The sequence below is a fragment of the Vulcanithermus mediatlanticus genome (assembly GCF_055385885.1).
In genome coordinates this window covers 1,044,016-1,098,849 of the sequence record NZ_AP042385.1, presented here as the reverse complement: position 1 = coordinate 1,098,849, position 54,834 = coordinate 1,044,016, and the positions used below count along the sequence as shown (strand labels likewise).

Genomic DNA, 54,834 nt, shown 5'->3' with positions numbered 1-54,834 from the left:
TCCAGCGAAAAGATCCCCACCGGGACCCCGTCTTTGAGGGCCACGTGCTGGGCGATGGTGAGCGCGAAGGCGGTCTTGCCCATGCTCGGGCGGGCGGCGATGATGTTGAGCGAGCCCGGCTCGAACCCTCCCACCATCTGGTCGAGCTCTTTAAACCCGGTGCGCACCCCGCTCGGCATCCCCTGGTGCTCGTAGAGCTCGTTGATGTGCTCGAAGGTCTCGTGGACCAGATCGCGCATCTCGGAAAACTCGCGCCGGTGCCCGTCGGTCTGGACCTCGAGGATCTTCCGCCCCGCCTCGTCGAGGATTTCTTCCACGCTGCCCGCCTCGTCGTAGGCGAGCTTCATCACCTCGCCAGCAGCGGCGATGAGCCGGCGGAGCACGGCCTTTTCGGCCACGATGCGGGCGTAGTGCTCGGCGTAAGCGGCGGTCGGCGTCTGTTCGGAGAGGCCCACCAGGTAGGCGAGTCCGCCCACTTCGTCCAAGACCCCCTCCCGGCGCAGTGCCTCGGAGAGGGTCACCAGGTCCACCGGCTCGCCCGACGCCGCGAGCGCCTCCATGGCCCGCCAGATCTTCTGATGACCCGCCTTGTAAAACGATTCGGCGCTGATCAAGCCCTCGAGGCGCTCCAGCACCGAGCTATCGACGAGGACCGAACCGAGCACGCTCATCTCGGCCTCGAGGTTGTGGGGCGGAACCCTTCCTTCCATACCGAACCTCAACCGACCTCGGCCGGGGGTGCCATCATCTTATCCCCTGGCGTTCCCCGGCGCACCGGAAAAACCCCAGCCACGACGCCCACAGGAACATTCGGGCCCGGGCAATGCCTTCCCGGGCCCGCGGGCAGGCGCCCCGGCTCAAGCCTCGGGCGCTTGGCCCTGGTCCTCGCTCTCGCGCTTCGCCTCTGCCTCGGCTTCAGCCTCCGGCTCGGTCACAAAGACCCCTTCACCCTGCTCGTTGAGCACCCAGACCTTGAGGACGATCGGCACCTCGGGGTGGGGCTTGTAGGTGAGCTCGTAGGCGCCGAGTTCCTTGATGGGACGCCGCAAGTCGAGCCGTTTTGGGTCGATGGCGATCCCGTGCTGCGACTCGAGCTCGGCGGCGATATCGCGGGCGGTCACCGAGCCGTAGATCTTGGTCTCCCCAGCCTTCACCTTGATCTTCAGGGTGAGGGCCTCGAGGATCTCTTTAAGCCGCTCCGCCTCAGCCTTCCGCTCGGCCGAACGCTTGGCCTGGGCCCGAATCTTGGCCTCCAGGGCGCGCATGTTCGACTCGGTGGCCGGCACAGCGTAGCCCTGGGGGAAAAGGTAGTTGCGGGCGTAACCGGGCTTAACGTTGACCACCTGGCCCACGTCGCCCAGGTTTTCGAGAGGTTCGAGAAGAATGACCTTCATCGCGTCCCACCTACTTCCTTACCAGCTTCTCGGTGAAGGGCACGATGGCCATGATCCTGGCCCGCTTGATGGTCATCGCGAGCCGCCGCTGGTGCTTGGCGCAGACGCCGGTGCGGCGACGGGGCAAGATCTTGCCCGTCTCCGACATGAAGCGCTTCAACATGCGCCCATCCTTGTAATCGGTGACCTCGAGCTCGCCCGTGCAGAAAGGACAAACCTTGGGCCTGCGGTAACGCTTCGGCTTGACCTGCTTTTTCGTGCTCATCCTCGCTTCCCCAACGTACCGTCACAAACTAAAACGGCAGATCTTCTTCCGGCGGGAAGTCCTCAAGACCTTCCTCGACGTCCACCCCACCCGTCTGGACCGTTTGGGCCCCGGGCCCGCCAGCCCCGGGACCACGGGTGAGGCGCTCGATCCGCTTGGCCTCAACGCGGGTCACGAAACGTCGCTCTCCGGTGGAGGAAGTCCAGGAATCGTTGACCAAACGGCCGATGACCAAGACGGGCTCGCCCTTGGTGAGCTCCCCGGCCCACTCGGCGAGCTCGCGCCAGGCGGTGACGTCGATGAAGTGCGTCTTCTCCTGGTCCTGCCCCCGGCTCACGTAGCGCTCGTTGACCGCAAGCCCGAGCCGCGTCACCGCGGTGCCCTGGGGGGTGTAGCGGAGTTCAGCGTCCCGCGTCAGGTTTCCGATCAGGATCACCTGGTTGAGCGCGTCAGAGAGCCGCTCCTGCCCCCGGGCGTCGGTCACGGTGCGCCCTTCGCGCCCCTCCGGGTTCAGGGGTTCGATCCGGTCGACACGGACGTCGATCGCCGAACGGCGCTGACCGTCCTCGGTGTCCCAGGCCCGGTAATCGAGCCGCCCCTCGACGAAGGTGGGGGTACCCGCCTGGAGCTGCTCCGCCAGGAGTTCGGCATAGCGGCCGAAGAGCTTCACCCGGTGATACCAGGGCAACTCGCGGACACCGCCGGTTTCATCGGTGATCTTGTCCTGCCCGGCCAAGGTGACCTCGAGGACCGCCAGCCCGCCCGGCGTGTAGCGCAGCTCGGGCGTCTGGGTCACGGTACCCAGGAGATAGACGCGGTTTGTGCCTTTGGCCATAGCCTTTTTAGTCTACGCTTTCTTGGTCCTCCACTCGGGCCGATCGCGCACAATCATGACGCGCCGGACGTTGTCGCGAACCAAAAGTTCGCGCTCGAGCGGTTTCACCTCGGCACCCGGCATCTCGACCTTGTAAAAGACGTAGTACCCCTCGGTGTCCTTCTCGATGGGGTAAGCCAGGCGCCGGTTCCCCCACTCGTCAACCTCCTTGACCTCGGCCCCGTGCTTGTCCAAGGCCTTCAAGATGATGTCCTTTTCGAGCTGGAGCTTTTGGGGCTCGAGGTTGGGGTTGAGGATCATTCCGACCTCGTAGATGGGCATACACACCTCCTTCCCTTTGGCCTTTACGGCTCCGGGTCACTCGCCCGGAGCAGGGATGGGCCGAAGGGAGAGTATAGCACACCCCGTCCGGCCCGGGGGAGCGCTGATCAGCCCCGACCGCCGGCGAGGCGCCCGAATACGCTCACCGCTCCGTTCATGGCGAAGTAGAGCACGATGGCGAGTGCATCGAGCCCGCCGCCCCAGATCCTGAGCCCGGCGTTGGCGGCGAGGTCGCCCCAGAGGCGAAGGATCAACCCCAGGTGCAGCAATAAGAGCGGCAGGTAAAAGGCCGGCGAGTAACGCAGTTGCAGCCCAAGCACCGCCGGGAAGATCACCGGGGCATGGCCAAAGACCATCGAGAACACAAAGCCCAGATAAATCGCGTGCAAAGCGGCGTCGTAGAGCAACCCGCGCTCGGGGAGGCCGAAGATCAGCATCAAAAACGCGCCCAAAAGGAGCCAGAAGTAGCCCGCGATCAGCGAAGCGCCCATGAACTGGTGAACTCCCTCGCGCCGGAGGTTCACCCAAGCGACGTCATACTTGAGGAGCCAAAGCGCCATGCCCAAAAAGCCGAGCGCCAGCAGGCGCACCGAGAGCTCGGGGCTGATGACGCTCGTCAGGTAACCGACCACAATCAGCCCCTCAAGCCCCCAAAAGGCCCGGTTGGCCAAGGCCGGCTTGGGGACAAAGCGCGAGAGCTCAAGCCGCTCCCCTGCGATGATGAGCACCAGGTAACCCGCCCAGAGCAAGCTCACGAGCGACCAGGAAGCGCCAAACGCCCAGGCCAGGTCGCCGACGAAGAGGAGCAGAGCACCGAGGGCCATGGCGGCGGTGAAGTCGGCCGGCTGAAGGCGGTAAATGTAGAGGGCCACCGCGACGTAGGCGAGGGCGCCGGCGATCAGCGCGAGCGTGCCGAGGGACGTGGCCCCGAACGTCAGCGCCAGACCACCGGCGGCCATGAGGATGGGGGCCAGGTAGGTCCAGCCCTTGCGCAGGCCCACCGCGCGCTCAAGCGCGATCAACGTCCCGAAAAAGGCCGAGACCATGAGCGGGCCGTGCAAAAGGGCGAGCCGGGGCGAAAAGAGGACCCAGCCAATCCGGGCCAGGCCGGCATCCAGCGCAATCAGGAGTAAAACGACCGCAGAGACGAGGAGCGAGACACGGAGAACCATGCTCTTTTTATAGACCCCCACCGCCCCTGGTGTCCAAAAGCCGCGGGGGGTATATTCCGAAAAATGCCTGATGCCCCGGCCTTCGAGGCGCTCAAAAACGAGGTGGATCTCCTGGGCAGGGCCCTCGGCGAGGCGATCCGGCGCCTTTCTGGGCCCGGCATGTTCGAGATGGAAGAGGCGATCCGCCACCTGGCCAAGCGCCTGCGCCAGGACCCGGGGGACAAAGACGCGGCCAGGGCCTTCCAAGCCCGCCTCGCGGCCCTTTCGACTCTCGAGGGCGAAGTCCTGGTGCGCGCGTTCTTGAAGTTCTTCCTCCTCGCCAACCTGGCTGAAGACCGCCACCGCCAGCGGGTCAACCGGCTGCGCGAAAGCGCGGCCACCCCCGAGGCCCCGCGCGAGGAGTCGCTCCTGGCACTCATCGGCGAGCTGAAGGCGATGGGTCTCGGCCCTGACGAGGCGGAAGAAGCCCTGGCCCGCCTCACCATCCACCTCACCTTCACCGCCCATCCCACCGAGGTGCGCCGCCGCACGGTGCGCCACCACCTGGAGCGCCTCTGGCAGCACCTGGAAAACGGTCCCGACCTCGAGGCCATCCAGGCCCAGGTCGAGGTTCTCTGGGCCACCCTCGAGCTCAGGCCCGAGCGCCCCAGCGTCGAGGACGAGGCCAAGGGCGGGCTCGCCTACCTCCACACCACCCTCTGGGAAGCCATTGCCCGCTTCGCCCGGGCCCTGGATGAGGCCTTCCGGCGCCACTACGGCCGGGGCCTGAAAACCCCTCGCTTCCCCTTCCGCTTTCGTAGCTGGATCGGTGGCGACCGCGACGGCAACCCGAACGTCACCCCCGAGGTCACCGCCTGGGTGCAGAAGTACGCCCAAGAACGCCTGCTCGAACGTTACCAGGAGGCGCTCGGGGACCTGATCCGCGACCTTTCCTTTTCCAAAACCCGGGTAGAGGTGCCGCCCTCCCTGCAAGCCGCCGCCGACGAGTATGCCCGTCGCCACGGCCTTTCCAGCCGGTTTTCCGGCGAGCCCTTCCGCCGCTACCTCCTCGGTCTCTACCGCGAGCTCGACGACGATCCGGCGTTGCTCGCCCCTTCGCTCGCGCACCTCGAGGCGAGCCTCAACGATGCGGGCCTTGAACGGACCGCCCGGGTGCTGGTCCGGCCCGAGCGGGTGCGGGCGGAAACATTCGGGGCAACGCTCTGCCCCCTCGATCTCCGCGAAGAGTCCGCCGCCCACCGACGGGCGGTGGACGAGATGCTCGAGGTGGCCGGGGTCATGCGCTTTTACGCCGAGGCCGACGACGAAACCCGGGAGGCCGTCCTCACCCGGGAGCTTTTGACCCCCCGACCGCTCCTGCCGGTCGGTTACCGGCCGCAAAGCCGGGCCTTGCAGCTGTCCCTCCAAGCCCTCTCAGTCTGGCGACACCGGGGGGCCTACGTGGTGAGCATGACGAGGAGCCCCGCCGACCTGCTCGAGGTGCTGGCCCTCGCCCGCGAGGTGGGGCTTTTCGACCCCCGGCGCGGGGCCCCCTTCGACGTGGTCCCCCTCTTCGAAACCCTCGCCGACCTCGAGGCCGCACCGAGGGTGGTGCGAAAGCTCATCGAAAACCCGGTCTTCAAGCGGCACCTCCGGGCCCGGGGTGGCCTCGAGGTGATGATCGGCTACTCGGACTCCAACAAGGACGCGGGTTTTTTCGCCGCCAACTGGGCACTCTTTAAGGCCCAGCGCCAGGTGGCCGAGGTAGGACGCGAATCCGGGGTACCGATCTTCTTCTTCCACGGTCGAGGCACCTCCACCGCGCGCGGGGGCGGGCCGGCGGGACGCTTCCTCGCCGCGCTGCCACCGGGGAGCCTGGGCACGCGGATGCGACTCACCGAACAGGGCGAAGCGCTCTCGGAAAAATACGCGCACCCCGAGCTCGCTATGCGGAACCTGGAACAGATCTTCTACCACTTCGCCCTCGCCACGCTCGCCCCACCACCGCCGCCAGAGCCCGCGTGGGAAGCGGCCATGGAGGAGGCCGCCCGCGCCTCGGTACGCGCCTACCGTGACCTTGTCGACGACCCCGAGTTCCTCCGCTTTTTCGAATCCCTCACCCCCATCCACGAGATTGCTCGGCTCAAGATCGCCTCGAGGCCGGTGTGGCGCCACGGCCGGGTCGAGGACCGGAAAGACCTCCGGGCCATCCCCTGGGTCATGGCCTGGACCCAGGTCCGGCTTCTGGTGCCGGGGTGGTACGGTGTCGAGGCCGGGCTTTCGGCCATCCCCAAACCCCTGCGGCAGGAGATGCACGCGCGCTGGCCCTTTTTCCGGGCCCTTTTGGCCTCGGCGGCCCAGAGCCTGGCCATCGCCGACCCCGGAGTCGCCCGGGCCTATCTGCAGCTCGTCGAAAAACACCATCACCGATTCCTCAAAACCATCGAGACTGCCCACACCCGGGCAATCGAGCTGGTGGAGGAAACCCAAAGGGCCCCTCTGCTCGCCGACCAGCCCACGCTGGCGCGCGCCCTCAAGCTGCGAAACCCCTATGTGGACCCCCTGAACCACCTCCAGGTCGAACTGCTCCGCCGCTACCGGAACCGGCCCGAAGATCATCCGGAGCGGGAGGGCCTCGAACGCGCACTGCTGCTTTCGATCCTGGGCATCGCCGCCGGGCTCCGAAACGCCGGCTAAGCGAAACGTATTCGCCTCCCAACATGTCGGGAACGGAGCAGCCATTCACGTTATGGGGGCCCCGTCGCGCGCTTGCCCCGGCGGGGTACTCCGCGCGAAGAAGCCCAACTGAACCCGGACAGACACATGTGAGACCGAATCGATAAGAATGTGGGGACCACTCCAGGAGAGAGGAGGTCCCCACGTATGCAGCTTACAACGGTTGGCCGGGAGGTATGGAGGGGGGCGAGGAAAGCCCAGGTGCTCCAGGAGGCTGGAGCGGGCGACCCCACGGTCCAAGACCGTCTGCGAAAGCTCAAACAAGTCGAGGCGTTCCGGAAACACAAGGTGGACTGGTCCGAGATCCAGTCCCTGGTGGGAATCAGCCGAGCCACCTACTACCGCTGGAAAAAGCGACTCAGGGAAGAAGGCCTCAAAGGCCTTGGGCCCAGATCCAAACGCCCAAGGCGGTTGCGACGAAAGCTCCACTGGACGACCGAACTTCTCATTGCGATTGAAACTTTGAGGAAGCAAAACCCCACCTGGGGCCGCTGGCCGATCTGGCTGGCCTTGGGGAAGCAAGGCTTTGGGGTTAGCGAACGCACCGTGGGCCGTATCCTGGCCCACCTGGGAGCGCACCGTCGTGTTGAAAGCGTGGCCGCCTTCCTGGCCCGGGCGAGACGGGGGAAGGTGAAGCGAAGGCCCAGGCGCCCCTACGCCAGGAGAAAACCCAAAAGCTACGTCGCCTCCTCACCCGGCGACCTGGTTCAGGTGGACACCCTTACCGTGACCCTAGGACCCGGGGAGGCCGTCAAGCATTTTTCGGCGGTAGACCTTTACACCCGCTTTTCCCTGGCCGAGGTGCACACCCGGGCCACCGCCAACCTAGCAGCTGGCTTTCTGGCCCACCTCATCACCCAGGCCCCCTTTCCCGTCAGGGCCATTCAGGTGGACGGTGGAAGCGAGTTCATGGCCGAGTTTGAGGAAACTTGCCAACGTTTGGGTATCGAGCTCTTCGTGCTGCCCCCGAGAAGTCCCAAGCTCAATGGCCACGTGGAGCGGATGCAGCGGACCTTCAGGGAGGAGTTTTACACCCAGCCTCTGCCGACGAAAATCCCCGAGCTCCAAAGGGAGCTCGACGCCTACCTGGACTACTACAACCGCAGGAGGCCCCATCGTGCGCTCAACGGCCTTGCGCCTCTTGAGTTCCTGGCTAGAATGCAAGCGGAGTCGGTCCCCAAAAGAGTCTCAGATGTGTTGACCGATTACACCAACTTGCCGCCGCCTCGGGGTAAGGGTAAACTCTAGAGCAAGATGTTTATTCACGGCCTCGCCCGCTGGTGGCCCGGATAGCCCCGGGGCACACGGGCGCGTGCCCTCGGGGTTTTGCCACCGAGGGACTTTTTGTTTTTGGGAGGAGCCATGGAAACCGTCGTGGTGCAAAAGATCATCTTCGCCGACCTGGAAACACCGGTCACCGCCTATTTGAAGCTCTCGGAAAAGCAGCCCACGAGCTTCCTTTTGGAATCGGTCGAAGGCGGCAAACAGTGGAGCCGATACTCGATCATCGGCATCGGGGCCCGGCGAACTTTCCGGCTCAAAAACGGCGTCTTTACCGTGAACGATGAACCGATCGAAACCCAAGACCCGCTCAAAACCCTCTACCACGCCGTGCACCGTCAGGTCGAAAGCAAGAGCGATCTTCCACCATTTTTTGGCGGCGCGGTGGGGTATGTCGCCTATGACCTGATTCGCCTCTACGAACGCCTGCCGGCGACGAACCCCGACGATCTGGAGGCCCCCGATCTTCTCTTCGTCGAGCCCGAACTCTCGGTGGTCTTCGACCATTTTCGGCAGCGCATCCACCTCATGGCCCCGGCCGTTGGCGGTGGCCCCAGCGCCGTTAAAGATGCGCTGGAAAAACTCGACTGGGCCGAGCGCAAGATCCGCGGCCCGCTCCCCGGTATCCCCGGGGAACGCGGCGGGTGGAGGCATGAGTTTCAAGCGACCTTTGACCGCAAAAGCTTCATCGAGGCGGTCGAGCGGGCCAAGGAATACATCTACGCCGGCGACATCTTCCAGGTGGTGCCCTCGATTCGTTTCTCGGCCAAGCTCGGGGTCCACCCCTTCGCCATCTACCGGGCGCTGAGAACCGTAAATCCCAGCCCCTACATGGGCTACTTGGACCTTGGAGAAGTGACGCTGGTCTCGGCCAGCCCCGAATCCCTCCTTCGCTCCGATGGCAAGAAGATCACCACCCGACCCATCGCGGGCACCAGGCCCCGGGGCAAGACCCCGGAAGAGGACGCGAAGCTCGCCCAGGAACTCCTCTCCGACGAGAAGGAGCGGGCGGAGCACGTGATGCTGGTGGATCTCTCGCGCAACGACATCGGCCGCGTCGCCCGCGCCGGCTCGGTGAAGGTCCCCGAACTCATGGTGGTCGAGCACTACTCCCACGTGATGCACATCGTGAGTACCGTCGAGGGCGAGCTCGCCGATGGCAACACGCCGCTCGACGCCCTGGCGAGCGTCATCCCCATGGGCACCATCTCCGGCGCGCCCAAGATCCGCGCCATGGAGATCATCGAAGAACTCGAGCCGCTCAGGCGAGGCCCCTACGGAGGTTCATTCGGCTACTTCGCCTACGACGGCCACATGGACATGGCGCTCACCCTTCGCACGCTGGTGATGAAAGACGGCTGGGTCCACGTTCAGGCCGGAGCGGGAATCGTGGCCGATTCCTCCCCGGAGCGCGAATACGAGGAGATCCTGAGCAAAGCCAAGGCCATGCGAAAAGCGCTCGAACTCGCCGAGGCAGGCCTTTTGGCCCGGGAGGTATGGGGATGAAACGACCGATCCTCGTCATCGACAACTACGATTCGTTCACCTACAACCTCGTGGATTACCTCAAGCAGCTGGGCGCCGAGACGGTGGTTTGGCGTAACGACCGCTTCGAGCTCGACGACGTCGCCGATCTCAACCCCAAGGGCATCGTCATCAGCCCCGGCCCCGCGACCCCCTACGACGCCGGCCACTCGATCGCGGTGGTCCGGCGGTTTTCCGGCCGGGTGCCCATCCTCGGCGTCTGCCTGGGGCACCAGGCCATCGGCGCCGCGTTCGGAGCCCAGATCGTACGGGCCAAGCGGCCCTACCACGGCAAGACGAGCCCCATCGAGCACGACGGCACCGGACTCTTCTCCGGCCTGCCCAGCCCCTTCACCGCCACCCGCTACCACTCGCTGGTGGTGACCGACCCGCCGCCCGAGCTCCGCGTCAATGCCTGGAGCTTTGACGACGGGGACAAAACCATCCAGGGCCTGATCCACACCAGCCACCCCACATTCGGGGTCCAGTTCCACCCGGAGAGCATCCTGACCGGGCTGGGCATGGAAATCATCAGGCGCTTTCTGGAAAGAACCAGGGAAAGCCTGGCAAACGACTGAGGACGGAGGTTTGGTCATGGAGCTTTTGCAAAAGGTCTATCGCGGCGAAACTTTGGACCACGAGGAAGCCTACCGCCTCATGCAAGCGGTGATGGCCGGGGCGCTGAGCCCGGCGGAGACGGCGGGGCTTTTGATCGGTCTCAAGGTCCGGGGAGAGCAGGAGGAGGAAATCGCCGGATTCGCCCGCGCCATGCGGGAAGCGGCCCTCGAGGTCCAGGTCTCCCACAAAACCGTGGACATCGTGGGCACGGGGGGCGACGGCAAGGGCACGTTCAACATCTCCACCGCCAGCGCGTTCGTGGCCGCGGCGGCCGGGGCCAAGGTGGCCAAGCACGGCAACCGGGCCGCCTCCAGCCGATCGGGTTCGGCGGACGTCCTCGAGGCCCTCGGGGCCAAGATCGACCTCGCCCCCCAGCAGGTTGCCCGGCTCATCGACCAGGTAGGAATCGGCTTTATCTTTGCCCGAACCCACCACCCGGCGATGAAACACGTCGCCCCGGTCCGAGCCGAGCTCAAGACCCGAACCGTGTTCAACCTCCTCGGCCCCCTCACCAACCCAGCAAGGCCCAGTTACTTCGTGCTGGGCGTGTTTTCACCCCAGCGCCTCGTGGCCATGGCCCAGGCGCTCAAAAGCCTCGGCGTCGAACGGGCGCTGGTGGTCCACGGCGAGGGCACCGACGAACTCGTGCTGGGCGAGAACCAGGTGGTGGAACTCAGCGACGGCGAAATCCGGCGCTACACGCTGCGGGCCGAGGAAGTGGGGCTTTCTCCGGCGCCCCTCGACGCTCTCGCCGGCGGCAGTCCGGAGGAGAACGCGGCGCTGATCCGGAGGATCCTGGCTGGAGAGGAATCCGGCCCGGCACGCGACGTCGTCGCCCTCAACGCCGGCGCCGCCATCTACGCCGCCGGACTCGCCGAGAGCCTCGCGGCCGGTGTAGCCCGGGCCCGGGAACTCCTGACCCGCGGCGAGGCAAAAACGGTGCTTGAGCGCTTCGTCGCGGCCTCCAATAACGCGCCCTGAGCGCGCCAACACCACCGTGGGGGCCCTAGCAGTACTCGGCGGCGAGGGCCGCCCCGATTACGCCCACGCTCCGGCCCAGACGGGCGGTGCGAATGGGCGCTGCCTTCCAGCCCCGGAGGTGTTCCTCGTAGGCGCGGCGGATCGCGGCCACAAAGTCCTCCCCGCCGCCCAGCACCACCCCGCCCCCGAGCACGACCACTTCGGGATCGAGGACCTTCTGCAGGCTGGCGAGGGCAACCCCAAGGTGCCTTGCCGCGCCCTCGACCAGGCTCACCGCCTTGGCCTCGCCGTCGTGGAAGCGGGCGAAGAGCGCCTCGGCGCTTAAAGGCTCGCCGTAGGCGTAACTGGCGTCGCGTTCGAGCGCCCTGCCCGAGGCCACGGCCTCGAGGCACCCCTGGCGCCCGCATCCGCACAGCGGCCCCCCGGGGACCACGGTGAGGTGACCCACCTCGCCTCCCTGGCCGTAAGCCCCGCGGTGAACGCGGCCGTTGATGATCACCCCGCCCCCGATCCCGGTCGAAACCGTGACGTAGAGCGAGTGCTTGGCGCCCTGGGCGGCGCCGAAATGGTGCTCGGCCAAAGCGGCGGCGTTGGCGTCGTTTTCCAAGACCACCCGCATCCCGAGCCAGTCCTCGAGGCGTTCCCGGAGCGGATAGTCCACCAAACCGGGGATGTTGGGGGCGAAGCGAACCACACCCTCGGCGAAGTCGAGCGGGCCGGGGGTCCCCACCCCCGCCACCGCCACCGCCAGACCGCTTTGGCGGACCGCCTCACGACCCGCCTCGGCGATGGCGCGCGCCACCGCATCGCCGTCGCCGGTTTGCGGCGTCGGTCGTTCGAAATACCCCTTGAGGCCATCATCGGTGAGCACACCGGCGGCGATCTTGGTGCCGCCGAGATCAAGCCCCAGCGTCGCCCGCATCGTTACCGACCAGCTCGCTGGCCCGAGCGAACATGGTCTCGGGCACCCAGACGTAAACCTCGGGACCCATGGGTTGCGACCCGGTATACGGACGCGTTTCCTCCGCCGCGTCGGCCACGTAGGCGGGAATCCCGTTTTCCCTGAGCATCGCCTCGAAACTTCCGGCCACCGGCGCGGGGAAAACCCCCAGCAAACGGTAGGGGTGGCCACCGATCATTCTTCGCCCTTCAGCCATCGAAATGCCCCCTCAATGGGGCACTATACCCCAGCCCGATCCCGGGAAAGCGCCGCCTGGTAAAGGGCGATACCCAGGGCCACGGCCACGTTGAGCGAAGGGGTTTTTCCAAAGAGGGGGATGGAAAAAAGCGCGTCGCAGCGTTCACGCACCAGCCTCCGAAGCCCTTTGCCTTCCGAGCCGACGACCAGGGCGCTGGGGCCTCGGAATTCGGCCTCGGCGATGGGCGTTTTTGCCTCACCGGCAAGCCCGTAGACCCATACGCCCCGCGACTTTAAAGCCTCGATCTCGCGGGGCAGGTTCGTCACCCGGATGATGGGCAGGCGCAGCGCCGCCCCGGCGCTCGCCTTTACCACCACGGGAGAGATCGGGGCGCTGCGACGGGACTCGGCCATCACCCCGTGCGCGCCGAGCGCCTCGGCGCTCCGGATGATGGCGCCAAAGTTCCTGGGGTCGGTGACGCCGTCGACCAGCACCAGCAAGAGCGGCGCCCGACGCGACTCGGCGAGGGCGAAGGCGGCCTCGAGGTCCGCGGCCTCGAAGCGGTCCACCTCGGCCACGATGCCCTGGTGCCGGGTGGTGCCCACCATCTGGGCCAGCTCGATACGGCTGGTCCAGACGATGGGCACGCCCAGGCGCTCGACCTGCCGCACCAGCTTGGGCTCGACCCCCCGCGCCAGGTAGACCTTGCGAACCCGCCCTTCCCGGGCGGCCTCGAGCACCGGGTTGCGTCCGTAGATCCGCACGCCCTCAACCCGAAAGGCCCTGGCGGGTCATCTCGGCGAGCTCATCCTCGTAGAAGAACTTCTCCGACCCATAGGGCCTCAGATCATCGAGCCAGGTGGCCTTTTCGTCGAACTTGGCGAAGAAGGGCCGCCCCACCCAGTCGGGGTTTCGCCCTTGGAGGAACTCGAGCACGAAGACCGGCTCGCCGCCCAGCCTCGTCACCCCCACCACACGGACTTTCCCCGGAAACGCCGACATGCTCGGCCCGCGCACGGTACGGGCCAGACCCGGTACCTGCTTGTAAGCGTCGCGGAAGATCGACCAGGCCCGGGCCAGAGGCACTTCGAAAAAACGCTTGGGGCCGGTGTCTCGCTCGACGAACATGTAGTAGGGGATGAGGCCGAGCTTCACCTCTTCCTTCCATTTCCGGGCCCAGGCCTCGGCGTCATCGTTGATGTGGGCCACGACCGGCGATTGGGTACGGATCTCGGCTCCGGTGGCGCGGATCAGGCGGATCGCTTCCCGCACCTCGTCGGTTTCCAGCTCGCGGGGGTGGGTAAAGTGCGCCATCACCGCCAGGTGCCGCCCCGCAGCCACCACCGCTTCGAAGAGCTTCAGCAACCGATCATCGAAGAAACGTGACGGCCAGTACGCCAGCGCCTTGGTGCCGATGCGAATGTCCTGAACGTGGGCAAAGGCCTCGTCGAGCAAGGGGCGGATGAAGCGCTCGAGGACGCTGGTCTTCATCACCATCGGGTCACCGCCGGTAAAGAGCACGTCGGTGACCTCGGGGTGGGCGCGCAGGTAGTCGGTGAGATCCTGACTCTCGTTGGTGGCCATGCGCAGATCCGGCTCGCCCACGAACTGGGCCCAGCGGAAACAGTAGGTGCAATAGGCGTGGCAAACCTGGCCGGGGCTCGGAAACACCAGGACCGTCTCGCGGTATTTGTGCTGCAAGCCCTCGAGGCGACGCCCCTCGAAGACCGGGACGTTGTGGGTCAGCTGCCCGGCCGGGTGGGGGTTCAGGCGCAGGCGTATCTCGTGAACCACCTCATGGATGGCGGCCTTGGGCGCCCCCGCCCTGAGCATGTCCCGGATGCGGATGAAGTCTTCCTCGTCCAGCATATCCTTTTGGGGAAAGGTCAGCACGAACATCGGGTCCTCGGGGACCCGCGACCAGTCGATGAGCTGCTGGACGACGTAGGTGTTGGTTCGAAACGGCAGCACCTGCGCGACCACCCGAACCGCCTCCTGAATCTCGGGGTCCAACCGGCGCCACTCGGGCAGGTCTTCGAGATTCGCCAGGGTTACGGGCCGGTATTTTTCTGCACGCACACTCAGCATTCCATCCTCCTTTTTTCAAAACACATCGCAGCGTCCGCACACCAGGTGCGACGCCCGGGGCCCGCCGCGGCTTTCACCCACCTTACCACGCCCCCGAAGGCGCTCTGTGGGTCACGCTGCAAAGCGGGTGGGCTTATGGCAAACGCCGCCTGGCCTCGTGGTAGCCCTGGGCAATTCGGTGCACCAAACGCCCGGCCGGCTCGACCTTGCGAACGAAGGCCACGCCGTGTCCGGCCGAAAAGACCTCCTTCCAGGGCTTGCCACCGGCGCGAAAACGCTCAAGCGACGCCTTTAGGAAATTGGCCGGGACACCGGTCACCTCGGGCGTGTAGACGACGTCTTCGGGGCCGGCCTCGAGCAACATGCGCTTGTACGCTTCCGAAGCGCCCGACTCGTGGGTGGCGATAAAACGCGTGCCGAAGTAGCCCGCATCCCCCAGGGCCAGCGCCGCCAGCAGGTGGCGACCGTCGGCAAGACCGCCGGCCACCAGCACCGGCAAGCCGGTTTCCTCGCGAATCCAGGGCGCGAGCACGAAGGGGCTCACCGTGCCCGCGTGCCCCCCGGCCCCCGCGGCGACCGCCACCAGGGCGTCGGCGCCCGCTCGGGCCGCCTTTTGGGCGTGGCGAAGGTTCACCACGTCCGAAAACACCCGGCCACCGTAGGCGTGGACCTGCTCGATCACCTCCGTGGGGTCCCCGAGCGAGGTCACGATGAGGGGAACGCGACGCTCTCGAATGGCCTTGAGGTCATCTGCGAGCCTGGGATTGTCCTTCAAGATCAGGTTGACCCCAAAGGGCAGGTCGGGAAAATCCCGCAAGAAGGCCTCGAACGCTTCGTGGGTGCGGAAATTCAGGCTCGGGATCACCGCGATGCCCCCGGCCTCGGCCACCGCCTGGAGCAGGGCCGGCGTGCTCACCAGGAACATCGGCGCCACCACGATGGGGTAGCGGATCCCGAGCATCTCGGTGATGGGCGTGGGAATCGGTTCGGGCTCGATCATGACGCCACCTTTCGCAGGTAACGCTCGCGGGTGATGACTCCGTGGACCTCGTCGCCGTCGGCCACCATCACCGCCTCGTTTTGCCAAAACAAGGGGGCGAGCTCGGTGAGCGCCACCGCCCCCGCGACCACCGGGGCGTCGTCCCAGGGCACGATCTGCTCGGCGAGTCCCAAGACGCCGACCGGGCGCCCCTCCTCGACGATGACCGCCCAGCGCCCCTCAAACCCGGCCGGGGAATCGAGCCGGGGCACCGCTTCCGCCAGCGCCCTGGCGGTTGGAGGCGCGAAGAGACCGGCGGAGAGCAGCGTGCCGCAGGGCACGCGGATCGAACGCTTGGCGACGACCAGGCCGCCGGAAAAAGCAACCAAAAAGACCAACCCCTCGACGAGACCGGGGAGATCGAAGTCTTCCCAGCCCATTCGCCCGCCGAGGAGAAGGTGGACCACGAGGCTGAGCAAGAGCCCCACGGCCAAGGCAGCGATGTAGGCGATCAACCCGGCAATTCTCAATTCTTTAGCGGTTCGCATCACGGCCCTCCAAAGCTCGCTGCATCCATACCAGGTCTTCCGGCTCGTCGGCGTCGACCCCGATCTCGGGATAGGGGACCACCAGAGCCCGCATGGGGACGCCAAAGATCCGACCGACCCGGGCTTCCAAGTCAGCGACCGAAAGCCGGCCCAAAAGGAGCTTCACGAGCACGCCGAAGCCGATCAGGCGGGCGATCGCGAGTGGATTCTTGCGCATCGCGATCACACGCCTGGCCATCGGCAGCGCCTGAGCGAAAAGCGCCTTGTCGAGGAGGATCAGGTTGCCACCGGTGAAGGTGCCATCCAAAAGCCGGGCGTACGTCCGCCGCATCCCCGGCCAGCGGGCCTCGATCGCTTCCTTGGGCACCACCGGGTAAACGAGGGCGGCATCCGGGGCCTTTTCCACCACGTAGCGAACGGCTTCAGCGCTGATGAGCGGCGCGTCGGCGGTGGCCACCAAAACCCGCTCGCCCCGAGCCTGGCCGAGCGCGGCCTCGAGGTTTTCCAGGATCTGCCCCCGGGGAGGGAGCACCAGATCCGGCGGCGGATCGAGCTCGGCCGATGGCCCCACGTAGATCACCCGCTCCACCACGCCGGAGCCCAAAAGCGCTTCAATGACCCAGGCCACCATGGGCCGCCCCGAAAGCGGGGCCAGGGCCTTGGTTGGCACCCCGAACTCGCGTGCCAGGGGGTCCGAAGCCTCGCCCCCGGCCAGTACAACGGCATCCACAACGTCACCCTAACAAAAAACCCGCCTCCCATGGCGGACCACGGGAGGCGGGAAACAAAAGCTCAGTGCCCCATGTCCATACCCGGACGCACCGGGACCAGGCGGGCCCAGATCACGGTCGATTGACCGGCCTCGAGGTCAATCCGCTGCACGTACGGGGCGTAGCCGGGGGCCAGCACCACCAACCAGCGCCGGCCGGGCTCCACCTCCTTGACCAGCGTGCCACCTTGCGTCCAACCGAGCTCGTAGCCATCGAGAAACACCCGCGCTCGAACGCTCGTCTCAACCCGGAGCTCGCTCAAAAGCGGGATCAGGCGGGCGTTGACCCTGACGGTCCGCCCCTCGGTCAGGCGAATGACCACCCGGTAGGTCTTGTATCCATCCAGACGGAGCTCGAGGTCGTAGCGCCCCGGGGCCAGCCGCAGGTCGAGTGGCGTCCGACCGCGGTAAACACCGTCGAGGAAGACCGCCGCACCGCTGGGCGAGGAGCGCACCCAAAGGCTCGAACGCGGGGTTTCGTCCACCACCCGGAAACTCACCGAATCCGTCGCCCAGGCGGTGGTCGCAAGCGGTCTCACGGCGATCGAAAGCGCCTCCGACAGGGCGCGAAGGCCCCGAACCGAGATCTCGCCGCGGGCCAGATCCCCGAGCGCCCGGGCCGCGATCGGTTGCTTCACCGCGATGGCCAAAATGGTGTCGCGCCCGGCCGGCCCGTCGACCGTGAAACGGTAGCCGGCGCCCGGCGGGGGCAGGCGCCGCACCTCGCCCGCGCGCAAGCGGTTTTGCTGATCGTAACTGTTCGGGAAAAACTGCTGCACCTCGCCGTCCGCTTTGACGTCGAAGAGGTAAACGTAGGTCTCTTCGGTCACGCTTGCGTAAATCTGGATGGGATCCCCCACCCGGTACACCGCATCACCGCGCTTGGCCGGGTCCCGATCGAGCCACACCTTGACCGAAAGCTTGCCCGGACTTGGGTTGACGATGATCCCTTGGGGACTGACCTCGGCCGCCGCCACGGCGGTCCACAGTGCGAGCAACGCCACCAGTGCCTTCATCCGCATCCGCATTCACCTCCTTGTCCCGAGGTTATGGGCGGCAGGTCACTCGCAACCGAGGATCCGGTGAAACGGCGTTCATACTTTTTCGAAAACGCCGAGCCGGCGGAAGCGGCGGTAGCGATCCTCCCAGATGGCCTCGGGCGAAAGCCCTTTGAGCGCCTCGAGGGTCTCGACCAGCGCCCGGTCGAGCTCGCGGTAGGCCGCCTCGGGGTTGCGGTGCGCCCCGCCTTTGGGCTCGGGGACCACCCGATCGACCACCCCCAGCTCGAGCAGGTCACGGGCGGTAAGCTTCAGCGCCTCCGCGGCTTTTTCCGCTTCCTTCGCGTCGCGCCAGAGGATGGCCGCGCAGGACTCGGGGCTGATCACCGAGTACCAGGCATTCTCCATGATGAGCACCCGGTTGCCCACCCCGATGGCCAGGGCCCCGCCCGAACCCCCCTCGCCCAGGATCACCACCACCGCCGGCACCTTCAGCCGGCTCATCCGCTGGATCGAGCGGGCGATGACCCATGCTTGCCCCCGCTCTTCGGCGCTCACCCCGGGGTAGGCCCCGGGCGTATCGACGAAGGCGATGAAGGGCCGGCCGGTTTTATCGGCCAGATCCATCAGGCGCATGGCCTTGCGGTAGCCCTCGGGGTGTGGCATGCCGAAGTTCCGGGCGATGTTCTCCCGCGTGTTGCGGCCCTTTTGGTGCCCGACCAAGACCACCTCTTCCCCGTGGAAGCGGGCCACCCCGCCGACGATGGCCGCGTCGTCGGCAAAGGCCCGGTCGCCCCGGAGCTCGGTGAACTCCTCAAAAAGCGCCTCGATCACATCCAGGGTGGTGGGGCGCCCCGGCGCTCGGGCCAGCTGCACCCGCTGCCAGGCGGTTAGATTGCCAAAGATCTCCCGCTGGAGCCGGTCGAGCTTGGCCTTGAGCAGCTCGATCTCCTCGGAAAAATCGAGCCCCTGCTCGCTGGCCGTGCGTTCGAGCTCCTGAATCCTGGCCTCGAGCTCCAAAATGGGGCGTTCGAACTCAAGCGCCATGGCCTTCTCCCGGATACAGCAAACGCAGCGTCTGGACCAGCTTCGCCTTGAGCTGGCGCCGGTCGACCACCGCGTCGATCAACCCATGCTTTTGCAAAAACTCCGCCCTTTGGAACCCCTCGGGCAGATCCTGGCGGATCGTCTGTTTGATCACGCGGGGGCCGGCGAATCCCACCAGGGCACCCGGCTCGGCGAAGATGACGTCGGCCAGGGTGGCGAACGAAGCGGTCACCCCGCCGGTCGTGGGGTCGGTGAGGATCGATATGTAAGGCAGACGTTTGGCAAAGATCAGGTCCAGGGCCATGGTGGTCTTGGCCATTTGCATGAGCGAGAGCGCCCCCTCCTGCATCCTGGCGCCACCCGAGGCGGCGACGATGACCAGCGCCCGGTTCTCCTCCGCCGCCAGTTCCGCCCCCCGGGTGATCTCCTCCCCCACCACGCTGCCCATGGAGCCGCCGGCGAAGGCGTAATCCATGACCAGGAGCACGGTGGGCACACCGCCGACCGTGGCCCGTCCACCGTGGATAGCGTCGGGTCGCCCGGTCTTTTCTTGATAGCGCCGGAGTCGCTCGGGATAAGGCTCGGTGTCCACGAAGCCCAGGGGGTCGGCCGGCCGGACACGACCGGTGGTGACCTCAAAACTCCCCTCGTCGGCGAGCAGCGCCACCCAGCGTTCGGCGGCGATGCGATGGTGGTATCCGCATTCGGGGCACACCCAGAGGGCCTGTTCCAGGTCCTTCCGGTAAACTTGGGCCTCACACGCTGCACACCGCACCCACAGCTCGGGGACCTCCCGCGCCTGCCCCCGGGTCCGCCGGCGGCGAAACAGGCGGTCGAGCGCCATTAATCCTCCTCGAGGGCCGCGCTCGGCGGCGCCTCGAGGGCCGGGACCTCACCGGTCACGCTCCGCCCCACGAACACGGCCCCCACTTCGATGTCCAGCGCTTTCGCCGACACGTCGCCCTCCAACCGGCCGGTCTTGGTCAGGACCAGCCTGCCCTCGCTGGCTACGTGGGCCTTGACCTCGCCGTTGATCAAAACGTTCCGGGCCCGGACCTCCGGCCCTTCGATCCGCCCCCCAGCCGCCACCTCGAGGTCGCCCTCGGCCCACACCGAGCCAAGCACCACGCCGTCGACGCGCACGTTGCCCTGGGCGCGCAAGTCGCCCTCGATCACGGTTCCCGATCCCACGTAGGTTACTCCTTTGAGGCGACGCTTCCTACCCAACATGAGCCCCAGTTTACCGGGCGGCGTAGACCGGCGTCTTAAGGAAGGGGCGAGGATCCACCGACCGCCCCTTGACGAACACGCTGTAGTGCACGTGCGGGCCGGTGGAGCGGCCCGTGGAGCCCACGTACCCGATCACCTGCCCCCGCTTGACCCAGCTGCCTCGCTTGACCGCGATCTTTTGCATATGGCCGTAGAGGGTCTGGTAGCCATAGCCATGGTCGATCTTGACGTAGCGCCCGAAGATGTTCGACCAGCCCGCCTCGACCACCCGTCCCGGAGCGGTGGCGTAGATCTTGGTGCCGTACCAGGCCGGCAGATCGAGACCGTTATGGAACTCATACCCACGGCCAAAAGGGTTCTTTCGCACCCCGAAACCGCTGGCGATGTAGGTCTTGACCCGAAGCGGCCACCCCTGAGGGGTTGCCGCCTCGCGCTTGAGCGTCGCCTCGAGGGCCGGCGCCACCACGCCCTCTAAACGATCTTGGAAGCTCTGCAGGTGGGCATCGAGCGCGGCGAAGAGCTCCTCGGTGCTGGCGGGGCGCCCGGCACCCACCGGCCCCGGGCTAGGGGCTTTTTTTTCCAGCGCCGCCTTGGAAAGCCCGGCCCGCTTGCGCAGGGCATCGAGCTCGGCCTCGAGGGCATCGAGGCGGCCGAGCATCTCACTCGCTCGGCTGGCCAGGGCCCGGTTCTTGTTCTGCTCGGCAAGGAGGTCGGTCGAAAGCCGCCGCACCTGACCGGCGAGCACGCGGACCTCCTCGCGCAGACGCGAGGCCTCGCGGGCCTCGCGCGCCAGCTTGAAACTCACCGCGCCCCAAAAAAGCAAGAGCGCCAAGAGCACGACGGGCACCAGCAGCGTAAAGCTGACACTCAAGGCGCGGCCCCCGGGACGGGTGACGATCACGGTGTAGCGTTTGGGCAAGCGAATACGACGCGGCATTGGCTCAAAACCCTCGGATCACAGCATGGCATGCGGCCTTGGACCGGGTCAAGGACGGTCACCGAACGACCTCGACGACGAGCGGCGGCTTCTCGGCGGCCTCGGCCACGCGGTAGGCCGAGGCAACCAGCGCCCTGGCCTCCTCCAGACCACGGCCGCGGTGGTAAAGGCGTGCCAAAACCTCGCCGGGGCGTACCGGGTCGCCGATCTTTTTCAGCAAATAGACCCCCACCCCGTGATCCACGGGATCGCCTTTTTTCTCCCGCCCGCCACCGAGCCGCATCGCGGCCACGCCCACCTTCAGGGCATCCAGGGCCGAGACCACGCCCTCGGCGTCCGCCCGCACCGCCTCGACCTCGGGGGCCAGCGCCAGGCGCTCCGGATCATCGACCACGCGGGGGTCACCCCCCTGGGCAGCGACGAACTCGCGGAACTTGGCGAGCGCCGCCCCGCTTTCCCACACCGCCCTCGCCCGCTCGGGTGGCAGCCCGGCGAGCGCCAGCCCTTCCTCAGCCAGGGTCAACGCCAGTTCGGTCAGGTCGGCCGGCCCTTCCCCGTTCAAGGTCCGAATGGCCTCTTGGACCTCGATCGCGTTCCCCACCGCCTGCCCCAGCGGCTGGTCCATCCTCGAGATCACCGCCGCCACCCGCCGGCCGGCGCGGCGACCGAGGCGAACCATAAGCGCCGCGAGCTCTCTTGCCGCCTCGGGCGTCTTCATGAACGCCCCCCTGCCCACCTTCACATCGAGCACGATGGCGCCGGCGCCGGCGGCCAGCTTCTTGGACATGATCGAGCTGGCGATCAGCGGGATGCTGTCCACGGTCGCGGTCACGTCGCGCAGGGCATAGAGGCGGCCATCGGCCGGGGCCAGCTCCGCGGACTGCCCCGCCACCACCATCCCGACCGTCCCGGCCTGACGCAAAAACTCGTCTTTATCCAGCGAACTTCGGAATCCCGGGATCGATTCCAGCTTGTCGATCGTGCCTCCGGTGTGGGCCAGGCCACGGCCGCTCATCTTGGCCACCACCGCCCCGGCAGCCGCCAGAATCGGGGCCACGACCAGGGTCGTCTTATCGCCGACGCCGCCGGAGGAGTGCTTATCGACGGTGGGTCCGAGCCCCGCGAGATCCAGCACTTCGCCGGAGCTCGCCATGGCCTCGGTCAGGGCCAGGGTCTCGTCCTCGTTGAGTCCGCGGAAGTAGACCGCCATCAACCACGCCGCAACCTGATAATCAGGCACCTCGCCTGCGGTAAACGCCCGGACCCAGGCGCCGATCGCCGCTGGATCGTGACTTTTCCCATCTCTTTTTTCGCGGATAAAATCGACCGGATGCATCATGGGGCATTGTACGTTCGAAACGTGAGAGAAATGCCGATTTCGCGCTGGGTCTTTCTGGCCCTGGCCCTCTTCGCGATCCAAAGCCGAGCCGGTGCGCAGGGGTTCACCGTGGTGGCGGTCGGTGACATCGGCACCTGTACCCTCACCGCGCGCTACGCCACCGCCAGGCTCGCGAAAACCCTGGTCTCGAATGCGCCGTCAGCCATCCTGCTCCTCGGCGACATCGCCTACCCCAGGGGAAGCGCCAAGAATTTCCGCCAGTGCTTCGATCCCGCCTGGGGCGAGCTCAAACCGCTGGCCTGGGCGGTCCCGGGGAACCACGAATACCTCTCCCCGGGGGCCGGGCCGTACTTCGATTATTTCGGGTCCCGGGGCGGCCCCCGGGGAAAGGGGTACTACGCGCTCAGGCTCGGCGGATGGCTGATCATCGGCCTCAACACCAACTGCGCCCAGGTTGGTGGCTGCGGCCCCGGCTCACCCCAGTACCGCTGGCTCTCGGCCACCCTCGAGGACCCGAGCGTGCCTTGCCAGCTCGCCTTTGGCCACCACCCCCGCCTGAGCTCAGGGCTCCACGGCGAAAACCGGGCCCTGGCACCGATCTGGGACCTCCTCCGCCGTCACCGCGTCGAACTCTTCCTCGCCGGCCACGATCACGACTACGAACGACTCGAACCCCAAGGCGAACCCCGCCAGTTCGTGGTCGGAACCGGCGGGGCCTGGATCCGGCCTTTCGGCCGGATCCACCCCGCGAGCCAGGCCCGGGTTCGAGCCCACGGCGTCCTCGAGCTCACCCTTTGGCCCGGGGAATACCGCTGGCGATTCATCGACGTTCAAGGCCGAACGCGCGACGAGGGGCGCGGGCGCTGCACCCCCGAATGAAACCTCTACGCCTAGGTTGAAGCGTAGGCCCCAAGCTTTCTCTGGTCCCACCGTGGCATTCGCCACGGTGGGGTATTTAAGCGCGCCCGGCGGAGCCAAAGAGCTCGATGCGCTCCATGACCACCCGCTTCATTTCTTCTCGCGCTGGCCCGAGGATCTTTCGGGGATCGAAGACCTCAGGCTTTTCCACGAGCACCTCGCGCACCGCGGCGGTGAAGGCGAGCCGGAGGTCGGTGTCGGTGTTGATCTTGCTGATGCCGCCTTGAATCGCCAGACGGATATCGTCGGGGTGGATGCCCTGCGCCCCCTTCAGGTTCCCGCCGGCGCGGTTGATCCGCTCCACCAGTTCCTGCGGCACCCCCGAGGCGCCGTGCAGCACGAGCGGCATCCCGGGCAAGAGCTCGGCGATCTCTTTGAGCCGCGCGTGGTCGATGAAGGGACGGCCCTTCCCCTTGTAGGGGCCGTGCGAGGTACCGATCGCCACGGCCAGGAAGTCGATGCCGGTCCGCTCGGCGAAGATCTGGGCCTCGCGAGGGTTGGTGAGCAAGGCGTCCTTTTCGTCGACCGCGACGTGCTCTTCGACCCCCGCCAGCTTGCCGATCTCGGCCTCGACCGAAACCCCCACCGCGCGCGCCGCGGCCACAACCCGCTTGGTCTCGGCCACGTTGGTCTCAAAGTCCTCGCCGGACTTATCGATCATCACCGAGGTAAACCCGAGGCGCAAGGCACGCAGGACCGCCTCGTAGGACGAACCGTGGTCGAGGTGCACCGCCACCGGCACCCGCGCGTCGCGGGCCGCCTCGATGACCATGCGGGCCAGGTAGCCGCCGCCATATTTGATCGCCCCCTCCGACATGGCCAGGATGACCGGGCTGCTTTTGGCCTCGCTGGCCTCGAGGATGGCCTGGGTGATCTCCATGTTGTTGGTGTTGAACGCCCCAACGCCGTAACCTTCCTCACGAGCCTTTTTGAGGATCTCCAAACCCGTTACCAGCATCGCTTGCCTCCTCCGCTATGCTGACATGTTTTCACCGGCGAAAACCAGCAAAACGACCCAGGCGCTAAGCGAGCGCCCACGGGCTTTTCAACATGCCGATGCGAGATTGGCGGTCGTTTGCGTTTTTCCGTGGTCCCCGCCGTGGCCAAAGCCACGGCGGGGTACCTAAACCTGCTCGCCGGTGGCCTTGGTCACCAGGAGCCGGAACTCGTGGGGACTCGTCGCCGCCGCCAGCGCGGTTTCGAGATCGATGCGGCCCTCGAGGTAGAGGCGGACCAGGTGCTGGTCGAAGGTTTGCATCCCCCGGGTCTCGTCGGAAGCGATCGCGTCTTTGATCAGCGGCGTTTTCTCCTCGTCCTTGATGTAGTCCCTGACCAGGGGCGTGGCGAGGAGGATCTCCAGGGCGAGCACCCGGCCCTGCCCCCCGGCTTGGGGCAAAAGGCGCTGGGAGAGAATGCCGAGCAGGCTCTCGGCGAGCAGGATGCGGACCAACCGGTGCTCGGAGAGGGGAAAGAAATCGATGATGCGGTTGATCGTCCGCACCGCGTCGTGGGTGTGGAGGGTCGAGAGCACCAGGTGTCCGGTCTGCGCGGCCTCGAGGGCCACCTCAACCGTCTCCCGGTCCCGCATCTCACCGATCAAAAGCACATCCGGGTCCTGCCGCAAAGCACGCCGCAGCCCATCCGAGAACGACGCCGTATCCAGCCCCACCTCGCGCTGGACCACCAGGCTCCGCTTGTTCCGGTGGAGGTACTCGATCGGGTCCTCGATGGTGATCACGTGCTTGGCGTAATGGCTGTTGATGTAGTCCACCATCGCCGCCAGGGTGGTCGACTTGCCGGATCCCGTCGGCCCCGTGACCAGAACCAGGCCCCGACTCTGGCCTGCCAGTTTCTCGACCACCCCCCTGGGCAACCCCAAAACCTCGAAGGTCGGAACCGAAGCGGGCACCACCCGCATCACGATCCCCACCGCGCCTCGCTGCCGGAGGAGGTTGCAGCGAAACCTGGCCACACCGGGCAGGACGTAGGCAAAGTCGAGCTCTTTCTCGTTCAGAAAGCGTTTCCACTGCGCCTCGGTGGTCAGCGCCTTGGCCATGGCCTCGGTATGGGCCGGAGTCAGGGGCTTTTTGTCGAAGGGAAGGAGCTCGCCATCCACCCGGACCATGGGAGGCGCACCGGCCTGGAGGTGGATGTCGGAAGCCCGGGCCCGCACCATTTGGGCCAGCATCTCCCCGAACTTCACGGATACACCTCCATGTTGTCGATGAGCCGGACCTCGGGAAAACGACCGGCGACGAGCCCGCGAGCGCCCTCGACCCATTCGGCGAGCGACTCAAGCGTCGCGGGGTCAACGATGGCGAAGTAGTCAAGGCGAAAATCGGGAATCTCCCGGAGAATCCGAAGCCCCGCCGCCTCGGCCTCGGCCACGCTCCCGCCCGCACGCGCCACTTCCCGCGCCGCGAGGAGCGCCCGGTAGAGTCCTGTGGCCTCGCGGCGATGTTCGGGGGTGAGGTAGACGTTGCGGGAGGAAAGGGCGAGCCCGTCCGCCTCGCGAACCGTCGGCACCCCCACCACCTCGAGGCCAAAGTGCAAATCGGCCACCATGCGCCGGATCACCGCCAGCTGCTGGTAATCCTTCTCCCCGAAGTAGGCCCGGCGCGGCCGGACCAGGTTGAAAAGCTTGGCCACCACCGTGGTCACCCCTCGGAAATGCCCGGGGCGGAACGCGCCCTCAAAGCGCTCCACCAGCGGCCCCGTGACCTCCACGTAGCTGGAAAACCCTTCGGGGTAAAGCTCGGCGGCCTCCGGCAAAAAGAGCAGGTCCACCCCAGCCTCGGCCAGGAGCTTGGCGTCGCGCTCGGGATCGCGGGGGTAACGCTCAAAGTCTTCGCCAGGCCCGAACTGCAGCGGGTTGACGAAGACCGAGACCACAACGAACGGGTTCTCCCGACGCGCACGCTCCACCAGGGCCAGGTGACCGCGGTGGAGGTAGCCCATGGTGGGGACGAAGCCCACGCTTTGGTTCCTCAGAGCCTGTTCGAGCTCGGCCACACTGCGAACGGTTTGCACGTGGTCCAGTATAGTCAGGCCGTGGGGAAGAAAAAACGGCAGCAAAAACTCTACAAAAAGCTCGCCCAGGAAGCGAGAAAGCCCACCCTGGCGAAGATCTTAAAACTCATGGCCAAGACCTTCGTCCTGGTCTTGGTGCTCAGCTTCCTCATCGCCGGGGGGATCGCCGCCGGCCTGGACTGGCTCAAAACGTTCTGGGCCCAGCTCGCCATCTACGGCGTGGGCTACGTCCTCGCCTACCGCTGGCTGATGTCGGATTTCATGCCGCCGCCTCCGGATAAGCTAGGGTGAAGGCCCGCCCACCCTGTATAATCTGGGGCAATATGCAGAAGATCACCGGCGAAGCCCTCACCTTTGACGATGTCCTCCTCGTCCCCGCCTACTCCGAAGTTCTACCCAAAGCGGCCGAGACCAAGACCCGCCTCACCCGCCGCCTGACCCTTAACATCCCCATCCTCTCCGCGGCCATGGACACCGTCACCGAGGCCAAGATGGCCATTGCCATGGCCAGGGAGGGCGGGCTCGGGGTCATCCACAAAAACCTCCCCATCGACGTCCAGGCGGAAATGGTCCATCGCGTCAAGCGAAGCGAAGCGGGCATGGTAACCGACCCCATCACCCTGCCCCCCAACGCCCGCCTGGAAGACGCCGAGCGGCTCTTTGCCGAGTACAAGATCGGGGGTTTGCCGGTGGTGGACTTCCACGGCAAGCTGCTCGGCCTGGTGACCAACCGCGACCTCCGCTTTGAGCGCGACCTTTCCAAACCGGTCAGCGAGGTCATGACCCCGCGGGAACAACTCATCACCGCGCCCCCGGGAACGTCGCTCGACGAGGCCGAGGAACGGCTCAAGCGCCACAAGATCGAAAAGCTTCCCCTCGTCGACGACGACGGTCGCCTGGTCGGACTCATAACCCTGAAGGACATCGTCAAGCGCCGCCAGTACCCGAGGGCGGCCAAGGACGGCGAAGGGCGGTTGCTGGTGGGCGCCGCGGTCGGCGCGGACGCCGAACTCCTGGATCGCGCCAGCGCCCTGGTCGAGGCCGGGGTGGACGTTTTGGTCGTCGACAGCGCCCACGGACACTCCAAAGGCGTGATCGAGGCCGTGACCGAACTGAAATCGAAATTCGAGGTGGAGGTGATCGCCGGCAACGTGGCCACCGCCGAGGGAGCGAGGGCCCTCGCCGAGGCCGGCGCCGACGCGGTCAAGGTGGGGATCGGCCCGGGTTCAATCTGCACCACGCGGGTGGTGACCGGGGTTGGCATGCCCCAGATCACCGCCATCATGGAAGCGGCCAAGGGCCTGGCGGACCTCGACATTCCCATCATCGCCGACGGCGGCATCAAGTACACCGGCGACGTGGCCAAGGCCATCGCCGCCGGGGCCAATACGGTCATGCTCGGCGGCATGCTCGCCGGCACGTTCGAGGCCCCGGGCGAGGAGGTCATCAAGGACGGCCGTCGCTACAAGGTCTACCGGGGCATGGGCTCGCTCGGCGCCATGAAGAAGGGTTCAGCCGGACGCTATTTCCAGGAAGACGCCAAAAAGCTCGTCCCCGAAGGGATTGAGGGGATGGTCCCCTACAAGGGCCCCGTGTCGGACGTCCTCTTCCAGATCGTCGGCGGGTTGAAGGCGGCCATGGGTTACACTGGCTGCCCGGACATCGAGACCTTCCGGAAAAACGCCCGCTTTGTGAGGATCACCATGGCCGGCCTCATCGAAAGCCACCCCCACGACGTCCTGGTCACCAAGGAGTCGCCGAACTACTCCCGTTAAGTACCCCGCCGTGGCCAATGGGCCTTACCGGTCCGCTCGCGCGAGTTTTTCCTCGACCGAGCGGACCTTTTTCTCCATGCGTCCGGTTGGCCCTTTGCGGATGTCGAACTTGGCGACGGCGTAGACCCGGTTTGAGAGCGGCTCGAGCACGGCGTATGCGCGGCCGATGACCTCGAGGGCCTCCGGCATGGTCTCGGTTTCGAAGATCGTTCCCATCGGCGTCAGCTGGTAGCGAACGCCGGAGGATCTGAGGCTATCGATCACCCGAGCCACGTAGGCGCTGACGCTCTCGCCCTTATCGGTCGGGAACATGGCGAATTCCACTAGCACGGACATGCCCCCAGCATAGCCCGGTGTCGGCGCGCCGACACCGGGCCCGTCACCCCGGGGCGAAGATGGGGGTGCGCTTTGAAGGAGGCTGCGAATGAATAGGAAACACGTTGCCACCACCCTCGTCGCCCTGGCCCTGGCCAGCGCCTACGCCGGTGGCGGTCTCACCGAAGGGCGGCGGGATTTTACCGCCATGCAAACCATGGAGGAAGGCTACTGGTATTCCCGCTACAATCTCGGGAACCTGGTCATGCGTTCCGGTCTCGGGCTCACCTTCGCCCCACCCAAGGAAGCGGTCATGAAGATGATCCGAGCCGTGGACACTGACCCCAGCGACGGGGACACGGTCTCGGTTCCCCCGGGCGTGACCCTGCTCAAGGCGGTGTTCAAAAGCGGTGACCCCCGCTACACCCAGCCGATCAACGTCAGGGACTTCGCCACCCAGGGCTGGGACCCGGCCACCTTCGAACGAGTGGTGGGCGCCTCAGCCATGGGCTGGACGATGATGAAAGAGATCGAGTGGGCCAAGCAGTTCCACGTGGACTTCCACTTCGGCAGGCCCAGCGACGGCTTCGGGGCCCAGTGGCGCTTCGTGGGCATGGTCATGAGCGCCAGCGCCCAGCGCCAGGGGGCCTACGTCATCCAGGAAATGATGGACGAAGACGGTCGGGTCGTGGATAGCGACGGGCGGATCGACTGGCCAGGAAACTGGGTGGTCCTCGAGGCCCTCTCAAACCTCAAGGGCCTGCTCTCGGCTGACGCCATGCGCCTCAGCGAGACCAACCGCTACCGGAACCCGGCCAGGGCCCAGATGTTCGGCCGAGCCGCCGACCGCCTCTTCGCGACCCTCGGCGCTCGGCAACCCGAGGGAATCCCCGAACGCTCACTCGCCATCCAGGCCCTCACCTGGTATGCGGCGAACACCCCCGAGCGCGCCCGGGAAGCCGGGCTTCGCCTGCGCACACTGGCCCTGCAGCTCATCGGCGCCCCAACGCGTGGGGCCGGAGAAAAAGCCTACGCCCTCCGCGGACTCATCGAAGCCTGGCGGGTCAGCGGCGATCCGCTCTTTTTGCGCGCTGCGGCCCGGACCTACGGCGATCTCGCCGCGAGCTACAACTTCCCCCAGGGCAGGTTTAACGGTGAGCTCAGCCACAGCATCGACGACGTGGCGGCCATCATGGGTGCCCTGAACGCCACCCGGCTCTTCCTCGGCGACGCGGTGAATCAGGCTCAGGCGAGGTCGTTCTTCGTGAACTTCTTCGAAAGCGCGGTGAACCGGAGCGGACTGCAGCAGTCGGTGCCGCCCGTCGGCGTGGCCAAGGGTGCGTTCGAGCAGAGCGAACCCCCGATCTTTTACGGCTATCCCACGCTTCCCAAGCCGCCGATGGCCGGGGGCAGGTACGGAACCGCCCCGGTCTTCGCCACCCGTATCGCGTGGAACGCAAAGGCCAGCGCCTTCGAGGTCGATGACGCCCGCTTTGAAAGCGCCGGCGCCATGCACGCCTCGAACGAGTTCATCTGGTTCCATAACGAAGAGGTCAACGGCTTTCCCGAGGTCAAATAAATACGCTTGACGGACGCCTTTCTCAGGGCCCCCGCCGTGGCCAAGGCCACGGCGGGGGCCCTTAGAGTTCCTCGTCGATAAAAAACTCGGCCTTGATCTCCGCCTCTTCTTCCAGGTTCCCGCCCATGGCCGCGGCGAGCACGCTGATCGCGGCGCTCATGGTGGCAAAGCGCAAAAGCTCTCGCCACTCAAACGGCGAGCCGATCCAGGCCTCAAGAAGCGTTCTGGGAATCAAAAGGCCCGTGACCAGCGTCAAGAAAAAGACCAGGGCCCAGAGCGTGGCCATGCCCGCGACCACGGTGCCAAAGAGCACGAGCCGGGTTCGGGCCAGCTGCTCGCGCCATGTCCGCTCGTGCCCCAATCGTCCGAGGTCCTGTCCGTAAAACAGGAAAAAGGCGGCGCTGAAAAACCCGATCAAAGCGAAAAGCCCGAGCCCGAGGCCCGGCAGGCGCGTCCCCAGGGCCCAGGCGTCGGAGGTCATCACCAGGTACACGGTCGAGATCGCCGCGGCAGCGGTCAGTCGGCCGAGGTAGATGGGCATCTTCCAGGGGGCGTACTCGCGGATGGTCCTGACGATGCCCCGGGGATCATCGAAAAAAGTGCGCGCGTAGAAGCTGAGCACGTTCCAGCGGGCGCGTTCCTCCTCGAGGCGGGCCACCACCACATCCTCGAGGTGCCGCCGCACCTCCGCCACCTCCTCGGGGAGAAAGGGAGCGACCTCAAGCGCTTCGGGATCGTCAATCGGGCGCATCGGTCCCGCCTCGGCGTGCCCGAGGCCCCACAGATGGCCGAGGAGGTGGAGCGAGAGGGCCAAGAGCCGGTCCACCAGCGGTTCACCGCTGCCGAGCCGCGAGGAAGAAAGCACCGCCACCTCGAGGGCCGAGCTGGGCACACCCAGAGCGTAGGGCCGGTGCCTCGAGAGCAGCTCGTTGGGGACCACGACCAGGGCATAGTCCCAGCGCCGGTGCAGCTTTTCGTCTACCCCGATCTCGAGGAGGGCCACCGGGTCGAGGGCGCCGCGAGGGAGGTGAATTCGGCGCTCGCCATAGTCCACCTTCCAGTCAAACTCAGGAAACGAGCGCACGAGCAGCTGGCGGAGGCGCTCCCTGGCCTCGGCATACGCCGCGAGGAGCGCCTGGTCGCGAAGATCCGCAGCCAAAACCCAGCCGATGACCACCTCGGGCTTCAAAGCACCTCCTTTTTACCAGAGCGAGCGCCACCGGGTCCCGCACCCGGTGGCGCCGCCAACGGCGCGATCGTTCACAGGAGCAGGTCCAAGATCCGGGTCGCCCGCGCCCAGTGTTCGGTCTGAGGATTTTTAAGCCCGGGGTCGATCTCGCGCAGCACCTTGGCGGTGGCGACCACCAACGCCCCGGCGAGCTCCGGCAGCATCTCGCGCACGTCCTCGCCGACCTCGAGGTCGAGCGGGGGCAGCTTGGAGAGCCGCTCGAGCACTGGCTCGAGCCGGAGGGCCACGTCCAGATCTTCAAAATCGCGCAAGGTTTGCTCAAGGCCCTTGGTGATGGGCAAATCAGCTCGGTGGATCACGTCGCGGCCGTTGAACTTGGCGTTTTTCTCGGCCACCACCAGGAGGTCGTGGAGCTTTTTGGTCAAGAGCTCGGAGAGCCGCTTGAGGTCAGACTTATCGACGTCGATCGATGCCGCAAGGCGAAAGAGGCGTTCGAACTCGCTCACCGCCATCAACACGCTGTCACCCCCCTTACCGCATCACGGCTCGACCTGAATGGTCACCTTCTTGGGCTTGGTTTCCTCAGCCCTCGGCACGTGGAGGTAGAGCACGCCGTGTCTGAAGCGCGCTTCCACCTTGCCCAGGTCGAAGGTCGAAGGCACGGCAAAGGAGCGGATAAAGGTTCCGTAGGGCCCCTCCACCCGGTGCCAGGTGACGCCTTCTTTCTCTTCAAAGGGGCGCTCCGCGCGGAGGGTCAGGGTCTCGTCCTCGGCGGTCACATCGACCTTCGCCGGATCGACCCCCGGCAGATAGACGGCAAAGTGCAAGCCCTGTTCGTCTTCCCACACATCCACCAGCGGCGCGAAGGTGCGCCCCTCCGAACGGCCCACCACGCTCGGGCCCATCATGCGCTGGATGCGCTCCTGCAGTTCTTCAATCTCCCGGATCGGATCCCATCCCATGGCTCGCCTCATTTCCATTCACCTCCCTTACCACCGCAAAAGCGCGGCCAAACCACCGAATTCCTCTTCCAACCTGGCTCCGCTCTCCCCGCGCATGAACTCGATTCGAGCCCCCCACGCGAGGGCCAGATCAGCGACGATCTCTTTGAGAAGACGCTTTTCCGGGTCCTTGCACACCGAGCTGAGCGCCTCCGGAGAAACGCCCGCCAGCTGCTGGTCCGGACAGTAAAACACCTCCGTCCGGGCATCCCAGGGCACCGCCAAAACGTGCACCTGGCCCCGGCCGAGGGCCTCGAGGACCGGCCCCACGCCCCAAACCCCTTTTTCCCGGATGGCATCGAGGAGCCGCATCTCTTCCTCACGCTCGACCGCCTCGATGAGGGGGCGCACCCGCTCGAGGACGGCGCTCGCCGGCACCCGGCTGCCACCGGGGGCGCCGACGTGCCCGACCACCTTGCGCCTGGCCGCCTTGGAGAGGAAGGTTTCGAAGTAGCGCGTCTCCTCGGCGACGCCCATCAGGATGACCCTCGAGGCGCCGACCTCGTCCAACCAGCGCTCAAGCTCAGCGGCAAGCGCTTTGTAAAAGCGGTGGGTCCAGGCCATAAGCCGGCGATCGAACTTATCGGTGGCGGTACCGCCCCGGGCCTGCACGCCCTGGGGGGTGCCGGGTTTGGCCTCGGAGAGCCGGCGCCAGGCCTCGGGATCGACCGCCCGGAAGGCGTCGAGGGCCTCGCGAATCTCGCCCATGAACACTTCGAAAACCCGCCAGCGCTCCCGATCGAGCAACACCACCGCGTAGCGCTCGTACTCATCGAGCGCGAGGAGGAGCGGCGCCAGGTAGGGTTCGCCGTAGCGGGCCTCTACCAGACCGCGCACCGGATCAACCACCGGCAGGAGGACGCCGAGGTCGAAGACCTCGAGGAAATCCTCGCCGGCGAAGATCGCTCGGGTGAGCGCTTCGGGCGCATCGTGTTCCAGACGCTCAAGGACCCTGGCCGCCAGCGCCTCCGGCACCCCCAGACGCTTCATCGTTTCCTTGGCTCGGATAAGGTAAGGCTTTTTCTTTGAACCCTGCGGCGCCGCCTCTGCCTCTCTCAGCGCGACGTAGAGCGAGAGCACGGGCGCCTTCGCCTCAACCAGGGAACGGATACGTTCGATCTCTGCTCGACCCAGCACCGGATACCTCCTTTCCCCGAAGGCATATGCGCTGAACCCGTACCGACGCGGCCTTCGCCGAGCGTCTCACCCTTCATGTATAAACTTAGCTTTTTGATATATGTTATGTCAAGTAGATTGCGCTTATTAACTCACAACCTCCGGGGACCGGGGCGTTCGCTTGACAGGCGCCGCCCCTGCTTTCATACTTTTCATAAATGTCCCAAACCTGGCGCTCGCTGACGAAATTGGCGCTCGCCGCCTTCGCATTCCCCTTTGCCGCCCTGCTCTCTGGCTGCGGCCTTGGCGATGATGGTTTCGCCTGCGCCTTCAGCCCCGGCGCGGCCCCGGTCCTGGAAAACCTGATCGTGGCGTTTGCCCCCTACGATCCAACCACCGGCCGGGCCGGCGCCTTCGTTTTCGACCGGCAGGAGGATAAGGTCTTCCTCGAGTTCAACGCCGTGGTCGGCGGCCCGACCGGACCAAAGACGCTCCCAACGTTCGAATACCGGGTGGACCCGCAGGCCGACGTCTACGCCCCCATCGAGGGCACCGTGGTCCGATTCGTCTACCAGCCTGACACCGCCGACTACGAGATCGGCTTCGCCCAGAAAGGAAGCGCCTGCGAAACGGTTTCCATCGACCACGTCAAAGCCCCGACGGTCGGTCAGGGGGATGCCGTGACCGCGGGGAAAGTCGTGGGCAAGCCGGGGAGCTGGAGCGCCAGCTTGGGACGGGTCGAGTTGATGGTCACGATCGGGCGGGTGGCCTACTGCCCGTTTTCGTACTTCGATCCCGCCAGAAAAAGCGTTTACCAACAAAAGGTCAGGCGGCTCATGGCCGACTGGGAAACCTTTAAGGGCGATCCCACCATTTACGACGAGGCGGCCATGGTCCTCCCGGGCTGCCTGGGCCTGACCGGGACGCCATGACCCCGCCCGCCGCTATCGCTTAGAATGCCCCCATAGTTAGGAGGCGAAAACATGCGATGGATCCTAGCCGCCACACTCCTTTTGACCCTGGCCTTCGCAAACCCCGCCGATCTCCTCCGGCAGGGTGACTTCCAGGCAGCCTACCGCTCGGGCCTCAAGGCCGGCGACGCCCAGAGTTATGTCCTCGCTGCCCGGGCCGCGAGCTTTTACGCCATGTACCAGGCCAAAGATGACCGGGACCGCGCGGATTGGTTCGCCAAAGCCGAGGCGGCAGCCAAAAAAGCCATCGAGCTCGACAGCCAAAACGCCGAGGGTTACTTCGAACTGGCGCGGGCGCTGGGGCGCCTGGCCCAGTACCGGGGAATTTTGCAAAGCCTCTCCCTGGCCTCGGCGGTCCGCGACAACCTGGAAAAGGCGCTGGAGAGAAACCCCGACCACGCCGGGGCCCGGGTCGCGCTGGCGCTTTGGAACCTCGAACTCTCACAAAAGGGGGTCGGCTGGCTCTACGGCGCGAGCATCGGCCGGGTGGTGCCCCTTTTCGAAAAGGCGATCCGTTTGGAACCGCAAGAGATCATCCACAGAACCGAGTTCGCAAGGGCCCTTTTGCGTCTCGGTCAGCGGGACCGGGCCATTGAGCAGTTAAAGGTTGCCCTGAGTCTCGCGCCTAAGGATGCTCGCGACCGCTACGAGCAAGCCTGGGCCGAGAAAAAGCTTCAGGAACTCGAGCAACGTTGAGCGAGCGCACAAAAGCTTTTCAAACATTCCCATGCGAGGATTGCGGTTGTCTGCGACTTCCCCAAGCCCCCGCCGCGGCCAAAGCCGTGGCGGGGTATTCAAGCAGCGCTTTCAGCACGGCGGGATTCCAGCTCGTTTTGTCTGGACACTCGTTCTCGTCGCCCTCCTCGCTCGGGCCCAGGCCGACGAGCCCGAAGTCGGTTTTCGCCTTGCCGCGGGCCTCGGCTGCCCGACGTGGTCGGCAGGCGTCGTGCTCCAGCAGCAACCCTTTGCCTTTGACCTCGAATACGGGCAGTGCCGCGGTCAGACCTACCGGTCGCTGGGATTTACCGTGCACTCGCCCCAGCGACCGCTTGGGTGGCGGGTTGAGCTGGCGAGCATCGAGGGCAACCTCACCCTGACCCTTTCGGCCCGGGTTTTCCTCGAAGCCACAGGGCTTTGGGGCAACCTCCAAGGCAGCCTTGATCTCGGGGCAGGCGCCGTCTTCACCCCCCTCGGCGCCCTCCCCTACCCCCGGGTCGAGCTCGGGGCAATCTACACGCCTGGTTGGGATGAGTGCACACGAGCGCACCCCGGCCCACCACCAGGATGTGGACCTAACCTGGCCGCCACCCGCTCCCACGCCCCCTCCACCAACACCGGCTTCAGGGGAGAAAGGTCGCGCGGTACGACCTTTCCGAGAAGCGGGAAGGCGAAGGCTACCCCGGTCACTCGCCAGGATTTTCGGACCTCCAGGGGGCCCCCTGTCCCGTTCCTTCCCTCGGTTACCGGGACGCGGGCTCCCGGCTCACGACCGGGGCTTAAAAGCACGAGCTTCCTCTTCGAGTCCCGCACCTCACGCCTGAGCTTCTTCCTGAGGTACGGGTTCTTTTCCTCCTTGAGCGCTTTCCCTTTGGCTTGCAGCTCGCGCTCGTAGGCTTCCCTCGCATGGGCGATGTAAGCGGGGTCCCCTAGAAGGGTCCGATAGTTCCTCGGCAGCTCCTCCTCGAACCCGAGCCCCCTTCGCGCGAGCACGAAGGCCGCGGCCACGTCTTTGGTGAGCGAGAACTGGGGCGCGTACTTCAGCATTCCAATGATAGAGGTGTGGGCGGGGTTCACCTCAACGACCTCCACCCCTTCCCTTCTCGCCACGGCGTGGACCTTTTGAAGAAGGCTTCTGTAGGCGAAGCGGTGCTGGAGGGACCGGAACCTTGGCCCCGAGCCGTCCCCTCTCCGGGTCTTCCGCAGGTGTTTGAGTTTTTCGGTAACGATCGCCACGCCGTGGTGTTTCGCGGTCCCGACGATCTCGTGGGCCGCTTTCCAAAGGAGAAGCGCTTTTTCCCCCTTCGGTTTTCCGATGACCTCATGGAGGGGAACGGTCCCGTAGGCCAGGAGGTTCCCGTCCGGAGCGGCGACGGCCCAGGCCAGGTGGAAGGGGCAAGCGTTGACGTCGATGCCCAGGGCCCCGTTGGCGCCGGTGTATCCAGGCTCCGACGGTTCCTTCGGGGTAAAGGTCACGTGGGCGTAGACCTGGCCCTCCTTGGGGGAAAGTTCCACGCTGTAGGGGCGGTTCCCCGCCAGCACCACCGCAAGCAACTGGCCCAGATCCCGGTGGTGCGTGACCAGGCGGGCCTTCACCCACGCCCTGTGCCCCACGGTGATCCGGAGGTAGAGGATCCCCTTTTCGATAAGGAGCCGGGCGTTAAGGTTGCCCTTTTTTGTCCTGTCCCCCCGGGCGTAAAGGGTTCCCCGCCGCTTCTCCCTCCACGCCTGCCGGAGGCGGGCGTACCGTTTCCCCGAGAGGTGCCTCTGCTTTAGCTGCTCGAAGAGCTTCCGCCCTCCGAAGATCACCTTCTTGGGGTTTTTTGCCCCTCTCCCTGGCCGAAGCCAAGGTGGCCCGCGCTTTGAGGATGGCGTCGTCCGCGTAGCGGGCGTTGAGGCGGAACACACCTCGGAGGTGTCGTTTGAGGTCGTTCCTGCTCCACCCCTCCAGGATGCGGTTGTAGGCGTAGCGGGTGGCGGAGGAGAAGCGGCGCATCAGGTCCAGGACTTTCCTCCGGTCCTCCCCTGAGGAGAAGACCAGGCGCCCCTGGACCCCGATGCGGGGAAGCTCAGGCCCCCTTCGGGACTTGAGGCTTTTCACGGCGTTTTCCTTTCCGCTTTCCTCCGCCCCGCTTCCCGTAGATCCGCGCGGCGAAGCTGGAAACGATGGCCACCAGGTCCTCTGCAAGTTCCCGGTGAACTTCTTCGCTTTCCTTCCCGTTCAGGACCACCAGTTCCACCCCGAAGGCCTCGAGGAAGCGGCGGATGTAGCCCAGCCCAAACCGGGCCAGGCGGTCCTCGTACTCCACCACCACCCGCTCCAGCTCCCCATTCTTGGCCCGGTTCAGGATCTTGATGAGCCCCCGCCGGTTCTCGTTCACCCCGCTCGCGACCTCGGCGATGACCTCATACGTCCAGCCTTGCTCCTTGGCGAACGCCTCCAGCCGAGCGATCTGGTTCTTGAGAAAAGCTTCCTGCTTCCTCGTACTCACCCGGGCGTAGAGAACGGTGCGGGGCTTCGGCTTCGCCTGGGGAACCTCCAACCCGAGGGAGAGAAGCCGCTCGATCTCCTCCCTGCGGTACCGCCTGCGGCCCCCGGGGGTGCGGACGGGGTGCAGAAGACCCTGCTTCTCCCACTTGTACAGGGTGTTGCGGTGGAGGCCATAGCGCTCCCTGATCTGGTGTGCTGTAAGGAGAAGCGGGTCCACCTCAGAGGTAATGTAGTGTAGAGTGGGTTATTTTTCAACTGTTTGAATTTCCCTGGCGCTGGCTTCCCCTCCAAAGGACGCTCCAGGCGTCGTGGGAAAGTCCGGCCTGTCCCACCCCCACCGACCCGCCCGCATCCGCCGAAGCGGCCTTACCGGACCTTCAACGGATCCAGGAACGTACACGCCGCGCCTTCCTGAGCGCGTACGGCGACCTTTACCAAATCCGGGTGCTGAATCTCTCCTACGATCGGGTCTCGCTCAGCCTGCCCACCCTCGAGGTGGTGGGACGCTATCGCCTGGTGCTCTGGAACAAACGAACCGGCCGGCAGGAAACCTATGCCGGCCGGGGCTGGGTCAGGCTGCGCTGGAACGGCTGCGGATGGGGCGTCGAGGCTTACGGCGCGCTGCCCGCCCCTTAGACGTCGAGTTCGGCAAAGCGCGCGTACTCCTCGATGAACTCCCGCCGAGGGGCCACCTCGGTCCCCATGAGCCGCTCGAAGGTCTCGCTGGCCTCGAGGGCATCCTCGATGGTGACCCGCTTCAGGATTCGGGTCTCGGGGTTCATCGTGGTCTCCCAGAGCTGCTCGGGGTTCATCTCACCGAGCCCCTTAAAGCGCTGGATCTCGACGTTTTTCCCCTCGAGCTCCGCAAGGCGGCGTTTTAAGACCTCGTCGTCGTAGACGTACTCGGCTTTGCGGCCCACCCGGATGCGGTAGAGGGGCGGCTGGGCGATATAGAGGTAGCCACGCTCGATGAGGGGACGCATGTAGCGGTAGAAGAACGTCAGCAAGAGGGTGCGGATGTGGCTGCCGTCGACGTCGGCGTCGGTCATGAGGATGATCTTGTGGTAGCGGATGGCGTCGGGGTCGAAGTGGACGTGTTCGGAGCCCTGGATGCCGGCGCCGATCGCCGCCACCATGGCCCGGATCTCGTTGTTCTTGAGGGCGCGGTCGAGGTTTGCCTTTTCGACGTTCAAGATCTTACCCCTGAGCGGCAAAATGGCCTGGAAGCGCCGGTCGCGCCCCTGCTTGGCCGAGCCGCCGGCGGAATCCCCCTCGACGATGAAGAGCTCGGCTTCCTCGGGATCCTCGGTCTGGCAGTCGGCGAGCTTGCCCGGCAAATCGTCGGACTCCAGGGGGTTTTGCCGGCGAACCAGCTCCCGCGCCTTCCTCGCCGCTTCCCGGGCCTGGGCCGCCCGCCGGGCCTTTTCGTAGATCAGCTTGCCGACGCGCGGATTTTGCTCCAGGTACTCAAAGAGCCGCTCGTAGACCACCTGGGCCACCGCCGACTGGGCCTCGGGGTTTAAGAGCTTGCCCTTGGTCTGCCCTTCAAACTGGGGCTGGGGCAGCTTCACCGAAACCACGGCGAAAAGGCCCTCGAGCAGGTCCTCGCCGCTCGGCGCCGGTCCCTTACCCTTGTTGAGGCCGGCCTTCTTGGCGTACTGATTCAGCGCCCGGGTGTAGGCCGAGCGAAACCCGGACACGTGGGTCCCGCCGTCGCGGGTGGGGATGAGGTTGGCGTAGGCGAGAACTTCGGTCCCGTACCCCTTGGTGTGGAGCAGGCCCACATCGACCTCGACCTCACCCGACTTCCCGCTGAGCAGGATCGGTTTCGGGTAGAGCGGTTCCTCGTTGTCGGCGATGGCCCGTGCGAACGAGGCCACCCCACCCTTCTCGTGAAAGACCTCGGACTTGCCACTGCGGTCATCCTGGAAGGTGATCTTGAGGCCGCCGGTGAGGAAGGCGACCTCGCGGAGGCGGCGGCGGACCCGCCGGTAGTCGAAGCTCTGCTCGCCGAAGATCTCGGGGTCGGGCTTGAAGCGGACGAAGGTTCCGGTCTTCTTTCCCCGAACCTTGCCCACGGTGGAGAGCGGCTCGACCACGTGACCCCGGGAGAACTTCACCCGGAAGTGCTCGCCGCCCCGCATGACCTCGACCACCATCCACTCGGAAAGGGCGTTGACCACGCTGGCGCCGACGCCGTGGAGACCGCCGGAGACCTTGTAGGCCCCCTCCTCGAACTTGCCGCCGGCGTGGAGCTCGGTGTAGATCACCTCGATCGCCGGGCGGCCCTCCCCCGGCATCACGTCGACGGGAACGCCACGACCGTTGTCGCGAACGCTCGCCGAACCGTCCTCGTAGAGGCGCACCTCGACCTCGGTGGCATAACCGGCCAGCGCCTCGTCGACCGCGTTGTCCAAAATCTCAAAGAGCAGCTGGTGGAAACCGTCGGGGCCGGTACCGGCGATGTACATCGCCGGGCGCTTTCGTACGCCCTCGAGGCCCCTCAGTACCTTGATGCTGGATGCGTCGTATTTTGGCATGATTGTCCTCGTCACCTCGCGCGGCCCGAAAGGCCACCGCCCCATTATATCCCCTGCCCCGCGTTTTCTCCGAACAGATCAGGCCAAGTGCGGCTTTTTCGCGGCCGCGGCGGAAACGAGAAAATCGGTCGCAGTTCATGTAAACTTAACTTTGGAGGTGTAAAATGCGCGGCTTTAGATTGTATTCCCTTTTGGGGCTACTCATCCTGGCGCTCGGCGCCTGCAATTCTCAGACCGGCACCGGCCCATCGACGGGAAATTGGACCAGCACCCAGTTCAACCAGGCCTGGACCCAACAAACCCAGAACTTCGATAGTATTTCCCAAAACCTCCAGCAAGACCCGGCCTTCCAGGCCCTCACCTCGGCGCCGCTACCCACCACGACGCCATCGATCCTCACCAGCGCCTTCGTCGCCAGGATGTCCCTGGCCACAGCACTCAAAGGGCTCATCAAGCCCTTGAACCCGGACAGACACATGTGAGACCGAATCGATAAGAATGTGGGGACCACTCCAGGAGAGAGGAGGTCCCCACGTATGCAGCTTACAACGGTTGGCCGGGAGGTATGGAGGGGGGCGAGGAAAGCCCAGGTGCTCCAGGAGGCTGGAGCGGGCGACCCCACGGTCCAAGACCGTCTGCGAAAGCTCAAACAAGTCGAGGCGTTCCGGAAACACAAGGTGGGCTGGTCCGAGATCCAGTCCCTGGTGGGAATCAGCCGAGCCACCTACTACCGCTGGAAAAAGCGACTCAGGGAAGAAGGCCTCAAAGGCCTTGGGCCCAGATCCAAACGCCCAAGGCGGTTGCGACGAAAGCTCCACTGGACGCCCGAACTTCTCATTGCGATTGAAACTTTGAGGAAGCAAAACCCCACCTGGGGCCGCTGGCCGATCTGGCTGGCCTTGGGGAAGCAAGGCTTTGGGGTTAGCGAACGCACCGTGGGCCGCATCCTGGCCCACCTGGGAGCGCACCGTCGTGTTGAAAGCGTGGCCGCCTTCCTGGCCCGGGCGAGACGGGGGAAGGTGAAGCGAAGGCCCAGGCGCCCCTACGCCAGGAGGAAACCCAAAAGCTACGTCGCCTCCTCACCCGGCGACCTGGTTCAGGTGGACACCCTTACCGTGACCCTAGGACCCGGGGAGGTCGTCAAGCATTTTTCGGCGGTAGACCTTTACACCCGCTTTTCCCTGGCCGAGGTGCACACCCGGGCCACCGCCAACCTAGCGGCCGGCTTCCTGGCCCACCTCATCACCCAGGCCCCCTTTCCCGTCAGGGCCATTCAGGTGGACGGTGGCAGCGAGTTCATGGCCGAGTTTGAGGAAACTTGCCAACGTTTAGGTATCGAGCTCTTCGTGCTGCCCCCGAGAAGTCCCAAGCTCAATGGCCACGTGGAGCGGATGCAGCGGACCTTCAGGGAGGAGTTTTACACCCGGCCGTTGCCTTCCCGGATCCCCGAGCTCCAAAGGGAGCTCGACGCCTATCTGGACTACTACAACCGCAGGAGGCCCCATCGTGCGCTCAACGGCCTTGCGCCTCTTGAGTTCCTGGCTAGAATGCAAGCGGAGTCGGTCCCCAAAAGAGTCTCAGATGTGTTGACCGATTACAGCCCTTGGACGTTCGGGCCCTGGCGACGTACAGTCTCCTGAGGGGCGGCTTTGACTACACTCCCAACGCATCCCAACTTGATTACACCCCCGACGCACCCATTGACCTCGAGTTCAAGTGGGCTGTCCAGGGTGGCCCCACCAACGTGTTGTCGGTTGACTGGGACAAAGGCGGCACACCAACCGTGAACGCCACCGACCCCCAGAGCAACGTTAGGGAACTCCCCCAGTCGGCCTCAGCGGTGCTCAAGGTTGGCACGACCCAGGCCGCGAACGCCGACCTCAGCGCCAGTTGGTATACCTGCAATGGCACGCCCATCACCGAACCAACCGCCCTCAACACCACCGGCTCGATCGGCGTGAACGACACGCTGAGCTGGAACCTGAGCTACCAGGTGCAGGAGGGGGCGACCGATGTTTTGACCAGCGACTTCACCCTTACCACCACCTCAGGCAGCGATTCGGCCAGCGTGGGTTGGAATGCCCGCCTCGAGGGCAGCCTCACCCGCGGCCTCGACTGTTTCATCAAGGACTTCACCCCCCAAAACGCCACCCTGAAGTTCACCAGCAGCAGCAACGTCGGCGGCACTCAGGAGTCCTTCGTCTTCGATATCACGATCACCAACATGGTCTTTGACGCCGCGGGCAACCCCACCTCGATCGACGTCAACGGGTCGATCAAGGTCGACGGCCAGACCGCGGTAACCTTCCAGGGCACGCTCGACGACATGAGCAGTGCCTGCCCGGGCGCCAACGTGATCCTCACCTTCAGCGACACCACCATGAGTCTGCAGCAGTGGCTGACTGACCAGGGTTACTGCCTGCCCGGGCCCTGAGGGCGCGACGGCGCGTTCGCAGCCCCGGAGGAACGCGCTCCGGGGCGGCTTCGGTTTGCACGGCCTTTACGCCAGTGATTCCGAGTGTTATTTAAAAAGTATAGGGGTGAAAACATGCGCCGATATTCCACACTGGCACTCTTTGGCTTGAGCGCGATTCTCGCTGCCTGCGCACCAACGCTCAAGGTCCAGCCCGTACCCGAGGTCAAGGTCACGCTTCCGCTTCCCAAGCCCGTGGTCCGGGTGCTGCCCGGAAACCCGATGCCCCTTTCCGACGACTTCGAGAGCTATCCCACCGGCGCCGTGATTCAGGTGGTGGCGCCGGACCGCTACGGGCTTCTCAAACTCGGCGGCGCGCCCAAGATGACCGTAGCCGAGGTTCTCGACGCCCAGGGCCGGCTGAACAAAGCCCTGCGTCTCGGTAACGAGTACGATCTGGGTTTCGTGACCAGTGGACGCGATGACTGGCGGGCCTACCGGGTTTCGGCCAAAATCAAGGTCCAGAAAGCGCCCTTCACCGAGTCCCGGCTCCGGTTCCGGCTCTTTTTGAGCGGCGACGGCAGCCGGGGGCTTGAGTTCCGTATCGGCTACGACGGGGTTCAGCTTCTGAAGTTCGTCGGAGAGCAAAGCCTCGTGCTCATCGAACGGCCCGAGCTCTCCGAAACCGGACGGACGCTCCTTCGCGATGGAAACTGGCACACCCTGGCCTTCGAACTGGCCGGGAACGGTCACATCAAGGCGTGGCTCGACGATACGCCACTGCTCGAGTGGACGGACCCCGACAACCGCCAGGGCGGGTTCGGATTCGGGAACGACGGAACGATTTTCTTCCTCGATGATCTCGAGGTGTAATCGGTCAACACATCTGAGACTCTTTTGGGGACCGACTCCGCTTGCATTCTAGCCAGGAACTCAAGAGGCGCAAGGCCGTTGAGCGCACGATGGGGCCTCCTGCGGTTGTAGTAGTCCAGATAGGCGTCGAGCTCCCTTTGGAGCTCGGGGATCCGGGAAGGCAACGGCCGGGTGTAAAACTCCTCCCTGAAGGTCCGCTGCATCCGCTCCACGTGGCCATTGAGCTTGGGACTTCTCGGGGGCAGCACGAAGAGCTCGATACCTAAACGTTGGCAAGTTTCCTCAAACTCGGCCATGAACTCGCTGCCACCGTCCACCTGAATGGCCCTGACGGGAAAGGGGGCCTGGGTGATGAGGTGGGCCAGGAAGCCGGCCGCTAGGTTGGCGGTGGCCCGGGTGTGCACCTCGGCCAGGGAAAAGCGGGTGTAAAGGTCTACCGCCGAAAAATGCTTGACGACCTCCCCGGGTCCTAGGGTCACGGTAAGGGTGTCCACCTGAACCAGGTCGCCGGGTGAGGAGGCGACGTAGCTTTTGGGTTTCCTCCTGGCGTAGGGGCGCCTGGGCCTTCGCTTCACCTTCCCCCGTCTCGCCCGGGCCAGGAAGGCGGCCACGCTTTCAACACGACGGTGCGCTCCCAGGTGGGCCAGGATGCGGCCCACGGTGCGTTCGCTAACCCCAAAGCCTTGCTTCCCCAAGGCCAGCCAGATCGGCCAGCGGCCCCAGGTGGGGTTTTGCTTCCTCAAAGTTTCAATCGCAATGAGAAGTTCGGGCGTCCAGTGGAGCTTTCGTCGCAACCGCCTTGGGCGTTTGGATCTGGGCCCAAGGCCTTTGAGGCCTTCTTCCCTGAGTCGCTTTTTCCAGCGGTAGTAGGTGGCTCGGCTGATTCCCACCAGGGACTGGATCTCGGACCAGCCCACCTTGTGTTTCCGGAACGCCTCGACTTGTTTGAGCTTTCGCAGACGGTCTTGGACCGTGGGGTCGCCCGCTCCAGCCTCCTGGAGCACCTGGGCTTTCCTCGCCCCCCTCCATACCTCCCGGCCAACCGTTGTAAGCTGCATACGTGGGGACCTCCTCTCTCCTGGAGTGGTCCCCACATTCTTATCGATTCGGTCTCACATGTGTCTGTCCGGGTTCACGAGGTCCAACCCCTGAGCGAATCGGCCGGGTGAATAGTAAACTAACGCAAGTATGGATTTTCATTCCGCGGCCGAGAGCCGCACCTTGATGGAGCGGTGCTGGGGTCGGGCGTACTGGTGGATCATGACCGTGGTGCTGGGAGCGGCCAGCGCCGCCCTGTTGCTTTCCAAAGACACCTCGGCCTGGCCGGCGGTACTCGCCTTCGGCGCCTGGACCCTGGTCGCCTTCCTGGCCGCGCGGCGCTGGGCCCGTCTGGCGCGGGTCGTGCATGCCCTGGGCACGATTCCCCTGAGCGCTTTGTACGTCAGCGCCTCTGCCAACCTCGGCCCGGCGAGCAGCCACATGTACCTCCTCCTAACCTTTTTCCCCATCTACACGGCGAGCGCCGCCCTCGGGCCCGCCGGCGCCATCGCTGGCATCGGCCTGGCGTGGGTCTTCGGTGACCACATCCTCGACGCGAGCGAAACGCAGCTGGTGGGCCTGCTCTTTTGGATCGTCGTCGGGTTCATCGGCCACGCCGCCCGGCGATTCGCAGAGATCATCGACCGCCAGTACCAAAAGATCACCACCCTCTCGCTCACCGATCCCCTCACCGGTCTCGGCAACCGCCGGGCCCTCGAGGAGGACTACGCCCGCTTTCTCGCCCTGGCCAAAAGGCAAAACCTCCCGCTCACCCTGATCCTTTGGGATCTCAACGGCCTGAAGGCCATCAACGACCGCTTCGGCCACGCGGTCGGGGATGCTTACCTCAAGCATTTAGCCCGCACCCTGCGCGAGAGCGCCCGCCAGAGCGACGGCGTCTACCGCGTCGGGGGCGATGAGTTCGCAAGCCTGCACCTCGGCCTGAAAGCCCCCGAACTCTATATCGAGCGGGTCAAAAAGCGCTTCCCCGACGTGGCCGCCGGCTGGGCGGTGGCGGGCACGAACGGCGAGGGCTCAGACTTTTTGCGCGTGTTCGAGACGGCCGATCTCAGACTCTACCAGGACAAACGGTCGAGCCAGGACCGAAGAAACGGATTTGCCGGCATTTCTGCCGGAAACCTCGACGCCTGATCGGCGGGCGAAGCCCCTTTAGCCCGGGACCTGACGCCAGCCCCGCGCCTCGGCCTCCCGCCGGAGCCGGGGGGAAGCGCCAACGACCACCGCGTGTTCGGCAAGCATAAGAAGGGGCAGATCGGCCGGGGTGTCGCCGAAAGCGAGCGCGGGCGCCCCTCCCAGATGGCTTTGGACCCGTTCCGCTTTGACCTGGTCAACATTCATCGGCCCGCCCAAACGCCCCGTCGCCCGCTCGCCGCGCATCTCGAGCGCCGTTCCCAGGGCCTCCACCCCGGGCCCCAGCCGTTCGGCGAAGGCCTCGAGGACCGGTTGATAGGTTCCGGAAGCCAGGACGATGCGGTAACCCTCGTCCCTCAAACGCAAAAGCTCCGCCACCACCTGCTCCCGCCGATGGGGCCAGAGTTCATGGGCCACCACCCAACGCGCCATCTCCGAAAGCGCTTCCCCATCCATCCCCGCGAGCAACCCCGCCAGGTTTTTCATCCAGATGTTCTGGTACCAGCGCTTGGGAATGACCCGGGCCTTGGCCAAAAGCGCACCCGGGAGGTGGAGGGCGAAAAACCGGTCATAGGCCCCGCCCATCCCCCGGGCCTTCAAAAAGCGCCCGACCCCGCGCCAGGTCTCGCCGGTGGTCAGGGTGCCCTCGAGGTCGAACACCGCCGCCTTGATCACGCCCACGGTCTCACCCCCGTGCCCCAAGCGCATCGGGACGGTGCTTTTGCCAGTAGCGCGCGAGACCGTATGCCGAATAGGCGCTGGGGTTCGCGCGCTCGTAGGTCTCGACGCCACCCTCATCGAGCCCGGCGGCGAGGAGCTCCTCCCGCACCCTGGCCTCAAATCGCGGCACGATGGCATCAAGGTGTGCCCCCGCCGCGAGCTGGTCGCGGATCCAAGCGCCCCAGGCAAAGAGCCGTTCGGTCAGCGCCTCGAGCTGTTCCGAGACATCCGCGTAGACCCCGAAGTGCGTCAGGTAGATCTGCTCAGGGGCCAGGGCCCGGATGCGCTCGATCGAGGCCTTCCAGTCCTCGAGGTGAATGTCCGGCGGCGGGCAGGGGGGAAGGACGGGGCCGCCCCCAAGGCGCACGCCGGCCACGTCGCCGGTAAAGAGCGCCCCGTCGAGCCGCCAGGCGTGGTGATGCACGGCGTGTCCCGGGGTCTCAACGGCCTCGAGCACGAGCCCGCCGACCGAAACCCGGTCTCCGTCCTCGGCCACGCGGAGCCGTTCGCTCTCGATGGGCTCAAGCGTCCCCCAGAGGCTTTCCATGCGGTCGCCGTAGATCCGCCTGGCGCTGGCCAGCAGCCGCTCGGGGTTCGCGATGTGTTTTGCCCCTCGAGGGTGGACGTGAACCCGGGCCCCGAGCCTGGCAAAGCGCCAGGCCGCCCCGGCGTGATCGAGGTGAATATGGGTGAGGAAGACGTCGGTGACATCACGCGGCTGGTAGCCGAGGCCCGCCAGCGCTTCCACCACCTTCTCGAAGGTCGACTCCGGCCCGCTCTCGACCAGGGCCACGCCGTCACGGTGCTCGAGCGCAAAAACGGCGATGATTCCCTTTGAACCCTGGAACAGGGTGTCGAGTACGTGAATCATGCCTCCTCCCCGACGATCGGGTTGCGGAGGGTCCCGATCCCCTCGACGCTCACCTCCACCACATCGCCGGGCGAGAGCGGCCCGACCCCCTCGGGGGTTCCGGTCAGAACCACGTCGCCCGGCTCAAGGGTCATGAACCCCGAAATGTAGCTCAAAATCCGGGCCACCGGGAAGAGGAGATCCTCGGTCGTCCCCTCCTGGCGCAGCTCGCCATTGACGTGGGTCCGCACCACCGCGTGGTAGGGGTCAAGCTCGGTCTCGATCCAGGGCCCGAGCGGCAGGAACTTGTCGGCCGACTTGGCCCGCACCCACTGCAGGTCGCTCTTCTGCTTGTCCCGGGCAGTGAGGTCGTTGGCCACGGTGTAGCCGAGCACGTAGTGGAGAGCCTCTTCCTCGGGCACCCGACGCATGCGTCGTCCAATGACCACCGCGAGCTCGCCCTCATAGTGAAGCTCGCTGGTCCACGCCGGGTAAGGAATCGGCTCGTCGGGGTTGGCCAGGGCGTTGGGTGCGACGAGGAAGAGCCCCGGTTCCTTGGGAAGGTCGTCGCCGAAGTCATGGCCCATCTCCTTGATGTGGGCCACGTAGTTCCGCCCCACGGCCACGATCTTGGTCGGCGTCGCCGGCGCCAGAAGCCGGACCGACTCCAGCTGAAACCGCTCACCGATGCGCTTGCCTCCGGGACCGTCCGTCTCGTACACGATCCGGCCGGCCTCGAGGACGCCCCACCGTCCCTCGTTAAACCTGACGATTTTCATGTCCCGAGTATAAAAGGAGTTGCAGCCCCCGGGCGCCCATCACCAGCGCCACGAGAACTCCCCCGAGAAAAACCGACTCCCGCGGCCAAAGCCAGGCCAGCCAGAGCGGGACCGCGACCACCGCGCCGAAGGGAATGGGGTAGATGCCCCGCCGGCGATAACGCCAGTACAGGCGGTGATGCCAATAGGCCACCAGCAACCCGAATGCCACCGAGGAAAGCGTCTCCACCGGAGCGAAATAGGTAAAGAAGCCCACCGTGGGCGCAAGGCCCCCACCGCCGCGAAAGCCGAAGTAGACCGGCCAGTTGTGCCCCGCCACCACCGCTGCCGCCATCCAGGGGAGTTCGGGCCGCCCCTGGGCCAGCCAGGCCACCAAGGCGCCCTTGGCGATATCGGAAAGCGCCACCACCACCCCCCAGCGCGGCCCCAGCTGGCGGAAGACGCCCGAGCCTCCCGGCAGGTCCCGGGCCCGGATGTCGTACCCTTTAAGCGCATACCCGAGGATGACGCCAAAACTCAGCGACCCAATCAGGTAGGCGAGAACGACCATGATCAAGGCGTTGCCTCCATGAAGGCCCCGAGCGCCAAGCGGGCGGCGATCGCAAGCGCCTCTTTTCTCGTCATCGCGCCGCCGGAGAACACAAAAACCGCCCCCCGGCGCCGGATTTCCCGGCCATAGCGCTCCTCCAGGGCCTCACCGAGCTCCCGGCCCTCGCCGAGGGCCTTCAAAACGTCTTCGGGAAGCGGCAGCCCCGGTCCCCGCGCCAGCGCCGTGCGAAGGCCATCGGTCACCGCCGCGTACATGGTCAACCAGCCGCCCTCGAGGTCAACCCCGCCCTCAAGCCCGACGCCGAGCTCGGCGTCGGAACGACGCAAAGCAGCTTCGGCCCGAAGGACCGCCCCCCGCCGGGTCTCTTCCTCAGAAAGGGGTTGGGTCGGGGCCTCCCCCACCGCCAGGGGAATGATCTCGGCCTTAAGCCCCCGCGCCGCGACCGCCGCCGCGAGCGCCTCGAACTTCACGGGGTTCGTGCTGCCAAGCGCCAGGCGCACGCCTCATTCTACCCGGGAGGACCGGGCCGCCCGTTTACGACGGCGCTTATCCGCGTACATCGCCCGGTCGGCCTCGGCCAGCGCCTCATCCAGGCTCTTGCCCAAGCAAGCCGCGTGCCCCTCGCTCACCTGGGGGAAAACCGCCCGCGCCCTGGCCACCAGGTCTTCCGGATGATCAAGCCCGATGTGCAACCCTACGAACTCGTCACCGCCGATGCGAAAGAGCACGTCCCCGGCCCGGGCATTCGCCAGCAACGCCGCCGCAAAGCGGCGAATCAAGGCGTCGCCCGCCTCGTGCCCTAGCCGGTCGTTGACCGTTTTCAAATCGTCGATATCCCAGCAGGTAAGGACCAGCGGCTGCCCCTGGCGAACGCTCAGCGCCAGGTAATGGGGGTAGGCGTCGTAGAGCGAACGCCGGTTCAAAAAACCGGTGAGCTGGTCCCGGTAGGCGGCCCAAAAAAGCTGGGTTCGGCTCCGTTCAAGCTCGCCCAAAAGCCAGTGAACCCCGCTCCCCAGCGCCGCGGCCAGGGCAAAGAGCAACCCGTAGACCCCGTGCTCGGTCAGGTCCACGCTCGGCACGCCGAGTGCCGCCGCTGCCGCGCCGGCCCCGGCGAACCAAAGACCGCTGAACGTTCCCAGGGCGAAGACCACAAGCGCCAGCGCGGGGACGAACACGATCTCAACGCCAAACCCCCCGTGCAAGCCGATGGGCATTTGGAACGGCGAGCGAAGCACCCAAATCGTGGTGAGGAGCGAAAAGAACAGATGAATCGCGACCGAGGTGTGGGAAAACCCCCGGAACCAGCGATAAAACACGATGGTCCCCAGCAGGTAAACCACGCCCGCAGGCCAAGCCAAGGGGCGGGCAACGGCGAGTTCGATCAGGAGCGCCACCACGGCCAAAACGACCACGCTCCGCCAGTAAAGCCCGAGCGTCGCCTCCCAGACCTGACCGCCTATGGGAACGAATGGTGGAGAAGCACCCACACTCCATGCTCGCACACCGCGGGAGGAGACACCACCGCACCGGAGACGATCGCAAAGAAGTATAAAACCTGAGCGCCCCAAAAGAGGTCAAAGCGCTTTGCTTCGTACCGCTCGGGACCGCCATCCCCCGCCCCGATTCGAACGGCCGGCGACCCGAGCCCATCCATTCCCCATCGCGATCACGACGCTGCCCCTTCGTTGCCTGAGTCTCGGGTCCAGACTCAGGCGTCGGTCCGCCCGGTCTCGGATTCGTCCCCGGAAAGCGTGTCCCCCATTTGACGATGCGTTCCCCGCGTCCCGCCGTCTGAGGCGGTCGGGCCAGCCCCGCGACTCAGAGCCGAGAGCGGCCCCGGCGGCCCGAGCCGCTCGCCCTGGCCCAGTTTTAGGCCCAGCTCGATCAACCGCTGACGCTGACTTTCGCGCTCAACGCCCTCGGCCACGAGCTCAAGGCCCAGCGCCCGGGCCAGGATGGCCACGGCCTGCACCACCGCCTCCTCCCGAGGCTTCTGGTCCACCCCCTCGACGAAGCGAACATCGATCTTCAAAGCATCGAAGGGCAGCTCGCCGAGTTCGGCGATCGAGGCGTAGCCGGTACCGAAGTCGTCGATGGCCAGGCGAACGCCGAGCTCCTTGAGCTCGAAAAATCGGCTCTTGACGTTCTTTCGCCGACTCCAAAGCCGCTCGGTGACCTCCAGCGTCAGCCGCTCGGGCAAAAACCCCGAACCCTGGAGCCAGCCCTCGAGGTCGGCCACGAAATTCCCCCCGGCGATGGTTTTGGGGCTGACGTTGACCCAAAGCCCAAGGGCCTCCCCGCCGTCCCAATTGGCCATCTCCTCAAGGGCCTGCTGCAAAACATAGCGGTCGAGCTCGACCACGAGCCCGGTGTTCTCCGCGACTGGGAGGAACTGCCGCGGCAGGCGAACGCCCCCATCGGGGTCGCGCCAACGGACGAGCGCCTCGACCCCCACCGCATCGCCGCTGGCGAGCGCACGGATGGGCTGGTAGGCGAGGAAGAGCTCCTCGCGGGAAATCGCCCGACGCAGCCCCAGGAGAATCTTCTTTTGCGCCCGTTTTTGTTCATCGAGCCCGGGGTCGAAAAACCGCCAGCCCTCCCCGCGCGCCTTGGCCTGATACATGGCCAGATCGGCCTTGTGCAAAAGGGCCTCAAAATCCGTCCCGTCGTCGGGGTAGACCGCAAGCCCGAAGCTGGCCCCGATCTCAAAACGCACGCCGTCCAGGTCAACGGGGGACTTGAGCGCATTCATGATCGCCTGCACCACCCGTTCGCCCCCTTCCGGCCCCGCCCCGGGAAGCCAGATCACGAACTCGTCGCCCCCCAGCCGCCCCACCAGGTCGCGCCCGCGCACGCTGGCCACGAGCCGCTCGGCCACGGCCTCGAGGACTCGATCGCCCACGGGGTGGCCGTGCTCGTCGTTGACATCCTTAAAGTGGTCGAGGTCGATCACGATCAACACGCCCCGATCGACCCCTCTCGACCGGAGCTGCTGCGACACCCGGTGGATGAACGCCCGCCGGTTAAGAAGCCCGGTCAGGGGGTCGTTGGTGGCCTGGCGGAGGAGCTCCTGGCGCAGCCGGATCTCCTCGGAGACGTTGCGTCCGGTGGAGACGAAGTGGGTAATCCGTCCCGAAGCGTCGCGCACCGGCGCGATCTGTTTGGCTTCGTAAACCAGCTCGCCAGCCTTGGTGCGGTTCACGAACACCCCCTCGAAGACCTCGCCCCGAAGCAGGGTCTGCCAAAGCCGGCGGTAAAAGGCCGGGTTGTGGTGGCCGGATTTCAAAAAGCGCGGGTTCTTGCCCAGCACCTCTTCCTTGCGGTATCCGGTCTGGGCCTCGAAAGCGGCGTTGACGTAGCGGATTTTTCCCTCGACGTCAGTGATCATCACCCCTTCCGGCGATTGCTCGACCGCCTGGGCCAAAAGCATTCGCTCACGCTCCAGGCGAATCCGGGAAACCCCGGTGCGGACCACCCTCAACACATCCTCAAGCAGATCCAGCTCCACCTCACCGAACGCCCGACCCCGGTGGCTGTAGACTACGAGTAAGCCAAGGTCGCCGGTGTTGATCGCGGCCGCGGCGCGGGGGCGCTTTGTTGGCCAGAGGTCGGCGCCGTTTCGCCAGACGGCGCGCCCGCCGCGGCGTCTGGCCTCATCGGCCAGCTGCTCCGGCAAGGGAGTGCCCGGGGGCAGGGGCGCCCCGGATCGGTGGGCAAGGCCGTCTCCGGGGAGACCGATGGCAACGGCGAGGTAGCCCCCCTCCTCGATCGCCGCCCGGGCGGCCGCTTCAACCAAAGCCGACTCCGACTCGGCCTCAAGCCCCAGCCGCGCGGCGCGGCCGAGAAAGGCCAGGGCCTGGAGCTGGGCCAGGTGGACCTCGAGGTGCTCCCGCAGCCAGCCGATCAAGTAACCGGCGCCAAGACCCATCAGCACCCCGGCCTCGGTCAGAGCCCCGCGAAGGCCCAGTAGGGTAAAAAGAACCGCGTGCAGCGGAAGGTTCAGCGCCCCAGCGGCCAGGCCGATCCAGCGACCGCCCCACCAGCCGGCGCCGGCCACCCACAGTACGGAAAGGGCCGCGAGATCCCGCCCGGCGTGAGGCGCCAGCAGCACGAAGGTCACCCCATAAAAGGCGGCCAGCAACAAAACGAAGACCCCGGCAAGGGCCCACTCCCACGCACGCTTGGGGCGTTTCATCTCGCAACTCCCAGCGTACGGCACGCGCGTTCGTTACGCAACCAGACCGCACCCCGAGCGTGTATACACGCGGCACCCTTGGGTAGAGTCGCAAAAAGATTGAAGGCGACGATGGACTTCTATACGCCCAACGCACTGGCCAGGAAGCTGGGCCTCAGCACCGCCCAGCTGCGAAAATATGCCGCGGCTTACGAGGCCCTGGCCGGACCGCTGCCCAGGAACAACCGCGGCCGGCTCTACGATCGCGACGCCGCCCGGTTGATCGAGACCGCCCGCGAGCTGGTCCGGAGACGGCTGGCCGAGGATGTCCCGGCGGCGGTGCGCCGGGCGCTGGAAGGCACCGAACCTCCACCGGAAGAGGTCGCCGACGACGCGGTAAGCGCGCTGGTCGAAGAACTGCGCGTGACCAAGCAGCGGCTTTTGAACCTCGAGCGGGTTCTGGTCGAGATCAAGTACGAACTGCGCGGGCTGCGCGCCGACCTCCGGCGGGCAGGCACCGGGAAGGCCCGCTGAGTTCTCATCGCCGCGGCCTATAATCGGCCCGATGCTCCGGCGCTACCTCCTCCGCGAGGTCACGGTGTTCTTCCTCCTCGGGGTCCTGCTCTTCGTGGGCCTCGTGACCACCGATTTACTCTCCTCGCTCTCGGGGGTGCTGCTCTCCCGGGAAACGCCGCTTTTTGTCGTGCTCACCCTGGTGCTCTACCGCCTGCCTTACACGCTTGGCGTGGCCCTGCCCTTGGGGCTGGTCTTCGCCGTCCTGGTGGCGCTGGCCCGGATGATCCGAACCTCCGAGCTCAAAGCGGCTTACGCCGGGGGCGTCCCGCCGCTTTCGCTCCTTTGGCCCCTCGTCACGCTGGGGGCGGCGGTGTCGGTGCTGGTCTTCGCCAACGCCGCCTGGGTCAAACCCGAAGCCCAGTCGCGCTTTGAAGCCAAGCTCTACCAGGTCTACTACGGCACCCAGCCCTCGGGGGTGCTCTACCGGAAGGCGTTCGCCCCCAGCGGTCTCGGCGTCTACTACGCCGAACGCATCTACCCCGGTGATAAGGGGGCCGAGCTCGAACGGGTGCGCATCATCGATGCCGACGGCGTCATTTGGAGCGCCGAGCGAGGGCGCTGGGAGGGCGCACGCTGGATCCTCGGCCCCACCTACCGGGTGGACAAAAATGGAAACGTCGAATACCGGACCTCGGCCAGCTTCCCCTTTCCCGCCCGCTACAATCCCGCCTTCCGCCGCCGGGACTACGAGACCTTGCCGCTCAAAAACCTCCGCCAGCTGGCCAGGGTGGATCCGGGGGCCCGCTTCCCCCTCAAGCGCCGGTACGCCGACGCGGTGGGGGCGCTGGTTTTGGTGTGGCTGGCCGGTGTGATCGGGCTCGCGCTGCGGGAAAGCTCGCTGGCCTTTGCCCTGGTCGTGGTACTGATCTTCGGCTACTACGTGCTGTGGACCCTCAGCGCCCGCCTCTTTGCCGGCGCCATCGCCGGACCCGAGGTGGCCTGGCTCCCCGATCTGGTCTACGGAGGGCTCGCTCTTTTGGGGACGGTGAGGCTTCGGTGAAAACCCTCGATCGCTACCTCCTGCGCGAGATCCTGGCCTACCTCTCCGGCGGGGTGGCGGTGGTGGTCCTGCTCCTGCTCGGCGGGGTGCTCTTCGAGGCGATGGGGCCGCTGCTCACGAGGGGCATCGGGGGCCTCGAGGTCGCCCGTTACCTCGCCTGGCGCGTTCCCGAGGCGCTGGCGCGCGGCTTGCCCATCGCCTACCTCTTCGCGCTTTTGCTCGCCCTCTCGCGCATGGCCGAGGATGCCGAGCTCAAGGTTCTCCTGGCCTCGGGCATCCCCCGCACACGGGTGCTCCTTACCCTGGTCGGCCTCGGGACCGCCCTGGCCGGACTCGGCTTTTGGCTCGGGGCCCAGGTGGTGCCCACCAGCAGCCAAAAGGCGCGGGAAGTCTTGCAGCAGGCAATTCTTGCCCGACCTTTGGCCCTGCTCGAACCGGGTTCGTTCTTCACCGACGCAACCGGCGAGCTGGTATACGTTGGGCAGGTGGCGGAAGGCGGGCTGAAAGACGTCCGGGTGCTCTCCCCCGGCGCGGTGCTGGCCGCGCCGGAGGGCCGCTTTTCCCGGGGCACCCTCTTCTTGCAAAAGGGCATCCGGATCACCTACGAAGGCAGCCGCCCGCGGACCGTGGCCACATTCGCCCAGGCCAAGATGACCCTTCGGGGCCTGGCCACGCTGCCCCGGGCCCCGCTTTCCGAACTCAGCCCCGCGGCGCTCAAGGCGCGTATCGCTGAAGCCAAACGGCGGGGCACCCCCTATGCCGCCGAGGCCACCGCGTACTGGCGCAAGTGGGCCGAGCCCGCGGCCAGCGTGGTCTTCGCGCTCTTCGCCGGGGGCCTCGCGTTCTGGCTCCTCGGCGGGACCCGCACCCTGGGTCTGGTGGGCGTC

Annotated in this window: 56 protein-coding genes and 3 pseudogenes (2 of these 59 cut by a window edge); 20 read left to right on the top strand and 39 right to left on the bottom strand. The window is 65.9% G+C overall.

All coding sequences use genetic code 11. The features are described from left to right. The 6 genes and pseudogenes from dnaB to ACZ5BT_RS06570 all read right to left on the bottom strand — a co-directional run. On the bottom strand, positions 1–710 hold the 5' portion of the coding sequence (dnaB, locus tag ACZ5BT_RS06595; protein WP_464883819.1) for a replicative DNA helicase. The gene continues 625 nt to the left of window position 1, outside the view; only the first 710 of its 1,335 coding nucleotides appear in the window; it begins with the start codon at positions 708–710; the stop codon falls past the left edge of the window. 240 nt (positions 711–950) lie between these two features. Next, positions 951–1,394, bottom strand: a pseudogene (gene rplI / locus ACZ5BT_RS06590) (50S ribosomal protein L9); the annotation flags it as partial. A gap of 10 nt (positions 1,395–1,404) precedes the next feature. Next, positions 1,405–1,659, bottom strand: coding sequence for a 30S ribosomal protein S18 (gene rpsR, locus ACZ5BT_RS06585; protein WP_464883818.1), 255 nt, complete (start codon positions 1,657–1,659; stop codon positions 1,405–1,407). Positions 1,660–1,687: 28 nt separating this feature from the next. Next, positions 1,688–2,494 carry a single-stranded DNA-binding protein gene (locus tag ACZ5BT_RS06580; protein WP_464883817.1) on the bottom strand — a complete coding sequence of 269 codons (807 nt, stop codon included), beginning with the start codon at positions 2,492–2,494 and terminating at the stop codon, positions 1,688–1,690. Between the two features lie 12 nt (positions 2,495–2,506). Then, a complete protein-coding gene (gene rpsF, locus ACZ5BT_RS06575) occupies positions 2,507–2,815 on the bottom strand; it encodes a 30S ribosomal protein S6 (RefSeq protein WP_464883816.1) in 309 nt (102 codons plus the stop codon). Positions 2,816–2,922: 107 nt separating this feature from the next. After that, the gene (locus ACZ5BT_RS06570) at positions 2,923–3,987 is read right to left on the bottom strand and encodes a hypothetical protein (RefSeq protein WP_464883815.1); all 1,065 of its coding nucleotides are present in this window, start codon (positions 3,985–3,987) and stop codon (positions 2,923–2,925) included. A gap of 63 nt (positions 3,988–4,050) precedes the next feature. Here ACZ5BT_RS06570 and ACZ5BT_RS06565 point away from each other — a divergent pair, with 63 nt between their 5' ends. The 5 genes from ACZ5BT_RS06565 (at position 4,051) to trpD (ending at position 11,106) form a co-directional block, all read left to right on the top strand. After that, on the top strand, positions 4,051–6,663 hold the full coding sequence (locus tag ACZ5BT_RS06565) for a phosphoenolpyruvate carboxylase (RefSeq protein ID WP_464883814.1): 2,613 nt from the start codon (positions 4,051–4,053) through the stop codon (positions 6,661–6,663). A 186-nt stretch (positions 6,664–6,849) separates the two neighbouring features. Then, on the top strand, positions 6,850–7,950 hold the full coding sequence (locus ACZ5BT_RS06560; protein ID WP_464883813.1) for an integrase core domain-containing protein: 1,101 nt from the start codon (positions 6,850–6,852) through the stop codon (positions 7,948–7,950). A gap of 114 nt (positions 7,951–8,064) precedes the next feature. Beyond that, a complete protein-coding gene (gene trpE / locus ACZ5BT_RS06555) occupies positions 8,065–9,489 on the top strand; it encodes an anthranilate synthase component I (RefSeq protein WP_464883812.1) in 1,425 nt (474 codons plus the stop codon). Further along, positions 9,486–10,085 (top strand): anthranilate synthase component II, encoded by a 600-nt coding sequence (locus ACZ5BT_RS06550; protein WP_464883811.1) that lies wholly within the window; start codon positions 9,486–9,488, stop codon positions 10,083–10,085. The genes trpE and ACZ5BT_RS06550 overlap by 4 nt, the downstream gene beginning before the upstream one ends. Before the next feature lie 16 nt (positions 10,086–10,101). Next, complete coding sequence (trpD, locus tag ACZ5BT_RS06545) at positions 10,102–11,106, top strand: anthranilate phosphoribosyltransferase (protein ID WP_464883810.1); 1,005 nt, start codon at positions 10,102–10,104, stop codon at positions 11,104–11,106. Positions 11,107–11,131: 25 nt separating this feature from the next. Here the strand turns inward: trpD and ACZ5BT_RS06540 are convergent, their stop codons facing one another. The 13 genes from ACZ5BT_RS06540 to ACZ5BT_RS06480 all read right to left on the bottom strand — a co-directional run bounded on the left by ACZ5BT_RS06540 (position 11,132) and on the right by ACZ5BT_RS06480 (position 22,177). Next, a complete protein-coding gene (locus ACZ5BT_RS06540) occupies positions 11,132–12,028 on the bottom strand; it encodes an ROK family protein (RefSeq protein WP_464883809.1) in 897 nt (298 codons plus the stop codon). Continuing rightward, positions 12,006–12,263: a putative signal transducing protein gene (locus tag ACZ5BT_RS06535; protein ID WP_464883808.1), complete on the bottom strand. Its 258-nt coding sequence runs from the start codon at positions 12,261–12,263 to the stop codon at positions 12,006–12,008. The genes ACZ5BT_RS06540 and ACZ5BT_RS06535 overlap by 23 nt, the downstream gene beginning before the upstream one ends. 23 nt (positions 12,264–12,286) lie before the next feature. Continuing rightward, positions 12,287–13,009: a 23S rRNA (guanosine(2251)-2'-O)-methyltransferase RlmB gene (gene rlmB / locus ACZ5BT_RS06530; protein WP_464883807.1), complete on the bottom strand. Its 723-nt coding sequence runs from the start codon at positions 13,007–13,009 to the stop codon at positions 12,287–12,289. Positions 13,010–13,013: 4 nt separating this feature from the next. After that, entirely contained in the window at positions 13,014–14,324 is a 1,311-nt protein-coding gene (locus ACZ5BT_RS06525) for a KamA family radical SAM protein (protein WP_464883806.1), read from the bottom strand. Positions 14,325–14,466: 142 nt separating this feature from the next. After that, the gene (locus ACZ5BT_RS06520; protein ID WP_464885783.1) at positions 14,467–15,315 is read right to left on the bottom strand and encodes an NAD(P)H-dependent flavin oxidoreductase; all 849 of its coding nucleotides are present in this window, start codon (positions 15,313–15,315) and stop codon (positions 14,467–14,469) included. Positions 15,316–15,329: 14 nt separating this feature from the next. Further along, entirely contained in the window at positions 15,330–15,860 is a 531-nt protein-coding gene (locus tag ACZ5BT_RS06515; protein ID WP_464883805.1) for a hypothetical protein, read from the bottom strand. Continuing rightward, a complete protein-coding gene (gene mobA, locus ACZ5BT_RS06510) occupies positions 15,847–16,590 on the bottom strand; it encodes a molybdenum cofactor guanylyltransferase (RefSeq protein WP_464883804.1) in 744 nt (247 codons plus the stop codon). Before mobA ends, ACZ5BT_RS06515 begins: the two co-directional genes overlap by 14 nt. 62 nt (positions 16,591–16,652) lie before the next feature. Further along, complete coding sequence (locus ACZ5BT_RS06505) at positions 16,653–17,651, bottom strand: DUF4384 domain-containing protein (protein WP_464883803.1); 999 nt, start codon at positions 17,649–17,651, stop codon at positions 16,653–16,655. Positions 17,652–17,723: 72 nt separating this feature from the next. Then, the gene (locus ACZ5BT_RS06500) at positions 17,724–18,674 is read right to left on the bottom strand and encodes an acetyl-CoA carboxylase carboxyltransferase subunit alpha (RefSeq protein WP_464883802.1); all 951 of its coding nucleotides are present in this window, start codon (positions 18,672–18,674) and stop codon (positions 17,724–17,726) included. Continuing rightward, positions 18,664–19,518, bottom strand: a complete 855-nt coding sequence (accD, locus tag ACZ5BT_RS06495; RefSeq protein ID WP_464883801.1) for an acetyl-CoA carboxylase, carboxyltransferase subunit beta — start codon at positions 19,516–19,518, stop codon at positions 18,664–18,666. The genes ACZ5BT_RS06500 and accD overlap by 11 nt, the downstream gene beginning before the upstream one ends. Then, a complete protein-coding gene (locus ACZ5BT_RS06490) occupies positions 19,518–19,904 on the bottom strand; it encodes a bactofilin family protein (protein WP_464883800.1) in 387 nt (128 codons plus the stop codon). The genes accD and ACZ5BT_RS06490 overlap by 1 nt, the downstream gene beginning before the upstream one ends. Positions 19,905–19,914: 10 nt before the next feature. After that, positions 19,915–20,841, bottom strand: a complete 927-nt coding sequence (locus tag ACZ5BT_RS06485) for a M23 family metallopeptidase (protein ID WP_464883799.1) — start codon at positions 20,839–20,841, stop codon at positions 19,915–19,917. A gap of 58 nt (positions 20,842–20,899) precedes the next feature. Further along, entirely contained in the window at positions 20,900–22,177 is a 1,278-nt protein-coding gene (locus ACZ5BT_RS06480; RefSeq protein ID WP_464885782.1) for a thymidine phosphorylase, read from the bottom strand. A gap of 33 nt (positions 22,178–22,210) precedes the next feature. Between ACZ5BT_RS06480 and ACZ5BT_RS06475 the strand changes: the two genes are divergently transcribed. Further along, positions 22,211–23,059, top strand: a complete 849-nt coding sequence (locus ACZ5BT_RS06475) for a metallophosphoesterase family protein (protein ID WP_464885781.1) — start codon at positions 22,211–22,213, stop codon at positions 23,057–23,059. A 76-nt stretch (positions 23,060–23,135) separates the two neighbouring features. Here the strand turns inward: ACZ5BT_RS06475 and fba are convergent, their stop codons facing one another. From fba to panC, 3 genes are all read right to left on the bottom strand, one after another. Continuing rightward, positions 23,136–24,056 carry a class II fructose-1,6-bisphosphate aldolase gene (gene fba, locus ACZ5BT_RS06470; protein WP_464883798.1) on the bottom strand — a complete coding sequence of 307 codons (921 nt, stop codon included), beginning with the start codon at positions 24,054–24,056 and terminating at the stop codon, positions 23,136–23,138. A 165-nt stretch (positions 24,057–24,221) separates the two neighbouring features. Beyond that, a complete protein-coding gene (locus ACZ5BT_RS06465; protein ID WP_464885780.1) occupies positions 24,222–25,286 on the bottom strand; it encodes a type IV pilus twitching motility protein PilT in 1,065 nt (354 codons plus the stop codon). Positions 25,287–25,297: 11 nt separating this feature from the next. Continuing rightward, entirely contained in the window at positions 25,298–26,128 is an 831-nt protein-coding gene (panC, locus tag ACZ5BT_RS06460) for a pantoate--beta-alanine ligase (RefSeq protein ID WP_464883797.1), read from the bottom strand. Positions 26,129–26,149: 21 nt separating this feature from the next. On the opposite strand from panC, the gene ACZ5BT_RS06455 reads away from it, so the two are divergent. Both ACZ5BT_RS06455 and guaB read left to right on the top strand, forming a co-directional pair. Then, positions 26,150–26,419, top strand: a complete 270-nt coding sequence (locus ACZ5BT_RS06455; protein WP_464883796.1) for a hypothetical protein — start codon at positions 26,150–26,152, stop codon at positions 26,417–26,419. Positions 26,420–26,451: 32 nt separating this feature from the next. Continuing rightward, positions 26,452–27,903, top strand: coding sequence for an IMP dehydrogenase (gene guaB / locus ACZ5BT_RS06450; RefSeq protein WP_464883795.1), 1,452 nt, complete (start codon positions 26,452–26,454; stop codon positions 27,901–27,903). Between the two features lie 24 nt (positions 27,904–27,927). Here guaB and ACZ5BT_RS06445 read toward each other — a convergent pair whose 3' ends face one another. After that, positions 27,928–28,239, bottom strand: a complete 312-nt coding sequence (locus ACZ5BT_RS06445; RefSeq protein ID WP_464883794.1) for an MTH1187 family thiamine-binding protein — start codon at positions 28,237–28,239, stop codon at positions 27,928–27,930. 88 nt (positions 28,240–28,327) lie between these two features. Here ACZ5BT_RS06445 and ACZ5BT_RS06440 point away from each other — a divergent pair, with 88 nt between their 5' ends. Further along, positions 28,328–29,797, top strand: coding sequence for a hypothetical protein (locus tag ACZ5BT_RS06440; protein WP_464883793.1), 1,470 nt, complete (start codon positions 28,328–28,330; stop codon positions 29,795–29,797). A gap of 61 nt (positions 29,798–29,858) precedes the next feature. On the opposite strand, the gene ACZ5BT_RS06435 is transcribed toward ACZ5BT_RS06440, so the two are convergent. The 4 genes from ACZ5BT_RS06435 to ACZ5BT_RS06420 all read right to left on the bottom strand — a co-directional run bounded on the left by ACZ5BT_RS06435 (position 29,859) and on the right by ACZ5BT_RS06420 (position 33,124). Beyond that, on the bottom strand, positions 29,859–30,986 hold the full coding sequence (locus ACZ5BT_RS06435; RefSeq protein ID WP_464883792.1) for a hypothetical protein: 1,128 nt from the start codon (positions 30,984–30,986) through the stop codon (positions 29,859–29,861). Positions 30,987–31,057: 71 nt separating this feature from the next. After that, complete coding sequence (locus ACZ5BT_RS06430; RefSeq protein ID WP_464885779.1) at positions 31,058–31,498, bottom strand: DUF1931 family protein; 441 nt, start codon at positions 31,496–31,498, stop codon at positions 31,058–31,060. Between the two features lie 27 nt (positions 31,499–31,525). Next, positions 31,526–31,948, bottom strand: coding sequence for an Hsp20/alpha crystallin family protein (locus ACZ5BT_RS06425; protein WP_464883791.1), 423 nt, complete (start codon positions 31,946–31,948; stop codon positions 31,526–31,528). Positions 31,949–31,975: 27 nt separating this feature from the next. Next, positions 31,976–33,124 carry a VLRF1 family aeRF1-type release factor gene (locus tag ACZ5BT_RS06420; protein WP_464883790.1) on the bottom strand — a complete coding sequence of 383 codons (1,149 nt, stop codon included), beginning with the start codon at positions 33,122–33,124 and terminating at the stop codon, positions 31,976–31,978. 197 nt (positions 33,125–33,321) lie between these two features. Between ACZ5BT_RS06420 and ACZ5BT_RS06415 the strand changes: the two genes are divergently transcribed. Continuing rightward, on the top strand, positions 33,322–34,035 hold the full coding sequence (locus ACZ5BT_RS06415) for a M23 family metallopeptidase (RefSeq protein ID WP_464883789.1): 714 nt from the start codon (positions 33,322–33,324) through the stop codon (positions 34,033–34,035). Positions 34,036–34,086: 51 nt separating this feature from the next. Next, complete coding sequence (locus ACZ5BT_RS06410) at positions 34,087–34,770, top strand: tetratricopeptide repeat protein (RefSeq protein ID WP_464883788.1); 684 nt, start codon at positions 34,087–34,089, stop codon at positions 34,768–34,770. Between the two features lie 534 nt (positions 34,771–35,304). Here the strand turns inward: ACZ5BT_RS06410 and ACZ5BT_RS06405 are convergent. From ACZ5BT_RS06405 to ACZ5BT_RS06395, 3 genes and pseudogenes are all read right to left on the bottom strand, one after another. Beyond that, complete coding sequence (locus tag ACZ5BT_RS06405) at positions 35,305–36,600, bottom strand: IS200/IS605 family accessory protein TnpB-related protein (protein ID WP_464883787.1); 1,296 nt, start codon at positions 36,598–36,600, stop codon at positions 35,305–35,307. Between the two features lie 82 nt (positions 36,601–36,682). Next, positions 36,683–36,787, bottom strand: a pseudogene (locus ACZ5BT_RS06400) (hypothetical protein); the annotation flags it as partial. Between the two features lie 73 nt (positions 36,788–36,860). Further along, positions 36,861–37,499 (bottom strand): IS607 family transposase, encoded by a 639-nt coding sequence (locus ACZ5BT_RS06395; protein WP_464883786.1) that lies wholly within the window; start codon positions 37,497–37,499, stop codon positions 36,861–36,863. 227 nt (positions 37,500–37,726) lie between these two features. Between ACZ5BT_RS06395 and ACZ5BT_RS06390 the strand changes: the two genes are divergently transcribed. After that, on the top strand, positions 37,727–37,918 hold the full coding sequence (locus tag ACZ5BT_RS06390; RefSeq protein ID WP_464883785.1) for a hypothetical protein: 192 nt from the start codon (positions 37,727–37,729) through the stop codon (positions 37,916–37,918). On the opposite strand, the gene gyrB is transcribed toward ACZ5BT_RS06390, so the two are convergent. After that, the gene (gene gyrB, locus ACZ5BT_RS06385; protein WP_464883784.1) at positions 37,915–39,822 is read right to left on the bottom strand and encodes a DNA topoisomerase (ATP-hydrolyzing) subunit B; all 1,908 of its coding nucleotides are present in this window, start codon (positions 39,820–39,822) and stop codon (positions 37,915–37,917) included. The two genes, ACZ5BT_RS06390 and gyrB, sit on opposite strands and share 4 nt — an antisense overlap. A 164-nt stretch (positions 39,823–39,986) precedes the next feature. Here gyrB and ACZ5BT_RS06380 point away from each other — a divergent pair, with 164 nt between their 5' ends. The 4 genes from ACZ5BT_RS06380 to ACZ5BT_RS06365 all read left to right on the top strand — a co-directional run bounded on the left by ACZ5BT_RS06380 (position 39,987) and on the right by ACZ5BT_RS06365 (position 43,108). Beyond that, positions 39,987–40,304 (top strand): hypothetical protein, encoded by a 318-nt coding sequence (locus tag ACZ5BT_RS06380; protein ID WP_464883783.1) that lies wholly within the window; start codon positions 39,987–39,989, stop codon positions 40,302–40,304. A gap of 54 nt (positions 40,305–40,358) precedes the next feature. Further along, the gene (locus ACZ5BT_RS06375; protein ID WP_464883782.1) at positions 40,359–41,462 is read left to right on the top strand and encodes an integrase core domain-containing protein; all 1,104 of its coding nucleotides are present in this window, start codon (positions 40,359–40,361) and stop codon (positions 41,460–41,462) included. Beyond that, on the top strand, positions 41,426–42,256 hold the full coding sequence (locus ACZ5BT_RS06370) for a hypothetical protein (RefSeq protein WP_464883781.1): 831 nt from the start codon (positions 41,426–41,428) through the stop codon (positions 42,254–42,256). Before ACZ5BT_RS06375 ends, ACZ5BT_RS06370 begins: the two co-directional genes overlap by 37 nt. Positions 42,257–42,370: 114 nt before the next feature. Further along, the gene (locus ACZ5BT_RS06365; protein WP_464883780.1) at positions 42,371–43,108 is read left to right on the top strand and encodes a hypothetical protein; all 738 of its coding nucleotides are present in this window, start codon (positions 42,371–42,373) and stop codon (positions 43,106–43,108) included. Here the strand turns inward: ACZ5BT_RS06365 and ACZ5BT_RS06360 are convergent. Continuing rightward, positions 43,099–44,166: pseudogene (locus tag ACZ5BT_RS06360) on the bottom strand (integrase core domain-containing protein); the annotation flags it as partial. The gene ACZ5BT_RS06365 and the pseudogene ACZ5BT_RS06360 sit on opposite strands and share 10 nt — an antisense overlap. A gap of 130 nt (positions 44,167–44,296) precedes the next feature. On the opposite strand from ACZ5BT_RS06360, the gene ACZ5BT_RS06355 reads away from it, so the two are divergent. Continuing rightward, on the top strand, positions 44,297–45,298 hold the full coding sequence (locus tag ACZ5BT_RS06355) for a GGDEF domain-containing protein (RefSeq protein ID WP_464883779.1): 1,002 nt from the start codon (positions 44,297–44,299) through the stop codon (positions 45,296–45,298). 18 nt (positions 45,299–45,316) lie between these two features. Here ACZ5BT_RS06355 and ACZ5BT_RS06350 read toward each other — a convergent pair whose 3' ends face one another. The 7 genes from ACZ5BT_RS06350 to ACZ5BT_RS06320 all read right to left on the bottom strand — a co-directional run bounded on the left by ACZ5BT_RS06350 (position 45,317) and on the right by ACZ5BT_RS06320 (position 52,392). Continuing rightward, the gene (locus ACZ5BT_RS06350) at positions 45,317–46,006 is read right to left on the bottom strand and encodes an HAD family hydrolase (protein WP_464883778.1); all 690 of its coding nucleotides are present in this window, start codon (positions 46,004–46,006) and stop codon (positions 45,317–45,319) included. Beyond that, positions 45,984–46,889 (bottom strand): MBL fold metallo-hydrolase, encoded by a 906-nt coding sequence (locus tag ACZ5BT_RS06345; protein WP_464883777.1) that lies wholly within the window; start codon positions 46,887–46,889, stop codon positions 45,984–45,986. Before ACZ5BT_RS06345 ends, ACZ5BT_RS06350 begins: the two co-directional genes overlap by 23 nt. Then, on the bottom strand, positions 46,886–47,647 hold the full coding sequence (locus tag ACZ5BT_RS06340; protein ID WP_464883776.1) for a fumarylacetoacetate hydrolase family protein: 762 nt from the start codon (positions 47,645–47,647) through the stop codon (positions 46,886–46,888). The genes ACZ5BT_RS06345 and ACZ5BT_RS06340 overlap by 4 nt, the downstream gene beginning before the upstream one ends. Continuing rightward, a complete protein-coding gene (locus tag ACZ5BT_RS06335; protein ID WP_464885778.1) occupies positions 47,628–48,197 on the bottom strand; it encodes a glycerol-3-phosphate acyltransferase in 570 nt (189 codons plus the stop codon). Before ACZ5BT_RS06335 ends, ACZ5BT_RS06340 begins: the two co-directional genes overlap by 20 nt. 2 nt (positions 48,198–48,199) lie before the next feature. Next, entirely contained in the window at positions 48,200–48,697 is a 498-nt protein-coding gene (locus ACZ5BT_RS06330; protein WP_464883775.1) for a DUF84 family protein, read from the bottom strand. A gap of 3 nt (positions 48,698–48,700) precedes the next feature. Next, positions 48,701–49,699, bottom strand: coding sequence for a sensor domain-containing diguanylate cyclase (locus ACZ5BT_RS06325; protein WP_464883774.1), 999 nt, complete (start codon positions 49,697–49,699; stop codon positions 48,701–48,703). 206 nt (positions 49,700–49,905) lie between these two features. Beyond that, positions 49,906–52,392 (bottom strand): putative bifunctional diguanylate cyclase/phosphodiesterase, encoded by a 2,487-nt coding sequence (locus ACZ5BT_RS06320; protein WP_464883773.1) that lies wholly within the window; start codon positions 52,390–52,392, stop codon positions 49,906–49,908. 111 nt (positions 52,393–52,503) lie between these two features. Between ACZ5BT_RS06320 and ACZ5BT_RS06315 the strand changes: the two genes are divergently transcribed. The 3 genes in view from ACZ5BT_RS06315 to ACZ5BT_RS06305 are tightly spaced (at most 31 nt apart) and all read left to right on the top strand, a layout consistent with a single transcriptional unit that may run on beyond the window. Further along, the gene (locus ACZ5BT_RS06315) at positions 52,504–52,905 is read left to right on the top strand and encodes a MerR family transcriptional regulator (RefSeq protein ID WP_464883772.1); all 402 of its coding nucleotides are present in this window, start codon (positions 52,504–52,506) and stop codon (positions 52,903–52,905) included. Positions 52,906–52,936: 31 nt separating this feature from the next. After that, positions 52,937–53,947, top strand: a complete 1,011-nt coding sequence (locus ACZ5BT_RS06310; RefSeq protein WP_464883771.1) for an LptF/LptG family permease — start codon at positions 52,937–52,939, stop codon at positions 53,945–53,947. Beyond that, a protein-coding gene (locus ACZ5BT_RS06305; RefSeq protein ID WP_464883770.1) for an LptF/LptG family permease crosses the window boundary here: on the top strand, positions 53,944–54,834 show its 5' portion. It continues 150 nt past the right edge of the window; only the first 891 of its 1,041 coding nucleotides appear in the window; the start codon lies at positions 53,944–53,946; its stop codon lies beyond the right edge, outside the window. The genes ACZ5BT_RS06310 and ACZ5BT_RS06305 overlap by 4 nt, the downstream gene beginning before the upstream one ends.

Coding starts and splice junctions, on each gene's coding strand:
- rpsR (WP_464883818.1), bottom strand. CDS start 1,659: ATGAGCACGAAAAAGCAGGTCAAGCCGAAGCGTTACCGCAGGCCCAAG.
- ACZ5BT_RS06580 (WP_464883817.1), bottom strand. CDS start 2,494: ATGGCCAAAGGCACAAACCGCGTCTATCTCCTGGGTACCGTGACCCAG.
- rpsF (WP_464883816.1), bottom strand. CDS start 2,815: ATGCCCATCTACGAGGTCGGAATGATCCTCAACCCCAACCTCGAGCCC.
- ACZ5BT_RS06570 (WP_464883815.1), bottom strand. CDS start 3,987: ATGGTTCTCCGTGTCTCGCTCCTCGTCTCTGCGGTCGTTTTACTCCTG.
- ACZ5BT_RS06565 (WP_464883814.1), top strand. CDS start 4,051: ATGCCTGATGCCCCGGCCTTCGAGGCGCTCAAAAACGAGGTGGATCTC.
- ACZ5BT_RS06560 (WP_464883813.1), top strand. CDS start 6,850: ATGCAGCTTACAACGGTTGGCCGGGAGGTATGGAGGGGGGCGAGGAAA.
- trpE (WP_464883812.1), top strand. CDS start 8,065: ATGGAAACCGTCGTGGTGCAAAAGATCATCTTCGCCGACCTGGAAACA.
- ACZ5BT_RS06550 (WP_464883811.1), top strand. CDS start 9,486: ATGAAACGACCGATCCTCGTCATCGACAACTACGATTCGTTCACCTAC.
- trpD (WP_464883810.1), top strand. CDS start 10,102: ATGGAGCTTTTGCAAAAGGTCTATCGCGGCGAAACTTTGGACCACGAG.
- ACZ5BT_RS06540 (WP_464883809.1), bottom strand. CDS start 12,028: ATGCGGGCGACGCTGGGGCTTGATCTCGGCGGCACCAAGATCGCCGCC.
- ACZ5BT_RS06535 (WP_464883808.1), bottom strand. CDS start 12,263: ATGGCTGAAGGGCGAAGAATGATCGGTGGCCACCCCTACCGTTTGCTG.
- ACZ5BT_RS06515 (WP_464883805.1), bottom strand. CDS start 15,860: ATGCGAACCGCTAAAGAATTGAGAATTGCCGGGTTGATCGCCTACATC.
- ACZ5BT_RS06505 (WP_464883803.1), bottom strand. CDS start 17,651: ATGCGGATGAAGGCACTGGTGGCGTTGCTCGCACTGTGGACCGCCGTG.
- ACZ5BT_RS06500 (WP_464883802.1), bottom strand. CDS start 18,674: ATGGCGCTTGAGTTCGAACGCCCCATTTTGGAGCTCGAGGCCAGGATT.
- accD (WP_464883801.1), bottom strand. CDS start 19,518: ATGGCGCTCGACCGCCTGTTTCGCCGCCGGCGGACCCGGGGGCAGGCG.
- ACZ5BT_RS06490 (WP_464883800.1), bottom strand. CDS start 19,904: ATGTTGGGTAGGAAGCGTCGCCTCAAAGGAGTAACCTACGTGGGATCG.
- ACZ5BT_RS06485 (WP_464883799.1), bottom strand. CDS start 20,841: ATGCCGCGTCGTATTCGCTTGCCCAAACGCTACACCGTGATCGTCACC.
- ACZ5BT_RS06480 (WP_464885782.1), bottom strand. CDS start 22,177: ATGCATCCGGTCGATTTTATCCGCGAAAAAAGAGATGGGAAAAGTCAC.
- ACZ5BT_RS06475 (WP_464885781.1), top strand. CDS start 22,211: ATGCCGATTTCGCGCTGGGTCTTTCTGGCCCTGGCCCTCTTCGCGATC.
- fba (WP_464883798.1), bottom strand. CDS start 24,056: ATGCTGGTAACGGGTTTGGAGATCCTCAAAAAGGCTCGTGAGGAAGGT.
- ACZ5BT_RS06465 (WP_464885780.1), bottom strand. CDS start 25,286: ATGCTGGCCCAAATGGTGCGGGCCCGGGCTTCCGACATCCACCTCCAG.
- guaB (WP_464883795.1), top strand. CDS start 26,452: ATGCAGAAGATCACCGGCGAAGCCCTCACCTTTGACGATGTCCTCCTC.
- ACZ5BT_RS06445 (WP_464883794.1), bottom strand. CDS start 28,239: ATGTCCGTGCTAGTGGAATTCGCCATGTTCCCGACCGATAAGGGCGAG.
- ACZ5BT_RS06440 (WP_464883793.1), top strand. CDS start 28,328: ATGAATAGGAAACACGTTGCCACCACCCTCGTCGCCCTGGCCCTGGCC.
- ACZ5BT_RS06430 (WP_464885779.1), bottom strand. CDS start 31,498: ATGGCGGTGAGCGAGTTCGAACGCCTCTTTCGCCTTGCGGCATCGATC.
- ACZ5BT_RS06425 (WP_464883791.1), bottom strand. CDS start 31,948: ATGGGATGGGATCCGATCCGGGAGATTGAAGAACTGCAGGAGCGCATC.
- ACZ5BT_RS06415 (WP_464883789.1), top strand. CDS start 33,322: ATGTCCCAAACCTGGCGCTCGCTGACGAAATTGGCGCTCGCCGCCTTC.
- ACZ5BT_RS06410 (WP_464883788.1), top strand. CDS start 34,087: ATGCGATGGATCCTAGCCGCCACACTCCTTTTGACCCTGGCCTTCGCA.
- gyrB (WP_464883784.1), bottom strand. CDS start 39,822: ATGCCAAAATACGACGCATCCAGCATCAAGGTACTGAGGGGCCTCGAG.
- ACZ5BT_RS06380 (WP_464883783.1), top strand. CDS start 39,987: ATGCGCGGCTTTAGATTGTATTCCCTTTTGGGGCTACTCATCCTGGCG.
- ACZ5BT_RS06375 (WP_464883782.1), top strand. CDS start 40,359: ATGCAGCTTACAACGGTTGGCCGGGAGGTATGGAGGGGGGCGAGGAAA.
- ACZ5BT_RS06365 (WP_464883780.1), top strand. CDS start 42,371: ATGCGCCGATATTCCACACTGGCACTCTTTGGCTTGAGCGCGATTCTC.
- ACZ5BT_RS06355 (WP_464883779.1), top strand. CDS start 44,297: ATGGATTTTCATTCCGCGGCCGAGAGCCGCACCTTGATGGAGCGGTGC.
- ACZ5BT_RS06350 (WP_464883778.1), bottom strand. CDS start 46,006: ATGCGCTTGGGGCACGGGGGTGAGACCGTGGGCGTGATCAAGGCGGCG.
- ACZ5BT_RS06345 (WP_464883777.1), bottom strand. CDS start 46,889: ATGATTCACGTACTCGACACCCTGTTCCAGGGTTCAAAGGGAATCATC.
- ACZ5BT_RS06340 (WP_464883776.1), bottom strand. CDS start 47,647: ATGAAAATCGTCAGGTTTAACGAGGGACGGTGGGGCGTCCTCGAGGCC.
- ACZ5BT_RS06335 (WP_464885778.1), bottom strand. CDS start 48,197: ATGGTCGTTCTCGCCTACCTGATTGGGTCGCTGAGTTTTGGCGTCATC.
- ACZ5BT_RS06320 (WP_464883773.1), bottom strand. CDS start 52,392: ATGAAACGCCCCAAGCGTGCGTGGGAGTGGGCCCTTGCCGGGGTCTTC.
- ACZ5BT_RS06315 (WP_464883772.1), top strand. CDS start 52,504: ATGGACTTCTATACGCCCAACGCACTGGCCAGGAAGCTGGGCCTCAGC.
- ACZ5BT_RS06310 (WP_464883771.1), top strand. CDS start 52,937: ATGCTCCGGCGCTACCTCCTCCGCGAGGTCACGGTGTTCTTCCTCCTC.